The organism is Streptomyces sp. NPDC048612, from assembly GCF_043199295.1.
In the GTDB taxonomy this organism is placed as follows: domain Bacteria; phylum Actinomycetota; class Actinomycetes; order Streptomycetales; family Streptomycetaceae; genus Streptomyces.
In genome coordinates this window covers 1-57,671 of the sequence record NZ_JBICVV010000012.1, presented here as the reverse complement: position 1 = coordinate 57,671, position 57,671 = coordinate 1, and the positions used below count along the sequence as shown (strand labels likewise).

Annotated in this window: 41 protein-coding genes, 8 tRNA genes, 1 rRNA gene and 1 riboswitch (1 of these 51 running past the window's edge); of the genes, 28 read left to right on the top strand and 22 right to left on the bottom strand. The window is 72.3% G+C overall.

All coding sequences use genetic code 11. The features are described from left to right. The 4 genes from purD to ACGFN2_RS19785 all read left to right on the top strand — a co-directional run. A protein-coding gene (gene purD, locus ACGFN2_RS19800; protein WP_393362104.1) for a phosphoribosylamine--glycine ligase crosses the window boundary here: on the top strand, nucleotides 1-1,169 show its 3' portion. 106 nt of this gene lie to the left of the window's left edge; the window shows 1,169 of its 1,275 coding nt (coding positions 107-1,275); its start codon lies off the left edge, out of view; its stop codon occupies nucleotides 1,167-1,169. Between the two features lie 532 nt (nucleotides 1,170-1,701). Then, complete coding sequence (locus tag ACGFN2_RS19795) at nucleotides 1,702-3,489, top strand: hypothetical protein (protein ID WP_393362424.1); 1,788 nt, start codon at nucleotides 1,702-1,704, stop codon at nucleotides 3,487-3,489. Nucleotides 3,490-3,724: 235 nt separating this feature from the next. After that, nucleotides 3,725-5,206, top strand: coding sequence for a N,N-dimethylformamidase beta subunit family domain-containing protein (locus tag ACGFN2_RS19790; protein WP_362608677.1), 1,482 nt, complete (start codon nucleotides 3,725-3,727; stop codon nucleotides 5,204-5,206). Nucleotides 5,207-5,412: 206 nt separating this feature from the next. Next, nucleotides 5,413-6,312, top strand: coding sequence for a phosphoribosylaminoimidazolesuccinocarboxamide synthase (locus ACGFN2_RS19785; protein ID WP_362608679.1), 900 nt, complete (start codon nucleotides 5,413-5,415; stop codon nucleotides 6,310-6,312). Between the two features lie 41 nt (nucleotides 6,313-6,353). Here ACGFN2_RS19785 and ACGFN2_RS19780 read toward each other — a convergent pair. From ACGFN2_RS19780 to ACGFN2_RS19765, 4 genes are all read right to left on the bottom strand, one after another. Then, a tRNA-Gly gene (locus tag ACGFN2_RS19780) sits at nucleotides 6,354-6,429 on the bottom strand. A 734-nt stretch (nucleotides 6,430-7,163) separates the two neighbouring features. After that, nucleotides 7,164-7,236 (bottom strand) — tRNA-Gly (locus ACGFN2_RS19775). A 74-nt stretch (nucleotides 7,237-7,310) separates the two neighbouring features. Further along, a tRNA-Gly gene (locus tag ACGFN2_RS19770) sits at nucleotides 7,311-7,382 on the bottom strand. 119 nt (nucleotides 7,383-7,501) lie between these two features. Then, nucleotides 7,502-7,822 (bottom strand): Lsr2 family protein, encoded by a 321-nt coding sequence (locus ACGFN2_RS19765; protein WP_386441898.1) that lies wholly within the window; start codon nucleotides 7,820-7,822, stop codon nucleotides 7,502-7,504. Nucleotides 7,823-8,122: 300 nt separating this feature from the next. On the opposite strand from ACGFN2_RS19765, the gene purS reads away from it, so the two are divergent. The 6 genes from purS (at nucleotide 8,123) to purM (ending at nucleotide 15,239) form a co-directional block, all read left to right on the top strand. Further along, entirely contained in the window at nucleotides 8,123-8,368 is a 246-nt protein-coding gene (purS, locus tag ACGFN2_RS19760) for a phosphoribosylformylglycinamidine synthase subunit PurS (protein ID WP_006604673.1), read from the top strand. Next, entirely contained in the window at nucleotides 8,365-9,045 is a 681-nt protein-coding gene (gene purQ, locus ACGFN2_RS19755; RefSeq protein WP_393362099.1) for a phosphoribosylformylglycinamidine synthase subunit PurQ, read from the top strand. Before purS ends, purQ begins: the two co-directional genes overlap by 4 nt. Next, nucleotides 9,042-11,291: a phosphoribosylformylglycinamidine synthase subunit PurL gene (gene purL / locus ACGFN2_RS19750; protein WP_362608684.1), complete on the top strand. Its 2,250-nt coding sequence runs from the start codon at nucleotides 9,042-9,044 to the stop codon at nucleotides 11,289-11,291. Before purQ ends, purL begins: the two co-directional genes overlap by 4 nt. 122 nt (nucleotides 11,292-11,413) lie before the next feature. Further along, nucleotides 11,414-12,211 (top strand): sterol carrier family protein, encoded by a 798-nt coding sequence (locus ACGFN2_RS19745; protein WP_393362096.1) that lies wholly within the window; start codon nucleotides 11,414-11,416, stop codon nucleotides 12,209-12,211. A 362-nt stretch (nucleotides 12,212-12,573) separates the two neighbouring features. Beyond that, entirely contained in the window at nucleotides 12,574-14,133 is a 1,560-nt protein-coding gene (gene purF / locus ACGFN2_RS19740; protein WP_362608687.1) for an amidophosphoribosyltransferase, read from the top strand. Nucleotides 14,134-14,168: 35 nt separating this feature from the next. Beyond that, nucleotides 14,169-15,239, top strand: a complete 1,071-nt coding sequence (gene purM, locus ACGFN2_RS19735) for a phosphoribosylformylglycinamidine cyclo-ligase (protein ID WP_362608688.1) — start codon at nucleotides 14,169-14,171, stop codon at nucleotides 15,237-15,239. A gap of 176 nt (nucleotides 15,240-15,415) precedes the next feature. On the opposite strand, the gene ACGFN2_RS19730 is transcribed toward purM, so the two are convergent. Together ACGFN2_RS19730 and ACGFN2_RS19725 are read right to left on the bottom strand one after the other, a co-directional pair. Further along, nucleotides 15,416-15,667: a DUF3073 domain-containing protein gene (locus ACGFN2_RS19730; protein ID WP_030086208.1), complete on the bottom strand. Its 252-nt coding sequence runs from the start codon at nucleotides 15,665-15,667 to the stop codon at nucleotides 15,416-15,418. 318 nt (nucleotides 15,668-15,985) lie between these two features. Continuing rightward, the gene (locus tag ACGFN2_RS19725) at nucleotides 15,986-17,104 is read right to left on the bottom strand and encodes a Glu/Leu/Phe/Val dehydrogenase dimerization domain-containing protein (RefSeq protein ID WP_362608690.1); all 1,119 of its coding nucleotides are present in this window, start codon (nucleotides 17,102-17,104) and stop codon (nucleotides 15,986-15,988) included. Between the two features lie 198 nt (nucleotides 17,105-17,302). On the opposite strand from ACGFN2_RS19725, the gene ACGFN2_RS19720 reads away from it, so the two are divergent. After that, nucleotides 17,303-18,139, top strand: a complete 837-nt coding sequence (locus tag ACGFN2_RS19720; RefSeq protein WP_393362092.1) for a hypothetical protein — start codon at nucleotides 17,303-17,305, stop codon at nucleotides 18,137-18,139. A 514-nt stretch (nucleotides 18,140-18,653) separates the two neighbouring features. Beyond that, nucleotides 18,654-18,860: a developmental transcriptional regulator BldC gene (bldC, locus tag ACGFN2_RS19715; RefSeq protein WP_003949541.1), complete on the top strand. Its 207-nt coding sequence runs from the start codon at nucleotides 18,654-18,656 to the stop codon at nucleotides 18,858-18,860. 517 nt (nucleotides 18,861-19,377) lie between these two features. On the opposite strand, the gene ACGFN2_RS19710 is transcribed toward bldC, so the two are convergent. The 3 genes from ACGFN2_RS19710 to hrpA all read right to left on the bottom strand — a co-directional run bounded on the left by ACGFN2_RS19710 (nucleotide 19,378) and on the right by hrpA (nucleotide 24,238). Further along, nucleotides 19,378-19,611, bottom strand: coding sequence for a DUF6274 family protein (locus tag ACGFN2_RS19710; protein ID WP_362608693.1), 234 nt, complete (start codon nucleotides 19,609-19,611; stop codon nucleotides 19,378-19,380). Nucleotides 19,612-19,965: 354 nt separating this feature from the next. After that, nucleotides 19,966-20,040, bottom strand: a tRNA-Asp gene (locus ACGFN2_RS19705). Nucleotides 20,041-20,134: 94 nt separating this feature from the next. Beyond that, nucleotides 20,135-24,238, bottom strand: a complete 4,104-nt coding sequence (gene hrpA / locus ACGFN2_RS19700; protein ID WP_393362089.1) for an ATP-dependent RNA helicase HrpA — start codon at nucleotides 24,236-24,238, stop codon at nucleotides 20,135-20,137. A 240-nt stretch (nucleotides 24,239-24,478) separates the two neighbouring features. On the opposite strand from hrpA, the gene ACGFN2_RS19695 reads away from it, so the two are divergent. Beyond that, nucleotides 24,479-24,700, top strand: coding sequence for a hypothetical protein (locus ACGFN2_RS19695; RefSeq protein WP_362608697.1), 222 nt, complete (start codon nucleotides 24,479-24,481; stop codon nucleotides 24,698-24,700). Between the two features lie 50 nt (nucleotides 24,701-24,750). Here the strand turns inward: ACGFN2_RS19695 and ACGFN2_RS19690 are convergent. From ACGFN2_RS19690 to ACGFN2_RS19675, 4 genes are all read right to left on the bottom strand, one after another. Beyond that, a tRNA-Phe gene (locus ACGFN2_RS19690) sits at nucleotides 24,751-24,824 on the bottom strand. Between the two features lie 4 nt (nucleotides 24,825-24,828). Further along, nucleotides 24,829-24,903: transfer RNA gene (locus ACGFN2_RS19685), tRNA-Asp, on the bottom strand. A 48-nt stretch (nucleotides 24,904-24,951) separates the two neighbouring features. Next, nucleotides 24,952-25,024: transfer RNA gene (locus ACGFN2_RS19680), tRNA-Glu, on the bottom strand. 82 nt (nucleotides 25,025-25,106) lie between these two features. Next, complete coding sequence (locus ACGFN2_RS19675) at nucleotides 25,107-26,726, bottom strand: metallophosphoesterase (RefSeq protein WP_393362086.1); 1,620 nt, start codon at nucleotides 26,724-26,726, stop codon at nucleotides 25,107-25,109. 121 nt (nucleotides 26,727-26,847) lie between these two features. Between ACGFN2_RS19675 and ACGFN2_RS19670 the strand changes: the two genes are divergently transcribed. From ACGFN2_RS19670 to ACGFN2_RS19650, 5 genes are all read left to right on the top strand, one after another. Beyond that, nucleotides 26,848-27,198, top strand: coding sequence for a metallopeptidase family protein (locus ACGFN2_RS19670; protein ID WP_362608700.1), 351 nt, complete (start codon nucleotides 26,848-26,850; stop codon nucleotides 27,196-27,198). Nucleotides 27,199-27,422: 224 nt separating this feature from the next. Further along, on the top strand, nucleotides 27,423-28,019 hold the full coding sequence (locus tag ACGFN2_RS19665) for a hypothetical protein (protein ID WP_362608702.1): 597 nt from the start codon (nucleotides 27,423-27,425) through the stop codon (nucleotides 28,017-28,019). A 246-nt stretch (nucleotides 28,020-28,265) separates the two neighbouring features. Beyond that, complete coding sequence (locus tag ACGFN2_RS19660) at nucleotides 28,266-30,335, top strand: DEAD/DEAH box helicase (protein ID WP_393362082.1); 2,070 nt, start codon at nucleotides 28,266-28,268, stop codon at nucleotides 30,333-30,335. A gap of 178 nt (nucleotides 30,336-30,513) precedes the next feature. Then, nucleotides 30,514-30,589, top strand: a tRNA-Lys gene (locus tag ACGFN2_RS19655). A 376-nt stretch (nucleotides 30,590-30,965) separates the two neighbouring features. Continuing rightward, a complete protein-coding gene (locus ACGFN2_RS19650; RefSeq protein WP_393362080.1) occupies nucleotides 30,966-32,120 on the top strand; it encodes a PP2C family protein-serine/threonine phosphatase in 1,155 nt (384 codons plus the stop codon). 48 nt (nucleotides 32,121-32,168) lie between these two features. Here ACGFN2_RS19650 and ACGFN2_RS19645 read toward each other — a convergent pair whose 3' ends face one another. After that, nucleotides 32,169-33,314 carry a DUF2332 domain-containing protein gene (locus tag ACGFN2_RS19645; protein ID WP_362608707.1) on the bottom strand — a complete coding sequence of 382 codons (1,146 nt, stop codon included), beginning with the start codon at nucleotides 33,312-33,314 and terminating at the stop codon, nucleotides 32,169-32,171. 285 nt (nucleotides 33,315-33,599) lie between these two features. Continuing rightward, nucleotides 33,600-33,755, top strand: a riboswitch (cyclic di-AMP (ydaO/yuaA leader). An 11-nt stretch (nucleotides 33,756-33,766) separates the two neighbouring features. Here ACGFN2_RS19645 and ACGFN2_RS19640 point away from each other — a divergent pair. Together ACGFN2_RS19640 and ACGFN2_RS19635 are read left to right on the top strand one after the other, a co-directional pair. Next, the gene (locus ACGFN2_RS19640; protein ID WP_362608709.1) at nucleotides 33,767-34,891 is read left to right on the top strand and encodes a M23 family metallopeptidase; all 1,125 of its coding nucleotides are present in this window, start codon (nucleotides 33,767-33,769) and stop codon (nucleotides 34,889-34,891) included. 76 nt (nucleotides 34,892-34,967) lie between these two features. Continuing rightward, a complete protein-coding gene (locus ACGFN2_RS19635; protein WP_393362075.1) occupies nucleotides 34,968-35,909 on the top strand; it encodes an aldo/keto reductase in 942 nt (313 codons plus the stop codon). Nucleotides 35,910-36,014: 105 nt separating this feature from the next. Here ACGFN2_RS19635 and ACGFN2_RS19630 read toward each other — a convergent pair whose 3' ends face one another. Further along, the gene (locus tag ACGFN2_RS19630) at nucleotides 36,015-36,317 is read right to left on the bottom strand and encodes a hypothetical protein (RefSeq protein WP_393362072.1); all 303 of its coding nucleotides are present in this window, start codon (nucleotides 36,315-36,317) and stop codon (nucleotides 36,015-36,017) included. A 232-nt stretch (nucleotides 36,318-36,549) separates the two neighbouring features. On the opposite strand from ACGFN2_RS19630, the gene ACGFN2_RS19625 reads away from it, so the two are divergent. Beyond that, on the top strand, nucleotides 36,550-37,017 hold the full coding sequence (locus tag ACGFN2_RS19625; RefSeq protein ID WP_393362421.1) for a helix-turn-helix domain-containing protein: 468 nt from the start codon (nucleotides 36,550-36,552) through the stop codon (nucleotides 37,015-37,017). 260 nt (nucleotides 37,018-37,277) lie between these two features. Beyond that, nucleotides 37,278-37,505: a hypothetical protein gene (locus ACGFN2_RS19620; protein WP_393362069.1), complete on the top strand. Its 228-nt coding sequence runs from the start codon at nucleotides 37,278-37,280 to the stop codon at nucleotides 37,503-37,505. A 31-nt stretch (nucleotides 37,506-37,536) separates the two neighbouring features. On the opposite strand, the gene ACGFN2_RS19615 is transcribed toward ACGFN2_RS19620, so the two are convergent. Next, complete coding sequence (locus ACGFN2_RS19615) at nucleotides 37,537-38,796, bottom strand: PrsW family intramembrane metalloprotease (RefSeq protein WP_393362066.1); 1,260 nt, start codon at nucleotides 38,794-38,796, stop codon at nucleotides 37,537-37,539. 28 nt (nucleotides 38,797-38,824) lie between these two features. Continuing rightward, nucleotides 38,825-39,673, bottom strand: coding sequence for a tRNA (guanosine(46)-N7)-methyltransferase TrmB (trmB, locus tag ACGFN2_RS19610; protein WP_393362063.1), 849 nt, complete (start codon nucleotides 39,671-39,673; stop codon nucleotides 38,825-38,827). 199 nt (nucleotides 39,674-39,872) lie between these two features. Here trmB and ACGFN2_RS19605 point away from each other — a divergent pair, with 199 nt between their 5' ends. After that, nucleotides 39,873-41,594 (top strand): PQQ-binding-like beta-propeller repeat protein, encoded by a 1,722-nt coding sequence (locus ACGFN2_RS19605; RefSeq protein ID WP_393362060.1) that lies wholly within the window; start codon nucleotides 39,873-39,875, stop codon nucleotides 41,592-41,594. Between the two features lie 85 nt (nucleotides 41,595-41,679). Here ACGFN2_RS19605 and lhgO read toward each other — a convergent pair whose 3' ends face one another. Both lhgO and ACGFN2_RS19595 read right to left on the bottom strand, forming a co-directional pair. Further along, nucleotides 41,680-42,900 (bottom strand): L-2-hydroxyglutarate oxidase, encoded by a 1,221-nt coding sequence (gene lhgO, locus ACGFN2_RS19600; RefSeq protein ID WP_393362057.1) that lies wholly within the window; start codon nucleotides 42,898-42,900, stop codon nucleotides 41,680-41,682. A gap of 230 nt (nucleotides 42,901-43,130) precedes the next feature. Further along, nucleotides 43,131-44,579, bottom strand: coding sequence for an MFS transporter (locus ACGFN2_RS19595; RefSeq protein ID WP_362608726.1), 1,449 nt, complete (start codon nucleotides 44,577-44,579; stop codon nucleotides 43,131-43,133). 817 nt (nucleotides 44,580-45,396) lie between these two features. Between ACGFN2_RS19595 and ACGFN2_RS19590 the strand changes: the two genes are divergently transcribed. After that, nucleotides 45,397-47,481, top strand: coding sequence for an asparagine synthase-related protein (locus tag ACGFN2_RS19590; protein ID WP_362608727.1), 2,085 nt, complete (start codon nucleotides 45,397-45,399; stop codon nucleotides 47,479-47,481). Nucleotides 47,482-47,544: 63 nt separating this feature from the next. Here the strand turns inward: ACGFN2_RS19590 and ACGFN2_RS19585 are convergent, their stop codons facing one another. Further along, nucleotides 47,545-49,503, bottom strand: a complete 1,959-nt coding sequence (locus ACGFN2_RS19585) for a sigma-70 family RNA polymerase sigma factor (RefSeq protein WP_393362054.1) — start codon at nucleotides 49,501-49,503, stop codon at nucleotides 47,545-47,547. 330 nt (nucleotides 49,504-49,833) lie between these two features. After that, nucleotides 49,834-50,700, bottom strand: coding sequence for a TetR/AcrR family transcriptional regulator (locus ACGFN2_RS19580; protein WP_393362051.1), 867 nt, complete (start codon nucleotides 50,698-50,700; stop codon nucleotides 49,834-49,836). A gap of 447 nt (nucleotides 50,701-51,147) precedes the next feature. On the opposite strand from ACGFN2_RS19580, the gene ACGFN2_RS19575 reads away from it, so the two are divergent. Then, a complete protein-coding gene (locus ACGFN2_RS19575; RefSeq protein WP_393362418.1) occupies nucleotides 51,148-52,527 on the top strand; it encodes an NAD(P)/FAD-dependent oxidoreductase in 1,380 nt (459 codons plus the stop codon). A gap of 311 nt (nucleotides 52,528-52,838) precedes the next feature. Then, the gene (locus tag ACGFN2_RS19570; protein ID WP_393362048.1) at nucleotides 52,839-54,656 is read left to right on the top strand and encodes a SpoIIE family protein phosphatase; all 1,818 of its coding nucleotides are present in this window, start codon (nucleotides 52,839-52,841) and stop codon (nucleotides 54,654-54,656) included. Nucleotides 54,657-54,726: 70 nt separating this feature from the next. Here the strand turns inward: ACGFN2_RS19570 and ACGFN2_RS19565 are convergent, their stop codons facing one another. Next, nucleotides 54,727-56,025, bottom strand: a complete 1,299-nt coding sequence (locus ACGFN2_RS19565; RefSeq protein ID WP_393362415.1) for an MFS transporter — start codon at nucleotides 56,023-56,025, stop codon at nucleotides 54,727-54,729. A gap of 186 nt (nucleotides 56,026-56,211) precedes the next feature. Between ACGFN2_RS19565 and ACGFN2_RS19560 the strand changes: the two genes are divergently transcribed. Together ACGFN2_RS19560 and ACGFN2_RS19555 are read left to right on the top strand one after the other, a co-directional pair. After that, a complete protein-coding gene (locus ACGFN2_RS19560) occupies nucleotides 56,212-56,769 on the top strand; it encodes a MarR family transcriptional regulator (protein ID WP_362608734.1) in 558 nt (185 codons plus the stop codon). Nucleotides 56,770-57,501: 732 nt separating this feature from the next. Continuing rightward, nucleotides 57,502-57,671, top strand: a 16S ribosomal RNA gene (locus tag ACGFN2_RS19555); the annotation flags it as partial.

The window sequence follows — 57,671 nt, the reverse complement described above, 5'->3', positions numbered from 1 at the left end:
GCATCGCCGAGGTGGCCGAATTGCACGGGGTCAACGCCCTCGACGGCCAGGCCGTCGCCGAACTCGCCGCCGGCCTGGCGGCCGATCTGGTCATCGTCGGACCCGAGGCCCCCCTGGTGGCGGGCGTCGCGGACGCCGTACGCGACCGCGGCATCCCGGTCTTCGGCCCCTCGGCCCAGGCCGCCGAGCTGGAGGGCTCCAAGGCCTTCGCCAAGGACGTGATGGCCACCGCGGCCGTCCCCACGGCCCGCAGCTATGTCTGCACCACCCCGGAAGAGATCGACGAGGCCCTGGACGCCTTCGGCGCGCCGTACGTCGTGAAGGACGACGGGCTGGCGGCCGGCAAGGGCGTCGTCGTCACCGAGGACGTCGAGGCCGCCCGCGCCCACGCGCTGGCCTGCGACCGCGTCGTCATCGAGGAGTTCCTCGACGGCCCGGAGGTCTCGCTCTTCGCGGTCACCGACGGCGAGACCGTCGTCCCGCTCCAGCCCGCCCAGGACTTCAAGCGCGCCTACGACGGCGACGAGGGCCCCAACACCGGCGGCATGGGCGCGTACAGCCCGCTGCCCTGGGCCGACCCCAAGCTGGTCGACGAGGTCATGGCCACCGTCCTCCAGCCCACCGTCGACGAGCTGCGCCGCCGCGGCACCCCGTTCTCCGGGCTGCTCTACGCGGGTCTGGCGATCACCTCGCGCGGGGTGCGCGTGATCGAGTTCAACGCGCGCTTCGGCGACCCGGAGACCCAGGTCGTCCTCGCCCGCCTCAAGACCCCGCTCGCCGGCTTGCTGCACGCCGCGGCCACCGGCACCCTCGCCACCTTCCCGCCGCTGCGCTGGAGCGACGGCGCGGCGGTCACCGTCGTCATCGCCTCGCACAACTACCCGGACACCCCGCGCACCGGCGACCCGATCGACGGGCTCGCCGACGTCGCGGCCCAGGACGGCCCCAAGGCGTACGTCCTGCACGCCGGCACCAAGCGCGACGACTCCGGCGCGGTGCTCAGCGCGGGCGGCCGGGTGCTGTCCGTCACGGCCACCGGCGCCGACCTCACCACCGCCCGGCAGCGCGCCTACGACGCCGTCGGCCGGATCTCCCTGGACGGCTCCCAGCACCGCACGGACATCGCCGCCAAGGTCGCGGACGCGGCCGCGGACGCGCAGGGCGCGTAGCGGCGACGGCGCGGCGGGTACAGCGGCGGACCCGTCGCGCCCGCCGCTGCCGGTGACATCTCCCCTGGGACACATGGCACATACCGTGGCATATGCCTCAGGTCTGCGGGCGCAGACCGGGCCGCCCCGCCGACGGCCTGAGGGGCCGGACCCGGCCGCGCCACCACGGCCCACACCCGCCCGGCGCCGGTTCCCGGCTTTGCCCAAAGCCATTCCATCGAGTGACCGCACCGAGTAACCGGCTGACGGGACCAAAACCCCCAACTAGGGTGCCGCGCAAGCGTCCTGCGGTCGCCGGGCCGGATTCCGGCACGGCGATCACGGTGGCGTCCGGCAAGTGGCTCACCGGCATTGCGATGTCAGTGGCCGGTGCCACAGTGGGTGTGGAGTGAGCTCGCTCCGCACCTCGCGCAATTCTCGTACGTCCGTCCCGTGTTCTCTCCGTCCGGCTCCTTCAGGGCAGCAGGGGGTGTACAGGCTCGTGGCAAGTCCGGAAACAGGCGTCCTGGCGGCGCGTGCCCGCGCCCTCGCGGTGCTGCGCATCCGCAGCACGGCGCTGGCCGTGGCGCTGCTGCCAGCGGCCGTGGCCGTGGTGCTGATCGCCGGCCGGATGACCGGCCATCTCGGTGCGGGCACCGGCTGGGACCTCGCGCGCTGGGTCACCGGCGGCCTCGCGGTGCTCAGCCTGCTGCTGGCCGCGCTGGTCGCCGTGGTCGTCGCGCGCGCCCGGCCGGCCCTCAGCCCGTCCGTCCCGATCTCCGAGAAGTCGGCCCCCGATCTCTACCGCCTGGTGCGCGATCTCGCCGACCGCCTGGAGGTCCCCGCGCCCTCCGCCATAGCGCTCACCCCGGACTGCGACAGCTGGCTGGAGGACCGTACGCACCGCGCCCACGGGCCGCCCGGCCGCGGCCGGAGCCCGGCCGGCGGGGAGCACCGGGTGCCCGAGGCGCCGGTCCTGGTCATCGGCTCGCCGTTCCTGTGGTGGATGCGGGTCGCCGAGCTGCGCGCCCTGCTCGCCCCCGTCGTCGCCGGCACCGGCCCCTCCGCCCACCCCGACATAGCGGCCGCCCGCCGCTTCATCCGGGGACTGGACGCCGCGGTCGCGGTCTCCGCCCGCGCCCGGCGGCCGCTGCGGGGCCTCCCGCTGCGCTTCGTCGGCCGGGTGGCGCGGCTGCTGCTCCGGGCCGGCCGCGAACACGCCACGATCATGGAGCGCGCCGTCGCGGCCGCCGCCTCCGAGCGCGCCCAGTCCGTCGACTACGGCCTGCGGATCGTCGCCCAGGAGCAGGTCGGCCTCGCGTACGCGGGCTGGGACCGGCTGCTGACCCGGGTCGCGCTGCCCGCCTGGCGGATGGGCCGCTGGCCGTCCCGGCTGGACGCCGGGGTGGTCTCCGCGCTCACCGAGCTGTCCCGCCGGGACCGCCTCGCCGACGGCTTCGCCTCCCGGCTCGGCGAGCGCCCCGCCTGCGACCTCCTGGAGGAGCCCGGCGCCATCGACCGCGCCGCCTCGCTGCTGGCCGCCCGCCTCTTCCACGGCGGCCCGGCCGAGCCGGGACCCGACTGGTCACCGGTCGGCTGGAACCAGTACCCGGAAGAGGTCGTGGACCGGAAGTGGCGCCTGGAGGCCGCCCGCCTGCACCGCGTCCTCGACAACCTCCCGGCGGCCGCGCTCCCGGCGGCCCCGCCCGCACCGGCGGCCCCGGCCCAGCCGGACCCCTCCGCCGCCCCGCCCCTCTCGTACGCCCGCACCGCCGCCGGTACAGCCGGCCACGGCCCGCCGGAGCGCCCGCCCGCCGACGAGCCGGACCTGGGGCCGCCCGCCGGCCGCCCCGAGGAGCAGCCCGCCCCCGCCCCCGGCCCGACGCTGGCCCGGGTCATCGACCGGCTCACCCATGACGAGAGCGCGGGCGATCTGGTCGCCGCCCGGCTGGGCGCCGAGGTCGAGCGCGAGGAGCGGGAGGAGGCGGCCCGCCAGGCCGCCCGCGGCAGCACGCCCCAGGACGCCGCCATCGGGGTGGCCTGGGGCGACGGCCTGGGCGAGGGCGGCCTCCCGCTGTTCCCGCTGCAACCGCCCCGTACGGGCCGTGAGCTGCTCGCCGACCACGTCACCGCCATGGTCTGCTGCGCCGCCGTCGACACCGCCGGGGCCGCCCCCGGCCTGGACTGGCTCGACGGCCCGGCGCTGCTGGTCGACGGCGCCCGCCGGTCCGACCTCGGCCGCCCGGTGCTCAGCCTGGTCGACGACGGCGACGCGGAGCCGCTCCGCGGCTGGCTGACGACGGTCGGCGTACGCCCGGAGAAGCCGGTCCGGCTGGTATGACCCCGGGCGCACGGCGGCCGACGGCGCGCGGCCCGTCCCCGGCGGTCCGCTCGACCGGCTGAATGTTCCCTTCCAGTTCGCATTTCGGGGGCGGTTGCCTCTAAATTCACGACGAAGGGTGACGGAGTGGGTGCGTAATGTGATGTGCTGGGGGCGGCCGGACGGGTTCGACCCGCCGGCACCGCACCGGCCCGAGGGGCCGCGGCCGATGGGGGACGTGGGAGGGGAGTGGAAGGTGGCGACGGATCAGATCAGGCGCTGGGAGTCGGGCGCCCTCGCCCACGCGGTCACGGACCCGTTCGGACAGGGCCCGCTGCCCTGGCTGCGCGGCAGTGAGAATTACTTCGACTCCGGCCGGATCATCCCCTGGTACGTCGACCCCGCCGTCGCCCAGGGCGGCCTGAGCGAGCCCGCGCCCCACAAGCACAACGGCCCGCGCACCGCCGATGACGTCCACCGCCAGATCAAGGGCTTCGCCGGCCCCGGCGCGGTGGCCCCCGGCGAGGCCATCGACTTCCGGGTCTCGGTCGATCCGCCCCAGCCGTTCAGCATCGACATCTACCGCATCGGCCACTACGGCGGCACCGGCGCCTCCAAGATCACCACCAGCCCGCGGCTGGCCGGCATCGTCCAGCCGCCCCCGCTGACCGCCGAGCGCACGGTCTCCTGCCATCACTGGTGGCTGTCCTGGCGCCTCCAGGTCCCCACGTTCTGGAACCTCGGCGCCTACGTCGCCGTGCTCACCACCGCCGACGGCCGCTACCGCTCCCACATCCCCTTCACGGTCCGCGACAGCGAGCCCGCCGACCTCCTCCTGCTGCTGCCCGACATCACCTGGCAGGCCTACAACCTCTACCCGGAGGACGGCCGCACCGGCGCCAGCCTCTACCACGCCTGGGACGAGAAGGGCGCCCTGCTCGGCGAGCGGGACGCCGCCACCACCATCTCCTTCGACCGCCCCTACGCCGGCTCCGGACTGCCCCTCCACGTCGGCCACGCCTACGACTTCATCCGCTGGGCCGAGCGCTACGGCTACGACCTCGCCTACGCCGACGCCCGCGATCTGCACGCCGGACGGGTCGACCCGTCCCGCTACCGCGGCCTGGTCTTCCCCGGCCACGACGAGTACTGGTCGGTGCCCATGCGCCGTACGGTCGAGGCCGCCCGGGACGCCGGCACCTCCCTGGTCTTCCTCTCCGCCAACACCATGTACTGGCAGGTCGACCTCTCCCCGTCGCCCTCGGGCCCGGAGTCCCTGCTCCACTGCCGTAAGCGCCAGGGCCCCGGACGCCCCGCGCTCTGGCGGGAGAACGGCGACGCCGAACAACGGCTGATGGGCATTCAGTACGCCGGCCGGGTCCCCGAACCGGCCCCGCTGGTCGTCCGCAACGGCGGCCACTGGCTGTGGGAGGCCACCGGAGCCCACGAAGGCGACGAGCTTCCCGGCCTGGTCGCCGGGGAGGCCGACCGCTACTTCCCGCGCACCAGCCTCCCCGCACACACCGAACGCATCCTGCTGGCGCACTCCCCGTACCGCGACAGCGAGGGCACCCTCCGCCATCAGGAGACCTCCCTCTACCGCGCCCCCAGCGGCGCCTGGGTCTTCGCGTCCGGCACCTTCGCCTGGTCGCCCGCCCTCGACCGCCCCGGCCATGTCGACCAGCGCGTCCAGCGCGCCACCGCCAACCTCCTCGACCGCATCTGCAAACGCGACTGAGCCCGGCCGCCGTACGCGCGCACGGCGGCCGGCCTCCACTCCCGCGCGCCGCCCGGCCGGGGTACCGGCCGACACCGGGGCCGCCGGGGCACTCACCGCCCCGTCCGGCACCGGGCTCCCGGCACGCACCCGGCCCCCGTCCGTCACCTCCGGCGCGCGTGAGGGAGAATCGGGGTGACTCCTGGACCAACCTACGCGGAGGAAGCGTGCCCGGTTTTGTAGAAAAGCCTGAGCCGGTGGAGGTCCCCGGGCTCACCCACCTCCACACCGGCAAGGTGCGCGACCTCTACCGCAATGCCGCCGGTGACCTGGTCATGGTCGCCAGCGACCGGACCTCGGTCTACGACTGGGTGCTGCCCACCGAGATCCCGGACAAGGGCCGCGTCCTCACCCAGCTGTCCCTGTGGTGGTTCGAGCAGCTCACCGACCTCGTCCCGCACCACGTCCTGTCCACCGACCTCCCGGCCGGCGCCCCCGCCGACTGGGCGGGCCGCACCCTGGTCTGCAAGTCGCTGGACATGACCCCCGTGGAGTGCGTGGCCCGCGGCTATCTCACCGGCTCCGGCCTCGCCGAATACCGGCAGACCCGGACGGTCTGCGGACTGGCCCTCCCCGAGGGCCTCGTCGACGGCTCCGAGCTGCCCGCGCCGATCTTCACCCCGGCCACCAAGGCAGCCGTCGGCGACCACGACGAGAACGTCTCGTACGAGGAGGTCGCCCACCAGGTCGGCACCGAGGTCGCCGCCCAGCTGCGGCAGACCACCCTCGCCGTCTACGGCCGGGCCCGCGACATCGCCCGCGAGCGTGGCATCATCCTGGCGGACACCAAGTTCGAGTTCGGCTTCGACGGCGAGCAGCTGACCCTGGCCGACGAGGTCCTGACGCCCGACTCCTCGCGCTTCTGGCCGGCCGACCTGTGGCAGCCGGGCCGCGCCCAGCCGTCCTTCGACAAGCAGTTCGTGCGGGACTGGCTGACCTCCCCGGCCGCGGACTGGGACCGTACGGGCGAGCAGCCGCCGCCCGCCCTCCCGCCCGAGATCGTGGAGAGCACCCGCGCCAAGTACATCGAGGCCTACCAGCGCCTGACCGGCCTCAGCTGGTCCTGACGAAAAAGACCCCGGTCATCGACCGGGGTCTTTTCTCTGGCTGGAGCGGACGACGAGGCTCGAACTCGCGACCTCAACCTTGGCAAGGTTGCGCTCTACCAACTGAGCTACGTCCGCATGCCCCGCGCAAAGCTCCTGGAATCCAGTCGCCGCCGCGCGGTGCGGGGTCCACTATAGCCAACCTCGCCCGCGGGCGAGGCACACCGCCGCAGGACACTCCTCCGCGGCAGACTCCACGACCGCCCACGAGGGGTGCTCCGCGCCCTCCGTGGCACCGGCGACACCCTCTCCCTGACCGCGCCCCGGCTCGGCGGATTCCAGCACGCCACTTCCCGGAATTGTCAGCAGCGACGCCCCGCCGCACCTCGCCTCTGCCGCCAACTCCGTTTCCCCATAACGGTTTCCGGCGCGCTCCACCCAGACGATCTCCACCGTCCGCCGCACCGACACCCTCATCGGAACCCACCCGGCGCCCCGGCCGCCGGCGCCCGCTGCAGACACCTCGCCGGACGCGCCGCACCAGGTCCATCGACCGGTACCCCGGAACTCGCCCGGAAACGATGTGGCCACCACCACATTCCACCCCCATGCCCGCGCCCTCGCCGGTGACGTCACTCACACCAACGCCCCCACCGTGGCTCCGCCGCCCTGTCCGAAGCCCGCCATGTTTTTCCCGTTGTTCATGAGGCCGGTGTTACGCCGGATCAGGATTCCGGGCCGTACGGACCGTCACCGCGGGCGAGGGGAAAAGGCAGTTGCCCTTGTGGGGAGGAAGGGAAGAGGGGGCAGCGTGAAGTGCTGTGGACAAGAAAGAAGGCCCCGGTCGCAATGACCGGGGCCTTCTTATTCTGAGCGGACGACGAGGCTCGAACTCGCGACCTCAACCTTGGCAAGGTTGCGCTCTACCAACTGAGCTACGTCCGCAGGCATCCACTCGGCTTTCACCGAGCGGCGCGACAGCTACTCTACCTGATCCTTTAGGAAGGTCGAGCAGTCAGAGCGGGTGACAGGGATTGCACACTGCGCCTCCCTCTTGGAAAGAGGGCGCTCTACTACTGAGCTACACCCGCGTGACTCCGTGAGGTCCGGCCTTTCGGCCTCGCCCCTCGGCGTGCTCCAGACTCTAGCTGATCAGTAGGGGTGCTGTGCAAGTCGGCTGCGCCCGGGCCGCGGGATGCCGGCAACTCGGTCAGCGATTGGCCGCGTTGAAGGCCTCGTAGACCTTCTTGGGGATGCGGCCGCGCGGCGGGACGTCCATCTGGTTCGAGCGGGCCCAGGCGCGGACGGCCGCGGGGTCGGGGTTCACCGCGGTCCGGTGGTAGGCCTTGCCGGACTTGGCCCGCTTGCGGCCGGCCTCGACGAACGGCGCGAGGGCGCCGCGCAGTTTCTTCGCATTGGCGGGATTGAGGTCGATCTCGTACGACTTCCCGTCCAATCCGAAGGCGACCGTCTCTGCGGCTTCTCCTCCGTCGATGTCATCGGAGAGCGTTACTACTACGCGCTGCGCCACGGATATCGGTCCTTTCGTGGAGCAACCCCTTGCTGACATGGGGTGATGCTCCAGATCCGGCTGATTGGGATCAATGCTTTTTCATTTGTACAGCGATGGGCAATGCATTGTGAAGCCCAGTTAATTTCGTCAGCGTGTCTTCCCGCAATCCGGACCCCGGATCTTTTCGAGGATTTTTCCTGAGGTGCGCTCCCGCCGATACCGGGCCGTGATCCGGACCACGGTATATCTATGCGCGTAGATTTTCGAACACGGTACTGTGAGGACACCGCCTTACGCACCACACCACCGGGAGTGCCAGTGGCACGCGTCGTAGTCGACGTCATGCTCAAGCCGGAGATCCTCGACCCGCAGGGGCAGGCGGTGCAGCGCGCACTGCCACGCCTGGGTTTCGAGGGGATCGCCGACGTCCGTCAGGGCAAGCGTTTCGAACTTGAGGTGGAGGGTCCGGTCGACGACGCCGCCCTCGCTCGCATCCATGAGATGGCCGAGACCTTCCTCGCCAACACCGTCATCGAAGACTTCACCGTGCGGGTCGACTCATGACCTCGCGGATCGGAGTCGTCACCTTCCCCGGCACGCTCGACGACCGCGACACCCAGCGCGCGGTCCGGGTGGCCGGCGCCGAAGCGGTGCCGCTGTGGCACCGCGACAAGGACCTCAAGCAGGTCGACGCCGTGGTGCTGCCCGGCGGCTTCTCCTACGGCGACTATCTGCGGGCCGGGGCCATCTCCCGTTTCTCGCCGCTGATGGAGACCGTTATCGAGCAGGCCAAGGCCGGTATGCCCGTCCTGGGTATCTGCAATGGCTTCCAGGTGCTCACCGAGACCCACCTGCTGCCCGGCGCGATGCTGCGTAACAACCATCTGCACTTCATCTGCCGCGACCAGAAGCTGCGGGTGGAGAACGCGGAGACTTCCTGGACCGTGGACTACGAGTCCGGCCAGGAGATCAGCGTTCCGCTGAAGAACATCGACGGCCGGTACGTCGCCGACGAGCGCACGCTCGACATGCTGGAGGCCGAGGGCCGGGTCGCCTTCCGCTACCTGGACGGCAACCCCAACGGTTCGCTCCGCGATATCGCCGGCATCACCAATGAGGCGGGCAATGTCGTCGGCCTCATGCCGCACCCCGAGCACGCCGTGGAGCCGCTGATCGGTACGGGCCGTACCGACGGCCTCGGATTCTTCACCTCGATCCTGAAGAAGCTGGTCAACGCATGACTCTGGACACCGTCAAGCACGCAGCGGAGACCCCCGAGGTCGAGCAGCCGTGGGCCGATCTCGGTCTGAAGCAGGACGAGTACGCGCGCATCCGGGAGATTCTCGGCCGCCGTCCCACCGGCGCCGAACTCGCCATGTATTCGGTCATGTGGTCCGAGCACTGCTCCTACAAGAGCAGCAAGGTCCATCTGAAGCAGTTCGGTGAGAAGGCCCCCGAGAACGACGCGCTGCTCGTCGGTATCGGCGAGAACGCCGGTGTCGTCGACGTCGGCCAGGGCTACGCCGTCACCTTCAAGGTGGAGTCCCACAACCACCCCTCGTACATCGAGCCCTACCAGGGCGCGGCCACCGGCGTCGGCGGCATCGTCCGCGACATCCTCGCCATGGGCGCGCGCCCGGTCGCTGTCGTCGACCCGCTGCGGTTCGGCGCCGCCGACCACCCCGACACCAAGCGCGTCCTGCCGGGCGTGGTGGCCGGAATCGGCGGCTACGGCAACTGCCTGGGGCTGCCCAACATCGGCGGCGAGGTCGTCTTCGACTCCTGCTACCAGGGCAACCCGCTGGTCAACGCCGGCTGCATCGGCGTGATGAAGCACGAGGACATCCACCTCGCCAAGGCGTCCGGCGCCGGCAACAAGGTCATCCTCTACGGCGCCCGCACCGGCGGCGACGGCATCGGCGGCGTCTCGGTCCTGGCGTCCGAGACCTTCGACGACTCCAAGCCCGCCAAGCGCCCCGCCGTCCAGGTCGGTGACCCCTTCCAGGAGAAGCTCCTCATCGAGTGCACCCTGGAGATCTTCAAGGAAGACCTGGTCGACGGCATCCAGGACCTCGGCGGCGCCGGGCTGTCCTGTGCCACCAGCGAGCTGGCCTCGGCCGGCTCCGGCGGCATGCGCGTCGAGCTGGACACCGTGCCGCTGCGCGACTCCTCCCTCTCGCCCGAGGAAATCCTCATGAGCGAGTCCCAGGAGCGGATGTGCGCGATCGTCGAGCCCGGCAAGGTCGACCGCTTCCTGGAGATCTGCGAGAAGTGGGACGTCATCGCCACCGTCATCGGTGAGGTGACGGAGGGCTCGCAGCTGGAGATCTTCTGGCACGGCGAGCAGATCGTGGACGTCCCGCCGCGCACCGTCGCCCACGAGGGCCCGGTCTACCAGCGCCCCTACGCGCGCCCCGACTGGCAGGACGCCCTCCAGGCCGACGACGCAGCCAAGCTGGCCCGCCCGGCGAACGCCGACGAGCTGCGCGCGCAGGTCCTGAAGCTGGTGGCCTCGCCCAACCAGGCCTCCAAGGCGTGGATCACCGACCAGTACGACCGGTTCGTGCAGGGCAACACCGTCCTCGCGCAGCCGGAGGACGCCGGCATGGTCCGCATCGACGAGGACACCAACCTCGGTGTCGCGCTCGCCACCGACGGCAACGGGCGCTACGCCAAGCTCGACCCGTACACGGGCGCGCAGCTGGCGCTGGCCGAGGCGTACCGCAACGTCGCAGCGTCCGGTGCCAAGCCGCTGGCGGTCTCCGACTGCCTGAACTTCGGTTCGCCCGAGGACCCGGCGGTCATGTGGCAGTTCGCCGAGGCCACCCGCGGTCTCGCCGACGCCTGCCAGACCCTCGGCACGCCCGTGACCGGCGGCAATGTCTCGCTCTACAACCAGACCGGCGAGACGGCGATCCACCCGACCCCGGTGGTCGCGGTGCTCGGTGTCATCGACGATGTGAACCGCCGGACGCCGATCGCCTTCGCGGAGGAGGGCCAGCTGGTCTACCTCCTGGGCGACACCCGCGAGGAGCTGGGCGGTTCGGCCTGGTCGCAGGTGGTGCACGAGCACCTCGGCGGGCTGCCGCCGAAGGTCGACCTGGAGCGCGAGCGGCTGCTGGCGGAGGTGCTGATCTCGGCCTCCCGCGACGGCATGATCGACGCCGCGCATGACCTCTCCGACGGCGGTCTGGTCCAGGCGCTGGTGGAGTCGTGCCTGCGCGGCGGCAAGGGCGCCCGCCTCGTCGTTCCCGACGGGCTGGACCCCTTCGTCCTGCTGTTCTCGGAGTCGGCGGGCCGTGCGGTCGTCGCCGTCCCGCGCAGCGAGGAGCTCCGCTTCACCGACATGTGCGGTGCGCGGGGCCTGCCGGCCACCCGGATCGGTGTGGTCGACGGTGACGCGATCGACGTCCAGGGGCAGTTCAGCATCCCGCTGAGCGAGCTCAAGGAGGCGCACGAGGCGACGATCCCGGGCCTGATCGCCTGAGACCGCGCCGGGCGGCGCACGCCGCACCCGTATGACGGTTCCGACGGCCCGTCCCCTGCCAGGGGGCGGGCCGTCGCCGCGCTCCGGCGGCGTTGTCAGTGGTCCCGCCTAGGCTGATCACCATGCCGCCCGCCGCCCGGAAGCCGCGCCCCCGCCAGTACGACCCGAAGAAGACCCGCGCCGCCGTCGCGGCCCAGCTCGGCCATGTCGGGGATGCCGTACGCGGCCTCACCGCCGAGCAGTTCGCCCTGCCGACCCGGCTCGGTGACTGGACGGTGCGGGAGCTGGTGGCGCATCTGTCCATGACGCTGGGCGCGGTGGCGCGGGGCCTGGCGGAGCCGGCCCCGCCGAAGCCGGAGGCCACCCTGCTGGACTGGCCGTCGGCGTCCGCACCGCTCGCCGCCTCCGTCGACGAGCGCACCCACGCCCTGTCCGCCGCCCATGATCCCGCCGCGCTGCTGGAGCGCACCGCGGCGGAGTTCGCCGAGCGCGTCGGGGCCGCACCCGACGACCGGGTGGTGACCGCCCGTCCCGGCGCGCTGCGGCTGTCCGACCTCCTGGTCACCCGCTGCCTCGAACTCGTCGTGCACGCCGATGACCTCGCCGCGGCGACCGGCCGGGAGATCCCGTACGACCGCCAGGCCCTGGCCACCACGACCCGGCTGCTGGCCGACGTGCTGGCCGCCCGCGCACCGGGCGGCTCGGTCGAGGTCCGGGTGCCGCCGTTCGCCGTGGTGCAGTGCGTCGCGGGCCCCAAGCACACCCGCGGCACCCCGCCGAACGTCGTCGAGACCGACCCGCTGACCTGGATACGGCTGGCCACCGGCCGGACGACCTGGGCCGAGGCGCTGGACGCGGCCCGCGTCAGCGCCAGCGGCGAACGGGCCGACCTCGCCGGGTATCTGCCCGTCATGAGCTGACCCGGGCCGAGCCGTCGCCGGGCGGGTTCCGGCGGCGGACGGATCACGTCGCGTATCTCACACGGAGGGGAGGGCGCCACGAGCGGCAAACCCGGCGAAGGCGGCGTATGGCCGCACAACGGATACCCGGTGCGGGAGCTCGAAACGGAGTGCCGCGATCCGCTCAGTGGTGAAGAAAACCCAGTTCAGCGCGCCGGCCGGAGCGGATGCCGGACCGGGGGAGGTGGCGCTGGGGCCCGCCCGTCGGCGACCCGCTGGCCGTGACCACGTCAAGCGTCCGCGGTGCCGCTTTCATGCACTTCTCCAGTTCCGCGACCATCCCCGGTTCGGATGAATGCGCGACCTGCCCTAGACTCGGTGCCGTGCCACGTGGTGACGGACGACTCAACCACGACCTGCTCCCCGGCGAGAAGGGCCCCCAGGACGCTTGCGGCGTCTTCGGTGTCTGGGCTCCGGGTGAAGAGGTCGCCAAACTCACCTATTTCGGGCTGTATGCGCTGCAGCACCGTGGACAGGAGTCCGCGGGCATCGCGGTGAGCAACGGCTCCCAGATCCTCGTCTTCAAGGACATGGGCCTGGTCTCCCAGGTCTTCGACGAGACTTCCCTCGGCTCCCTCCAGGGCCATATCGCCGTGGGCCATGCCCGCTACTCCACCACCGGTGCCTCGGTGTGGGAGAACGCCCAGCCGACGTTCCGTGCGACCGCGCACGGCTCGATCGCGCTCGGCCACAACGGCAACCTGGTCAACACCGCCGAGCTGGCGGACCTGGTCACCGCGCTGCCCCGCGAGGGCGGCCGCGCGACCCAGGTCGCGGCCACCAACGACACCGACCTGGTGACGGCCCTGCTGGCCGGCCAGGTCGACGAGGACGGCAAGCCGCTGACCGTCGAGGAGGCCGCCCCGCGCGTCCTGCCCAAGGTCAAGGGCGCCTTCTCGCTCTGCTTCATGGACGAGCACACGCTCTACGCCGCCCGCGACCCGCAGGGCATCCGCCCGCTGGTCCTCGGCCGCCTGGAGCGCGGCTGGGTGGTGGCCTCCGAGAGCGCCGCCCTCGACATCTGCGGCGCCAGCTTCATCCGGGAGATCGAGCCCGGCGAGATGGTCGCCATCGACGAGGACGGCCTGCGCAGCAGCCGCTTCGCCGAGGCCCGCCCCAAGGGCTGTGTCTTCGAGTACGTCTATCTGGCCCGCCCGGACACCGACATCGCCGGCCGCAACGTGTACCTCTCCCGTGTGGAGATGGGCCGAAAGCTGGCCGCCGAGGCGCCGGCCGACGCGGACCTGGTCATAGCGACCCCGGAGTCCGGCACCCCCGCCGCCGTCGGCTACGCCGAGGCCAGCGGCATCCCCTACGGCTCCGGCCTGGTGAAGAACTCCTACGTCGGCCGGACCTTCATCCAGCCCTCGCAGACCATCCGCCAGCTCGGTATCCGCCTCAAGCTCAACCCGCTCAAGGAAGTGATCCGCGGCAAGCGCCTGGTGGTCGTCGACGACTCGATCGTCCGCGGCAACACCCAGCGCGCCCTGGTCCGGATGCTGCGCGAGGCCGGCGCCGCCGAGGTCCACATCCGGATCTCGTCCCCGCCGATCAAGTGGCCGTGCTTCTTCGGCATCGACTTCGCCACCCGCGCGGAGCTGATCGCCAACGGGCTGAGCGTGGAGGAGATCGGCAAGTCCCTGGGCGCCGACTCGCTCGCGTACATCTCCATCGACGGCATGATCGAGGCGACCACGATCGCCAAGCCGAACCTGTGCCGCGCCTGCTTCGACGGCGAGTACCCGATGGAGCTGCCCGACCCGGAGCTGCTGGGCAAGCACCTCCTGGAGTCGGAGACCGCGGCACCGGCGAAGTCCGACGTGGACGGCGTCCAGACGCTCACGGCCGGGGTCGGCGGCGCCGACGCACTGCGTCGCCCGTAGAGCTCGTCACACACACGACAGGAAAGTGCTCAGCCATGTCCGCTGAATCCTCCGGTGCAAGCTACGCAGCCGCGGGCGTCGACATCGAAGCCGGCGACCGTGCCGTGGACCTGATGAAGGAGTGGGTGAAGAAGGCCACCCGCCCCGAGGTCGTGGGCGGGCTCGGCGGTTTCGCCGGCCTCTTCGACGCCTCGGCGCTGAAGCGGTACGAGCGCCCGCTGCTGGCCTCCGCCACCGACGGCGTCGGCACGAAGGTCGACATCGCCCGCAAGATGGGCGTCTACGACAGCATCGGCCACGACCTCGTCGGCATGGTCGTCGACGACCTGGTCGTCTGCGGCGCCGAACCGCTGTTCATGACGGACTACATCTGCGTGGGCAAGGTCTACCCGGAGCGGGTCGCCGCGATCGTCAAGGGCATCGCCGAGGGCTGTGTGCTGGCCGGCTGCGCCCTGGTCGGCGGCGAGACCGCGGAACACCCGGGCCTGCTGGGCGCGGACGAGTTCGACGTCGCCGGCGCCGGTACGGGCGTCGTCGAGGCGGACCGGGTCCTGGGCGCGGATCGTATCCGTACGGGGGACGCGGTGATCTCCATGGCGTCCTCCGGCCTTCACTCGAACGGGTACTCGCTGGTTCGCCATGTGCTGTTCGACCGCGCGGGAATGGCCCTGGACCGGGACATCCCGGAGTTCGGCCGCAGCCTGGGCGAGGAGCTCCTGGAGCCCACCAAGATCTACTCGCTGGACTGCCTGGCGCTGACCCGCACGACCGAGGTGCACGCCTTCTCGCACATCACCGGCGGCGGTCTGGCCAACAACCTCGCCCGGGTCATCCCGGACGGCCTGCACGCCACCGTCGACCGCTCGACCTGGACCCCGGGCCCGGTCTTCGACCTGGTCGGCTCGGCCGGCTCGGTCGAGCGCGGGGAGCTGGAGAAGACCCTGAACATGGGCGTCGGCATGATCGCCGTCGTGCCGCAGGGCTCCGTGGAGGCCGCGCTCACCACACTGGCCGACCGCGGCGTGGACGCCTGGGTCAGCGGCGAGATCGTCGAGCGCGGCGAGCACGCCGAGGCAGTGACCCTGACCGGTGACTACGCGAGCTGACGGACCACAGCGTCACCGTGGCCCGGACGACCGGGCCACGGGCGGTCCCGCCGCCCCGGCAGCCGTCGGTGCGGCGGCCGCGGCCGCCGGCCTTCCGGGCAGCACAGAACCCGGTCCGGGCAAAGCCCAGGACCGGGTCCGTGATGCTGTTATGGGTGCCGCGAGCGCGCAGAGCGTCAAGCGCGACGACGCTGCTGGGACGAGTCGCCCTCGTCCTCTTCGTCGTCGTCGCTGTTGTACAGATCTGCGTACCGTGCGTACGGGTCGTCGTCCTCGTCCTCCTCGAACGGCTCTGCGTTCGGAGGCTGCTGGTTCGACGGTGATGCACCCAGCTCGTCGGCCAGTCGTGAGAGATCCGTCCCACCGCTGCTGTACTTCAGCTGGCGGGCGACCTTCGTCTGCTTGGCCTTGGCCCGGCCGCGCCCCATGGGTCGACCCCCTCAATGACGGGGCTCGATGGCCCCAGAGTCTTGACACGCGTTCATGGATCAGAGCGGGCTCTCGACAGAGAGACCGGCCCGTAGGGCTTTAACGGTACCTGCTTCCGCGGCCATACGGTACGTCGCCCGCATCACCCGCCGCTCGGCACGACCGGCAAGGTGCCCCGTCCCCGCTGGTCAACTGCGATTTTAACCTGTCCTGTACGGCGACCCGCCGACGGGTGGTGAGGGATGTCTCCCTGATCACCCGCGGCGGGCCGCGCAAGGATCGCTTTTCGGCCGACAAGGCCGTATTTCCGGCCTCGGTCAGGAGCGCCGGGCCTCCGCCATCCGCTGCTCGGCCAGTCGGTCGGCGGCCGCGGCGGGCGGAATGCCGTCGGCCTTCGCACGAGCGAATATCGCCACGGTGGTGTCGAAGATCTTCGCCGCCTTGGTCTTGCAGCGGTCGAAGTCGAAGCCGTGCAGCTCGTCGGCCACCTGGATGACACCGCCCGCGTTCACGACGTAGTCGGGGGCGTAGAGGATGCCGCGGTCGGACAGGTCCTTCTCGATGCCGGGGTGGGCGAGCTGGTTGTTGGCCCCGCCGCACACCACCTTCGCGGTCAGCACCGGCACCGACTCATCGCTCAGCGCGCCGCCCAGCGCACACGGCGCATAGACGTCCAGGCCCTCGGTGCGGATCAGCGCCTCGGTGTCCGCGACCACGGTGACCTGCGGGAACTTGGCACGGACCCGCTCCACCGACTCGGCCCGGACATCCGTGATCACGACCTCGGCACCGTCCTGGAGGAGGTGCTCGACGAGGATGTGGCCCACCTTGCCGACGCCCGCGATGCCCACCTTGCGGCCGCGCAGCGTCGGGTCGCCCCAGGCGTGCTGCGCCGAGGCGCGCATGCCCTGGAAGACGCCGTAGGCGGTCAGCACGGAGGAGTCGCCGGCGCCGCCGTTGTCGGGGGAGCGGCCGGTGGTCCACTTGTTGGTGCGGGCGACGACGTCCATGTCGGCGACGTACGTACCGACGTCGCAGGCGGTGACATAGCGGCCCCCGAGGGAGGCCACGAACCGGCCGTAGGCGAGGAGGAGTTCCTCGGTCTTGATCAGGTCGGGATCACCGATGATCACGGCCTTGCCGCCGCCGTGGTCGAGTCCGGCCAGGGCGTTCTTGTAGGACATGCCGCGCGACAGGTTCAGGGCGTCCAGCACGGCCTCCTCTTCGGAGGCGTAGGCATGGAAGCGGGTACCGCCCAGGGCGGGGCCCAGGGCGGTGTTGTGGATGGCGATCACGGCCTTCAGGCCGCTGGCACGGTCCTGGCAGAGAACGACCTGCTCATGGCCCCCCTGCTCCGAGCGGAACAGGGTGTGCAGAACGCCGCCGTCGGTGCCGGCGGAGGCCGGACGTACGTCAGTCACTGTGGTGACTCCCATAAGTCGCGAAGGGACGCCCTCCGACGGGTGGGGAGGGCCGGTTGAAAAGAGCGTAAGACCTGCGCGGCCGGTTGCCGGTTCAGGTGCCGAGGATCACCCTCTCCCGGGGGACGGGCATGGGACGATCTGGTCGTATCGCAGGCCGGCGGGGGCTTTCGGGATCTCCCGGCGGCGGACTTCCCCTTTGAAGGAGCGGGCGTGGCCCTGGCGTCGTCGGTGAAGGTCCCGTACATGGCATATCTGCGGGTCTACGAGCCGCTGGCTGCGTTCCCCGAGCCGGAGCGCTCCCACTGGGCGCGCTACGCCAAGCGGGAGAAGACCCCCACCGCCCAGGACGAGCAGCGCCGGGCGCTGGCCGATCTGCTGCCGACCCCGCCGGTGCCGGTCCCGGTCCACGAGAGCGCGGACGCCTTCGTCGCCGTCGTGGACGAGGTGACCTGCGTCTGCCCCTGGCGCACCCGGCTGCGCGGCTGGCAGGCCCTGGAGGCGCTGGACGAGCTGCTGCCGGTCCCGGTGCTGGACGCGGCGCTGCCCCCGGTGGTGCGCCGGCAGGCGGCCACCGACTACGAGCAGTGGCGGGAGCGCAACCCGGACGCCCGGCCCTGGATTCGCGCGGCGACCTGGCACGTACCGGTCCGCTGGTTCGTGCTCTTCGCCGACGGCGAGCGGGAGTACACGAAGAGCGAGCAGGGGCCGGTGCTGCGGTACCGGACGCCGATGGTGCAGGCCAGGCGCCGGGTCGCCCGTGGGCTGCGGACGCTGCGGGACGCCCTGGAAGAGGGGCCCTTGATCGACGGCCTGGTAGATGTGGGGCGCTGGCTCGAGGAATTCCATCCGCGTTCGCTCGTGGAGCTGGACTACGGAGGGCTGGTGCACGCGGTGCCCGACGGGCAGCTCGCCGAGGACCGGTCCGCCGCCGAGGTGGCGGAGGGCCTGGCGGCGCTGCGCGAAGGGGACGGCGAGCGGGCCGGAGTCGCGTACGAGAAGCTTTCTCAGCGGTGGCGTGCGGTGCGGGAACGCCAGTTCTCCAGCTGAGCGCCGGTGCGGTGTCGAAGGTTCGCGGTGCGGAAGCACCGCGTTCGCTTTCCGGTGGTGGGACGGTAAAGGACGTAGGTCCTGATCCGGGCGATTACCCCAAGCGTGACCTAAAGCACTGAGATCGGGTCTTGCTCTCAAGCCATACCCTCGTGCCAAAATAGGACAAGGAGCCCGACGTGGGCTCCTTCCGTCCAACTAAGGGCGGATAGATCGGTATTGCGTTCCTTGAGGGGTCTCGTGGCGGCTGGTCACGCTGTGACTGATCGTCACGGACGGGTGACTGTCCGCTATGGCACGGTCCATCGGCATCCGCCGAGGTTGAACACCTGAGAGGGCAATTCCATCGGTTTGGCCGACGTGGCTGGACAGATGGTGTAGTTGTAGTGCCGAGGACAAGCCGTTCGTCCTATAACCGACTCGGCCCGCGTCCGCCATTTCGGGCAACGTGGGTCAAGGTGCAGAATTTAGAGGAAAGAACCGTGATGGTTCGGTTCTCCCGAGGAGGCCGCTCATGACCGCTCGCACCCCTGACGCCGAGCCGCTGCTTACCCCTGCTGAGGTCGCCACGATGTTCCGCGTGGACCCGAAGACGGTGACCCGTTGGGCCAAGGCAGGCAAGCTCACGTCCATCCGCACGCTCGGAGGACACCGGCGTTACCGCGAGGCTGAGGTCCGCGCACTGCTCGCGGGCATTCCGCAGCAGCGCAGCGAGGCCTGAACAACCGCATAACCAGGACGTTTTCGGGGCCCCCAACCCGAAAGCGCCCGCTTTGCGCCACAGCTCTACCGCTTCACACAGCTTCATATGACGCGGCGCCTGCCCCACAGGCCCCTCACCTGCTCCACTTGGGTACGTCATCGATCGCGCTGGACTCCGCCGGGTCCAGCGCGATTTTTTTCGTGTGCGCCCGCTTCAGGGCCTGCCGGGGCGGTCGGGCCGGCCTGGCGCCGGCGCCCTCCCGGGTGGCGGCCAGGGGGTCTTCACGGGCCCTGTCGGGGCCGTTGCGCGCGGACCCCGAGTCCCCTTCCGGAAGTCGCCTGAGGGTAAGTGCAATTGCACATATTAAATTGACCGGTTGTAGGGCGGGTGTAAGTTCCGCATCACGCCAAACTTGTTCGGTGACACCCGTCACACGGCCCGATACTTGAAGACGATACTTCCGCTGCGATAGAGAACTCCGCCCGCCACACCCAACAGGCTGCCACCGCGCGGCGGGTGGCGCAGTCGCCGGTGGTCACCGGGTCGCGGGACTTTCGTCCCCGTCCGCCGACGGCTCACAGACGGCCGCGGATGAGGCGGTGGCGGATTCGGGCGCCGGAGGCCCGGAGCGGGCCGTGTGCGGCTCCATGGCGAGCCGTTGCAGCTGATGGCAGACGGGGCAGTGCCGCGTCAGATGCCGGTAGCCCGTGGCGGCCGCCAGATGCGCCCGCAGCAGTGCTCTGGTCTCGTGCCGTACCGCAGTCGTCATTGCGTATACCTCCCCGGCCCCCACGCCTTCCTCAGTGAGTACCGGCGGTACGTGCCGCCGTCAATACAGCGGGCGGCAATCCGGCTACGGTCCGCATCCAATAGTGAGTACCGGCGGTACGTGCCGCCGTCAATACAGCGGGCGGCAATCCGGCTACGGTCCGCATCCAATGGGGCGGGAAATGACCGGTGGCGCGGCGGCCGTGCGGGGGAGGGGAGCGCGGTGGCCGGAGGGCGGTCGGGGAGACGGCCCGGACCGGGGCGCGGGCGCGGCCGTGGGGTGTGACCTGACGGGGTGTGGGGTGCCGGGCAGCAGAACGGCCCGCATCCGAGAGGGATGCGGGCCGTAGAAATGCGGTCCTGACGGGATTTGAACCCGCGGCCTCCACCTTGACAGGGTGGCGAGCACTCCAAACTGCTCCACAGGACCTTGCGTTTCGCTTTCCGCTTGCGGCGGGCTGCGGAACAAGACTCTACAGCAGGTCAGGGGGTGCGGTCGAACTCGCTACCGGAAGCCCTGTTTCCTACGGCGCGGCGGCGTCCACGGCCTTCACGATCCGCTTGTCGGAGACCGGGTACGCGGTCCCCAGGGCGTGTGCGAAGTAGCTCACCCGGAGCTCCTCGATCATCCAGCGGATCTCCAGGGCCGCGGCCGGCACCGGGCGGCCCTGCGGGAACTGCTCCAGCAGCCAGGCGTATTCGTCCTGCATCTCCTTCAGCTTCGCCATCCGGGTGCGGTCCCGCTCGGCGTGGGTGGGCAGCTGCTGCAGACGGCGGTCGGCGGCCACCAGATAGCGCATCAGGTCCGGCAGCCGCTTGGCGCCGTGCGCCGTCACGAAGCCCGGCCTGATCAGCGTCGCCAGCTGCTCCTTGATGTCCGTGAGGGACGGCAGCAGGGACGGGAAGGTGGTCTCCTTCAGCCGGCGCTCGCAGGCCTGCCAGGCGGCCAGCACCTCCTGGACCTGCTGGATGGTCTTCAGGGTGACGTCCACCAGGTCGGCGCGGACCGCGTCGAACAGCTTCCGGAAGGACTCCTCGTCCCACGCCGGGCCGCCGTGCGCCGCGATCAGCCGGTCGGCGGCGGCGGTGACGCAGTCCTCGAAGAGCGCCGCGATGGAGCCGTGCGGATTACGGGACAGGGCCAGCTTCTGCTGATTGCTCAGCCTGCCCTGGGCGAACTTGGCCGGGTTGGACGGGATGTTCAGCAGGATGAGCCGGCGGGTGCCCTTCCACATCGCGGTGAGCTGCTCGGCCTCGGTGTCGAAGAGGCGTACGGCGACGCTGCTGCCCTCGTCGACCAGGGCCGGGTAGGCCTTCAGCGGCTGGCCGGCCCGCCGGGTCTCGAAGGTGCGCGGCAGGGTGCCGAGGGTCCAGGACGTCAGCCCGGTCCGCTGCTCGGGGGCGCCCGGCGCCCGTCCGTCGCCCCCGCCGCCCTTGCGGTCCCCGGTGGGCCGCTCGGCGCCCTGCTCGAAGGCCTTGGAGAGGGCCGCCCTGGTCTTCGGCTTGAGCTGCAGCCGCAGCGCCTCCAGGTCCTTGGCCTCGGCGAGCTTGCGGCGCCGCTCGTCGACCACCCGGAAGGTGATCTTGAGATGGTCCGGGACCCTGGCGGTGTCGAAGTCAGCGGCCTCCACGGGCACGCCGACCATCCGCTGCAGCCCCGCGGCCAGAGAGGCCGTCAGGGCGCCCTGCAGGGGAACCGTGGAGTCGAGGAAGCGGGCCGCGAAATTCGGGGCCGGGACGTAGTTGCGCCGGATCGGCTTGGGCAGGGACCGGATCAGCTCCGTCACCAGTTGCTCGCGCAGGCCCGGGATCTGCCAGTCGAAGCCCTCGGAGGACACCTGGTTGAGGACCTGGAGGGGTACGTGGACGGTCACACCGTCCGCGTCCGCGCCCGGCTCGAACTGGTAGGTGACCTTGAACTTCAGCTTCCCCTGCCGCCAGGAGTCCGGGTAGTCGTCCTTGGTGACGGCCTCGGCGGACTCGTTGATGAGCATGGAGTGCTCGAAGTTCAGCAGCTCCGGCTCGTCGCGGTGCTTCGTCTTCCACCAGGCGTCGAAGTGCGCGCCGGAGACCACGTCCGCCGGGATGCGCTGGTCGTAGAAGTCGAAGAGCGTCTCGTCGTCCACGAGGATGTCGCGGCGCCGGGCGCGGTGCTCCAACTCCTCGACCTCGCCGAGGAGTTTGCGGTTGTCATGGAAGAACTGGTGATGGGTGCGCCAGTCGCCCTCGACCAGGGCGTTGCGGATGAACAGGTCGCGCGAGGTCTCCGGATCGATCCGGCCGTAGGCGATCTTGCGCTGGGCGACGATCGGGACGCCGTAGAGCGTCACCCGCTCGTAGGCCATCACCGCGGCCATCTTCTGTTCCCAGTGCGGCTCGCTGTACGTCCGTTTGACCAGGTGCTGGGCGAGCGGCTCGATCCACTCCGGCTCGATCCGGGCGTTCACCCGCGCCCACAGGCGGGAGGTCTCGACCAGCTCGGCGGACATCACCCAGCGCGGTGGCTTCTTGAAGAGCGCGGAGCCGGGGAAGACCGCGAACTTGGCGCTGCGGGCGCCCAGATAGTCGTTCTTGGCTTCCGTGTCCTTGAGGCCGATGTGCGAAAGCAAACCGGAAAGCAGGGAGGTGTGGATGTGGTCCGGCGCCGCGTCCTCCTCGCTGAGGTGGATGCCCATGGTCTTGGCGACCGAACGCAGCTGGGAGTAGATGTCCTGCCACTCGCGTATCCGGAGGTAGTTCAGGAACTCGCCGCGGCACATCCGGCGGAAGGCCGACGAGGACAGCTCCTTCTGCCGCTCGCGGACATACCGCCAGAGGTTGAGGAACGCGAGGAAGTCGGAGGTCTCGTCCTTGAAGCGGGCGTGCTGCTGGTCGGCCTGCTGCTGCTTGTCCGCGGGCCGCTCGCGCGGGTCCTGGATGGACAGCGCCGCCGCGATGACCATGACCTCGCGGACACAGCCGTTGCGGTCCGCCTCCAGCACCATCCGCGCCAGCCGCGGGTCGACCGGCAGCTGCGAGAGCTTGCGGCCCATCGGCGTCAGCCGCTTCTTGGGGTCCTTCTGCTTGGCGTCGAGCGCGCCCAGCTCGCTCAGAAGGTCGACGCCGTCCTTGATGTTGCGGCGGTCCGGCGGATCGATGAACGGGAACTTCTCGATGTCACCGAGACCGGCCGCGGTCATCTGCAGGATGACGGAGGCGAGGTTCGTCCGGAGGATCTCCGCGTCGGTGAACTCGGGGCGGGAGAGGAAGTCGTCCTCGGAGTAGAGGCGGATGCAGATGCCGTCGCTGGTACGGCCGCAGCGGCCCTTGCGCTGGTTGGCGCTGGCCTGGGAGACCGGCTCGATGGGCAGCCGCTGGACCTTGGTGCGGTAGCTGTAGCGGGAGATCCGGGCCATGCCCGGGTCGATGACGTACTTGATGCCCGGGACGGTCAGCGAGGTCTCGGCGACGTTGGTGGCCAGCACGATCCGCCGGCCGGTGTGCCGCTGGAAGACGCGGTGCTGCTCGGCGTGCGACAGCCGGGCGTACAGCGGGAGGACCTCGGTGGCCGGGAGGTTCTTCTTGTTGAGCGCGTCCGCGGTGTCGCGGATCTCCCGCTCGCCGGAGAGGAAGACCAGGATGTCGCCGGGCCCGGCGGACCGCAGTTCATCCACGGCGTCGCAGATCGCGGTGATCTGGTCGCGGTCCGCGTCCTGGCCGCCTTCCTCCAGCAGCGGGCGGTAACGCACCTCCACCGGATAGGTCCGGCCGGAGACCTCGACGACCGGCGCGCTCGGCCGCGTCTCCTCCTCGCTCCCGGAGGCGCCGTCCCGGAAACCGGCGCGGTCCGGCGCCGCCCCTACGGACGCGAAGCTGCCGAAGTGCCGGGCGAACCGCTCCGGGTCGATGGTCGCGGAGGTGATGACGACCTTGAGGTCCGGGCGCCGGGGCAGCAGCTGGGCCAGGTAGCCCAGGATGAAGTCGATGTTGAGGCTGCGCTCGTGCGCCTCGTCGATGATGATCGTGTCGTACTGGCGCAGCTCCCGGTCCGTCTGGATCTCGGCGAGCAGGATGCCGTCCGTCATCAGCTTGACGAGGGTGTCGCCGCCGACCTGGTCGGTGAAGCGGACCTTCCAGCCGACGGCCTCGCCCAGCGGGGTCTTCAGCTCCTCGGCCACCCGCTCGGCGACGGTACGGGCCGCGATCCGGCGCGGCTGGGTGTGCCCGATCAGGCCCCGGACGCCACGGCCGAGTTCCAGACAGATCTTGGGGATCTGCGTCGTCTTGCCGGAGCCGGTCTCGCCGGCGACGATCACGACCTGGTGGTCGCGGATCGCGGCGAGGATCTCGTCCTTCTTCTGGCTGACCGGCAGCTCTTCCGGATACGTGATCTCGGGTACCGCGGCACGCCGCTGCTCGACCCGCAGCTCCGCCTCGTCGACACCGCCGGCGATCTCCGCCAGCACCGCCGCACGGGCCTCGGGCTTACGGATACGGCGCGCACCGTCGAGCCGTCGCCCCAGCCGCTGCTGATCGCGCAGCATCAGCTCGGGCAGACGTTCCAGCAGGTCGGAGAGGCCGGGAGCGGGGGTGCCGGGCAGCGCGGGAGCAGAGCCGTCGGGCAGGGCGGAGGCAGGCTGACTGGACATACGTCCCCCAGGATCTCACCTCGCCTGAACGACTGGCGAACCATTTGCCGGGGCGGGCGCCGCCCTGACCGCCGGACCGACCGCCGGACCACCCGCTGGAGACCTCCGCCGGGCCCGGCTGCCGCGCGCGGCCACCCGCCTTTCGGCGCGGCGGCACCGCCGTCCGGGTGGCGGCGACAAGCGGGCAGCTGTCGGAAAAGGGGATGACGGCAGCATTGTCGTGTACGCGAGAATGCCCGTATGGATAAGGGAATACGACGCGTTGCGGGCGTTGTCATGATGGTCGCCGGTATCGCCCTCGCTGCCTGGCTGGTGTTCGGCGCGCCGCACGACTGGGAGGGTGATGTGCGGCTGGTGAAGATGGCCATGGGCCTCGCCGCGACAGGGGCGATCTCCTGGGGCGCCGGGCTGATTTTCTGGCAGCCGAAGCACGAACGCTCCGAGACCGCCGATATCGCCTGACGACGAAAAAGGCCCCGATTCATCGAATCGGGGCCCTCTTCCAATGGGTGTGGCTGGGGCCGGGGTCGAACCGGCGACCTATCGCTTTTCAGGCGATCGCTCGTACCAACTGAGCTACCCAGCCGCAGCGGTCCTGACGGGATTTGAACCCGCGGCCTCCACCTTGACAGGGTGGCGAGCACTCCAAACTGCTCCACAGGACCTTGCATTGTGCGAAAGCGGCGCAAGCCATTCTCACACACGATGTTGCGTGCCCCCAACGGGATTCGAACCCGTGCTACCGCCTTGAAAGGGCGGCGTCCTGGGCCACTAGACGATGAGGGCTGGTGGCCACCTTGGCGTCGTTACCGGCGCCGTCGGGGACGTGAGAAGCATATGGGATGGGAGGACGGTTCGCCAAAACGGTTTAGCGGGGGCGGTCGGAAGCACTCCTGGCCGGGCGCGCGGAAGGGCCGGACGAGGGGCCGGACGGCGGGCTGCCGGACGGGGCCGCGGAGGGCGGGGAGCCGCCGGACGGGGAAGGCGTGGCGCCGGGTTGGTTCTCGTGGGGGAGGTGGCGGCTGACCTCGGCCCGGGACAGGCCCAGTCCGCCGAGGGTGATCTCGTCCCACGCCTGCAGCCGTTTCGTCGTGCGGTCCAGATAGAGCACCGATGCCTGGACCGGCTCGGGCTTCTTGTTGTGCACCGCGCGCAGACCGCCGCCGCCCGTGGAGCCCTGGACCATCAGCCGGGTGCCCTGGGGGAGCAGGGTGTGCTCGCGGTGGTGGAGATGGCCGGCCAGTGCCAGCGGGGCGAGGCCGTCCGCCTCGGTCACGGCGGCGGGGTTGTGGGCCAGCGCGATGTCGACGGGGGTGCCGGCCAGCCGCTGGGTGCGCAGCGCGTCGGCGAGCCGGCCGCCGGCGGTGCGCTCGGCGGGGTCGCCGGCCGCCACGACGGAGCGGTCCGGGGTGAACTGCGGGTCACCGACGCCCGCGATGCGTACGCCCGCGATCCGGGTCACCCCGCCGTGGTCGAGGACGGTGACGTGGCGGCGGCCGGTCAGGTACTTCTGCGTGCCCCGTGAGTCGTGGTTGCCGCGTACCCACACGTAGGGGGCGCCGAGGGTGGAGGCCGGGTCCAGGAAGTGGTTCTCGGCGGCCGAGCCGTGGTCCATGGTGTCGCCGGTGTCGACGATCACGTTGATCCGGTACTGCTTCACCAGGGAGGCGATGATCCGCCAGGCGGCCGGGTTGAGGTGGATGTCGGAGACGTGCAGGACGCGGAGGGTGGTGGGGTCCGGCTGGTAGGCGGGCAGCGTCGAGGCGGCGTCGTAGAGCTTGGTGACGTTGGTCACCAGGCGCGCCAACTCCTTCTGGTAGACGTCGAATTCGCTGACGATGCTCCGGGCGTTGCCGACCACGGAGGGGGCCGAGGTGAGCAGTCCGGAGAACTTCGGCTCCAGTACGGACTCGGGGTTCCAGGTGGCGTACGCGGTGCCCGCGGAGGCGGCCAGCAGGGTGAGTGCCAGACCGCCGGCGGCCAGGGCGCGGCGCGGGCGGCGGTAGACGGCCAGGGCCAGTGCGGTGGCGCCGGAGGTCACGGCGGCGCAGGAGTGCAGCGCCAGCCCCAGGGCGCCGCGGGTGACGTCGTGGGTGACCTCGGTCTGGAGGCCGGCGAACCGTTCGGGGTGGTCGACCAGCGCCTGGGAGCGGACCGGGTCCAGCCGGTCGACGTCGACATCGAGTCGCAGGGGCGCGTGGTGGCTGCGCAGTTCCAGGTCGCCGAGCGGCGCGACGTCTATCCGGGTGCCGCCGGTCAGGGAGGGGCGCAGCGCCATGCTGGTGTCCATCGGGCCGACGGGGGCCCGGATACCGCCGATCAGCAGCAGTCCCAGCCCGGCGCCGATGACGGTGACGGCGGTCAGGCCGAGGGCGGAGCGCCAGGGGCGGTGCGGGGTGCCGTCGAGCGGGGAGGGTGCCGTACGGCGGTGCAGGGGGCTTCGCGGGGTGTCGGAGGTCGGTGTCCGGGAGCGCGCTGCGCGGGCCATTGGTCCCGTATGCCCGTCCCCGGTGTCCGTTAAGCGAGGAACGGCGGCTTCCGGTTGGGGTGCGGAGCGGCGGGCGGGCCGCGACGATCGGTGGGGAGGCGCCGTGGCGGAGAATGGTGGTGTGCTGGAAATGACGCGCGAGGAGTTCGAGGAACTGGTCGCCGAGGCGCTGGACCGGATTCCGCCGGAGCTGACCCGGCTGATGGACAACGTGGCGGTCTTCGTCGAGGACGAACCTCCCGCCGAGGAGCCCGAGCTGCTCGGGCTCTACGAGGGGACGCCGCTGACCGACCGGGGGGAGTGGTACGCGGGTGTGCTGCCGGACCGGATCACGGTCTACCGGGGGCCGACGCTGCGGATGTGCGAGACCCGCGAGGACGTGGTCGCGGAGACCGAGGTGACGGTCGTTCATGAGATCGCGCACCACTTCGGGATCGACGACGAGCGGCTGCACGCGCTGGGCTACGGCTAGGAGGCCGGGAGGACCGCCGGCCCGGAAACCGCGTGCCCGGCGCGATCCGCCGGGCGTGGCGCGTGTCCTCGGGCGGGGGGCGGGAGTTGGGCAGGGCGTCCGTACCGCCGTCCCTGCGTTCCGGATGATCCGGAGGTCCCGCCGTGCGCCCGAGCCCGCACCGTCAGTCGTCCCCGACGCCGACGCCGACACCGTCCCCGTCGTCGTCCCCTGCCCCCGCGCCCGTGCCGCGTCCGCCCGCGGTCCGGGTGCGCTCCCGTGCCGCGGCCGCGGCCGTGGCCGTCTCCGCGCTGGCCGCGGCGCTGGCCGGCTGTATGAGCGTGAGCGACCCGGAGGAGCCGAAACCGTCCGGCAGCACCGCGCGGCACGACGGCAAGGACGCGGGGACCGGCCCCAACGGGGTGACCGTGGACGGCCGCGGTGACGGACCGCGCCGGATGGGGCACGACGGCGAGGACCGCCGGGCCGGCGGCAAGGGCAAGGCGGGCAAGCGGTCGAAGGGCAAGAAGGCGGAGCCGTCCGAGCCCGGAACGCCGTCGCAGCCCGTGGAGCCGTCCGGCCCCGAGCCGGACGCGGGCGGCGGCCACGGTGGTTCCGGCGGCCACGGCGGGCGCCCCGGCCACACCGAGCCCTCGCCGCCCCGCCCCGACCACCCGGCCACTCCGCCGGCCTCGTCCCCGCCCAGCACGCCTCCCGCGCAGCCGACCCCGCCGGCGAGCAGTCCTCCGCCGCCGCCGAGCTCCCATGCCTCCGGTCCGTCCCCGGTCTCGCCGATGGCGTCCCAGCCGGAGCAGTCGGAGCTCTACGACGAGGAGGCGTGAGGGGTTCCGGGCGGCGCGGACGGGTTTGTCCGGGGGCGCGGAGGGGCAGGACCGAAGGTCATTTGCCATCCGGGGGGCGGAGTGCGTATGGTGGTAGATCGTTTGATCCCATTTGCCCGGCGCCAGAACAGAAGCGCGCCGCGTGGCGCGTTCTCTCCCTTGCCGTGGCTGACCGCATAGAGGCGGTCGTGTGAAACACACGGAGTTTGGGCGCGTGCCGAGACTCCGGAAGGTTTCGCATTTCGCATGTCCATTTCCACTGAGCAGTCCGTCATGCCCGCACTCGACGAGCAGACGGTCCCCGAGGTGACGGCGGCCGACGAGGCGCCCGAGACCGACGCGGCGGAAGCCGCCACCGACACCGTCACCTTCGCCGACCTCGGACTGCCCGAGGGCGTCGTCCGCAAGCTCGCGCAGAACGGCGTCACCACCCCCTTCCCGATCCAGGCCGCGACCATCCCGGACGCCCTGGCCGGCAAGGACATCCTCGGCCGTGGCCGCACCGGCTCCGGCAAGACGCTCTCCTTCGGTCTGCCGACCCTGGCCACGCTGGCCGACGGCCGCACCGAGAAGAAGAAGCCGCGCGCGGTCATCCTCACCCCGACCCGTGAGCTCGCGATGCAGGTCGCGGACGCGCTGCAGCCCTACGGCGATGTGCTCGGCCTGAAGATGAAGGTCGTCTGCGGCGGTACGTCCATGGGCAACCAGATCTACGCCCTGGAGCGCGGCGTCGACATCCTCGTCGCCACCCCGGGCCGGCTGCGCGACATCATCAACCGTGGCGCCTGCTCCCTGGAGGACGTCCAGGTCGCGGTCCTCGACGAGGCCGACCAGATGTCCGACCTGGGCTTCCTGCCCGAGGTCACCGAGCTGCTGGACCAGGTGCCCGCGGGCGGCCAGCGGATGCTGTTCTCCGCCACGATGGAGAACGAGATCGGCACGCTGGTCAAGCGCTACCTGACCAACCCGGTCAGCCACGAGGTCGACAGCGCCCAGGGCAACGTCACCACCATGACCCACCACGTCCTGGTCGTGAAGCCGAAGGACAAGGCGCCGGTCACCGCCGCCATCGCCGCCCGCAAGGGCCGCACCATCATCTTCGTCCGCACCCAGCTGGGCGCCGACCGCATCGCCGAGCAGCTCGTCGAGTCCGGCGTGAAGGCGGACGCGCTGCACGGCGGCATGACGCAGGGCGCGCGCACCCGGGTCCTCGCGGACTTCAAGGACGGCTACGTCAACGCGCTGGTCGCCACCGACGTCGCCGCCCGCGGTATCCACGTCGACGGCATCGACCTGGTCCTGAACGTCGACCCGGCCGGTGACCACAAGGACTACCTGCACCGCTCGGGCCGTACCGCCCGCGCCGGCCAGTCCGGCACCGTCGTCTCGCTGTCGCTGCCGCACCAGCGCCGGCAGATCTTCCGGCTGATGGAGGACGCGGGCGTGGACGCCTCGCGCCACATCGTCGGCGGCTCCGGTGCCTTCGACGAGGACGTCGCCCGGATCACCGGTGCGCGCTCGCTCACCGAGGTCCAGGCCGACGGTGCGAACAACTCCGCCAAGCAGGCCGAGCGCGAGGTGGCCGAGGTCACCCGCGAGCTGGAGCGTCTCCAGCGCCGCGCCGCCGAGCTGCGCGAGGAGGCCGACCGGCTGACCGCCCGCGCCGCCCGCGAGCGTGGCGAGGACCCGGCCGAGGCGCTGGCCGCCGCTGCCGAGACCGCCGCCGCCGAGGTGGCCGAGGCCGCCGTTCCGGCGCAGGCCGCGTCGGACGAGCGCCGCGACGACCGGGGCAACTTCGAGCGCCGGGACCGTCGTGACGACCGCTCCGGCGGCCGTTCCTTCGACCGTGACCGTCGCGACGACCGGGGCGGCTTCAACCGTGACCGTCGTGACGACCGTTCCGGTGGGCGTTCCTTCGACCGTCGTGACGAGCGTTCCGGTGGTGGCTTCAACCGTGACCGTCGCGATGACCGTTCCGGTGGGCGTTCCTTCGACCGTCGTGACGAGCGTTCCGGCGGCGGGTTCAACCGCGACCGCCGTGACGACCGGGGCGGCTTCAACCGCGACCGCGGTGACCGTCCGAGCCGCCCGTTCAACCGTGACGACCGCTCCGGCGGCCGTTCCTCCGGCGGCTACCGCTCCGGTGGCGGCGACCGTCCCTTCAACCGTGACGACCGTTCCGGCGGCCGTCCGGCCTCCGGTGGCCACCGCTCCGGCGGCGACCGCCCCTACGGCCGCCGTGACGACCACCGTGGCGCCCCGACCGGCTCCTTCGGCCGCCGTGAGGACAAGCCGCGCTGGAAGCGCAACGGCTGATCACCGACGCTGAACCGCGGGGCCCGTACGCACCCAAGTGCCGTACGGGCCCCGCGCGTTGTACGGCCTCCGGCGTGCCTGGCAGGGCCCGCTGGACCGCCTCGCCGCACCCCGCAGAATGGCTTGATCCATAATGCCTTCGGGCTGCGGCAGCTCCTCGGGCTATGCTGCTCGGTGCGGGCCATTAGCTCAATTGGCAGAGCAGTGGACTTTTAATCCATTGGTTCAGGGTTCGAGCCCCTGATGGCCCACCAGACACGGACGGGACGACCGTCCGGCCGTATTACCGCACCCCGAGGGCCCGGACCGAACACGGTCCGGGCCCTCGGGCGTGTCCGGGGTGCGGCGCCTGGGCCAAGTTCCCTCGGGGGAGAGGGGCTTGGTGGCGTGAACCGGGGCGGTGGGGGGAGTGGGCTGCCCCTTTTCCCGGCATCTCTTCTTTGCCGACGTCTTTTCGGCCGTTCATCGCCTCGCCGCTTCTCGCGACGTGACGCGGCGCGCCCCGTTCCGTGACTCGTCCGGCCCCCGACGAGTCGCCGTCCCGCCGCCCAGGGGCAAGCCTGGGGACGTCGCGGCTACCGGCACGGCGGAGCCCGTACGGACGGGCGGAGTGGGAAGAGGCCGGTGCGGATGCTCCGAGGTGAGGCGCCTTCCGGGGGCGACGGGGAGGGGAACGGGCAGCGCCGCTCGTGGCGGGCCGCGTCCGGGCTTCCGCTGGTGCGCCGGCTTCCCGTCCTCCTGATCGTCGGCGGGGTCGTCTTCAGCGTGGCGACGCCGCCCGGCTACACCGCCGCCCCCTTCTTCTCGGCCGCTCCGCCGGCCGCGGCGGCGCTCTTCTCCCTGCGCGGCACCGTTCTCACGGCGCTGGCCGCTGTGCTCGGCGAGGTCTGGGGCGTGAGCTACCGCGGTGCCGGGCCTGGCCAGGGCGCGGCGGTGGCGGAGAGCGCCGTGGTCCTGGTCGTCGCCCTGCTGGCGGTCGCCCTCCACCGGGCCACCCGAAGGGCCGACGCCCGCCCGGCCTCCGTACGGGACGTCGCGGAGGCGGTCCGGCGCGCCGTCCTGCCCACGCCGCCCGGACGGCTCGCCGGGCTCGCCCTCGCCGCCCGCTACGTGGGCGCGCGGGCGGAGGCCCTGACCGGCGGCGACCTCTATGCCGTGCAGGACACCCCGCACGGGGTGCGGATGATCATCGGCGACGTACGGGGCAAGGGGCCGGCGGCGGTGGAGACCGCGGTGAGTGTCCTCGGTGCCTTCCGGGAGGCGGCGGAGCAGGAGTGCACCCTGGGGGCGGTGGCGGGCCGGCTGGAGCGGGCGGTGCGGCGGGACGGCGGGCGGCGCGAAGGGGCGGAGTGGACCGAGGCGTTCACCACTGCCGTACTGGCCGAGATCCCCGCCCATGGGCAGTCCGCCCTGCGGGTGCTCAACCGGGGCCACCCGCCCCCACTGCTGCTCACCCCGGACGGCGGTCTGCGCGAGCTGGCTCCCGAGGCGCCGGCGCCGCCCCTCGGGCTGGGCGAGCTGACCAACCGCCCGGACCACGCGGACGAGACGTTCTTCCCGGCCGGGGCCCTGCTGCTGTTCTTCACCGACGGGGTGACCGCGGCCCGGGACCTGCTCGGCCGCAGCTACCACCCGCCGAGCAGACTGCGCGGCCGCCGTTTCCCCGGCCCCGACGCCCTCCTGGACACCCTCGTCGAGGAGGTCGCCCGGCATACCGGCAGAACGGGCGGCGCACCGGCCGACGACATGGCGCTGCTGGCGGTGCAGCGGCCTATGGGGGAGTAGGAGGCCCGTACCGGATGCGGCGTGCGCAGGGCTCGCCGCCCCACGCGCTCAGCGGCCCGGGAGGTCCGCCGCCCCGGGGAGGTGGTGCAGGCTCTGGCCGTGCGGGCCGGTGCGTGCGACCGGGTGGCCGTCGAGCGCGAGGGTCAGCAGCCGCGCGCCGTCCGGGCGGGGCGACGGGGGTGCGGTTTCGGTGAGCCACGGCAGCACGGAGTGGTGCTCGTTGGAGACCCAGTGGCCGCCGCCGGGCCGCGCGTCGAGCAGCGACCGTACGAGGCGCGCGAACTCCTCGCGGCGGGCCGGCGGGAGGTACGCCAGCGCCGCGCTGTGGAAGATGACCAGCGTCGCCTCGGGCGGTGCCTCGGCGGCGAGCGCGGGCAGCTCGTCGATCAGGTCGCCGCGCACCATCCGCGGCCGCGGCGCCGCCCGTACCGCTTCGACGGCCGCCGACAGCCGGGCCGCCCGCTCCTCGTCGCCCGGCCGGACGAGCGCCCGCAGCCAGCGCAGATCGTCCGGTTCGGCCACCGGGTCGAGCGGGTCGAGGCCGATGCCGGCCCGCCAGACGATCTGCGGCAGCCGCTCGGGCAGTTCGCCGGCCGCCCCGCCCGTACGGCAGGTGAGCACCAGCGGGCTCTCCGGCGCGCCCAGCTCGGCCCGGAGGGCGCCCGCGCGGTGGCCCTCCCCGTACGCGTCCTCGTCCCCGTGCGCGTCCTCGTACCGGTAGCGATAGCGGTCGGGGTGCAGACACAGCCCGGCGGACGCGCCCACCTCCAGGAGCGCCAGCGGCTGCGGCAGACGGGCGAGCAGCGGCAGCAGGGTGGCGCAGCGGGCCGGTTCGTCGTTCCGGGCGGTGCGCTGCATGATCACCGCGCGCACCTCGTCCCAGTGCCGGATCGTCCACTCGCGCCAGCGTCCGTACGCCGACTCGCCGCGCGGGCCCGACTCGGCGTGCGGGCCGTCGAGATGGCGGACGGCGGCGAGCAGGAGGTCCGGCTGCTGCTTGTCGCCGGCCGGCAGCGATCCGGACAGCAGGTCGCAGAGCTCCGCGTCCTGGCTGATCCGCGCGCTCAGCTCCTCGTGCGCCTCCGACCGGCCCCGGGCCTCCCACCAGGAGAACTCCCGGTACCGCTCCGCCACTCCCCACGCATTACCGGCAGCACGCCCGGCGTGCCCGGTGTTCCCGACGTCGACGACCATGATCCGACGTTACGCTCTCACCCTCCGTGACCGAGGGGCGCCCCTCCGCATAACGACTGGTGCACAATCCGCCGGAGATCGTTTAGCGGCGCACGGCCAACTCGCCCGGTTTACGGCCGGGGTGGCCGAAAAAGTCCCTGCGACCAGGGCGTACCGCACCGACAAGGATTCGTGGGAACGCTTGGAATTCGGTCGCCATCTCTATTACTGTCCGATAACGCAGCGCGGTCGTCCCAGCCGCCGCAAGAGGCGGCACCGCGCGCCGACGCCGAATCCCGCACGCGCTTTTCACGCACCCCCAAGCACTTCGAACTGCACCAAGGGAACCGGGGAACCAACTTCCTTGGGGTGAATCGGACGCCCTCCGCCAGCGGGCGTCCGTAGGAGACCTTCCTGCTCCGAACCCGTCAGCTAACCCGGTAGGCGAGAAGGAAGGAAAGGAGTGCGCCCCCGTGGCGTCCAACAGGCCTGCCCCCGAGTCCCCGTCCGGCTACGAGCTCGACGACCGAGGTGCTTTCCCGGGCCCCGGCACCAGTGATGACGGCGGACCGTGGGAGGAGTGGAATCCCACCGAGGAATCCACCCGTTCCGTCCGCGGCAAACACCGGGTGGCCAAGCAGCGCGGCGGACTTTCCCGGAGCGGCACCGTCCTCGGTGTCGGCGTCATCGCCGCGGTCGGTGCGAGCGGAATGGCCTCGGCCGAGGACCGTCCGCCGGTGCCGATCTCGATGCCCGATGTCGGCGGCATGGCCGACGACCTCTCCGAGAAGCTGCCGGACGCGAAGTCGCTGCCCGGTATCGGCGAGCTGATATCCGACGACGACTCCGCCACCGCGTCCGCCGAGGCCGCCTCGGCTCCCGTCGACGGCGTGGCGCCCGCCGGGCCGCTCACCCGGACCATGCACGCGAGCGCGGACACCGGCGGTGACACGGGCGCCGGCGAGGCGCTGCGCAGCCGCATCCTCCAGCAGGCCGACGCGCAGCAGGACGCCGCCGAGCAGGAGGCCCGTGACGCCGCCGAGAAGGCCGCGGTCCAGCAGGCCGCGACGGAAGCCGCTGACCGACAGGAGTCGGCCGAAAAGGCCGCAGCAGCCAAGAAGGCGGCCGAGATGGAGGCCCAGCGCAAGGCGGAGGAAGCGGCCCGGCAGAAGGCGGAGGCCGAACGCCTCGCCAAACTGGCCAAGAGCTTCATCGCCCCGGTGTCCTCCTACACGCTCACCGCCGGCTTCGGCCAGGCAGGCGACCGCTGGGCCGCCGACCACACCGGCCAGGACTTCGCCGCGCCGACCGGCACCCCCGTCAAGGCGGTGCACTCCGGCACCATCACGCAGGCCGGCTGGGCCGGCTCGTACGGCTACCGCATCGTCCTGACCCTCGACGACGGCACCGAACTCTGGTTCTGCCACCTCTCCTCGATGGTGAAGACCTCCGGCAAGGTCAACACCGGCGACGTCATCGGCCGCGTCGGCGCCACCGGCAACGTCACCGGCCCCCACCTCCACCTAGAGGTACGCCCCGACGCCGGCGACCCGATCGACCCGATGCCCTGGCTGCGGGACCACGGGATCAACGTCTGAGGGGCGGGGCAGGGGCGGGGCAGCGCCGGGGGAAACGGAAGGAATAACTCCGCTCCCACCGGCGCTGCGTCTACGCATGACCGCGACACACAAGCCCCTCGGCTCCCTCTCCGTCTCCCCGCTCTCCCTCGGGGGCAATGTCTTCGGCTGGACGGCTGACGAGGCCGCCTCCTTCGCCGTGCTCGACGCGTACGTGGCGGGCGGTGGCAACTTCATCGACACCGCCGACGCCTATTCGGCCTGGGTCCCCGGCAACGAGGGCGGCGAATCCGAGACCGTCATCGGCAACTGGCTGGCCTCCCGCGGCAACCGCTCCGAGGTCGTCATCGCCACCAAGGTCGGCGCCCTCCCCGGCTACAAGGGTCTGTCCCCCGCCACGATCAAGTCCGCGGTCGACAACTCCCTCGCCCGTCTGCGCACCGACTACATCGACCTCTACTACACCCACTACGACGACGAGTCGGTCGAGGTCGCGGAGTTCCTCTCGGCCCTCGACGACCTCGTCCGGGCCGGCAAGGTCCGCGAGATCGCCGCCTCCAACATCTCGGCGCAGCGCCTGGAGGAGTCCCTGGCCTGCTCCGCCCGCGAGGGCCTGGCCCGCTACGTCGCCCTCCAGCCCCACTACAACCTGGTCTCCCGCGGCACCTACGAGGGCGAACTCGCCGAGGTCGCCGCCCGCCACGGCCTGGGCGCGGTGCCGTACTTCGCGCTCGCCGCCGGCTTCCTGACCGGCAAGTACCGCCCGGGCACCCAGGTCGACAGCGACCGCTCCGGGAGCGCTGCCCCGTACCAGGACACCGACCGCGGCCGCCGCGTCCTCCAGGCCCTCGACACCGTCGCCGCCGCCCACCGCGCAGAACCGGCCACCATCGCCCTCGCCTGGCTCGCCGCCCAGCCCACCGTCGTGGCCCCCATCGCCAGCGCCCGCACTCCGGCCCAGCTCCCGGCACTGCTGGCGGTGAGCGAGGTAACCCTGACGAAGCCCGAACTCGACCTCCTGGACGAGGCATCGGCCTGACAGACCCGGGCACGCCCCTACGGACCTGACCGACCCGGCCACGCCCCTACGGAGAGGAGCGAGGCAGCGTCACCTGCCCCGCTCCTCCCCTCCTCCGCTACCTCTCTACCCCCGGCGATCCACCACGGCCCACGACACCACGGCCATCCCACCCGCCACCGCGAACACCGAAGGCCACGCCCCGATCTTCTTCGCCAACGGATGCGACCCGGCGAACGCGGCGACATACGCCCCACCCAAGGCCGCCGCCGTCACATTCCCTGCCCTCTCCCGCCACTCCCGCGCCGCCACGGCCCCGGCAGCCACCAGCGCAACCCCGCCGAGGGGGCGCTTCTTGCTCCAGCGGGCAACGGCGTAGCCGCCCAGGAGACCGGTGGCGGCTACTGCTGCGGGGGAAATCCCAGCCATTACGCGTCCCTTCTGCGAAGAAAAACGAAGCCTGCTCTTTTCCTGACTCTACGTCGCACTAGCCGGCGCCATGGTGGGTGTGCCGCAACGCTGTTGAGCGTGCCAAGCACTGCAATGAGCCGCTTCCGAACCCGTACGCTGGCGGTGACGTTGAGTGTGCAGAGAGGGGCCGAACGTGTCATCTGATGCAACTCCGGAACTGCCTTACGAGCCGATCGCGTTTGGCCAGCGAATGCAGGTTCTCCGCGTGCGCCGCGGTATGAGCCGGACCGTTCTCGCTGGTCTGCTGGGGAAGTCGCCGAGCTGGGTAAAGCAGGTGGAGGGGGGACGGCTCCAGATGCCCAAACTCCCCATGGTCCTGCGGATCGCCGAGGCCCCCCGCGTGCCGAGCCTCGCTGATCTTGTGGGCAGCCGAGCGACGTCGATCTCGCTCTTCGCCGGTCCTGGCCATGCTCGACTCCCGCAGGTACGGGACGCCCTCAACACCTACCCGCTGACGACCGTGCGCCAGGCGCCGCCCGCCACCCATCTGAAGCACCGGATCGCCCATGCGTGGCAGGCGCGACACTCCGCCCCGCATCACCGCGACGTTCTCGGGGAACTTCTCCCGCACCTCCTTCGTGACGCTCAAGCATCCTTGGCTCAAGCGGAGTCGGGAACGGAGAGAAGGGCCGCACAGTCCGTGCTGTCTGAGGTCTAGAGGGCCACGCAGTCGTTGCGACTGCTGCCTTGGCTGAGCCCAGCAGGCCGGCCCTGCTACCTGTCCACCGACGGGACGGGGCACTTTTCGCGCCTTGCTGAAATGAGGGGCTGCTCCGGCGCTTTGGGCCGTACATCTGGGAACGGGGCTTCACGCCGATCACCGAGCAGGTGTATCCGCGGGATCTGGTGCTTCGGGCAGGTGATGACGAGTGGTTGGTCGAGGCCAAGGCAGTGAAGAAGGGCAATGCCACACAGGCTGTGCGTGAGGCAGTGGGACAACTGCTGGAGTACCGCCACTTCTACTACCTGCAAAAGGGCCGGCCCGAGCCGCATCTCCTGGGGCTGTTCTCGGAGAGCATCGGCGCCTACGCCGACTACCTAGAGGCGCATGGCATCGGGTCCATCTGGCGCACGTCCGACGGCTGGGCGGGTTCCGCCTCAGCGGTCAAATGGGGGATGGCCGACGCACACGAGCCGGCGCACTGAGGCCTCGGCGCCTCCCGGCTCGGGGCAACCCCTACCACCCCTCCCGCGCCCGCCACGCGTCCTCCAGCGCCGCCCGCCCCCACGCCTGATACTCCCGCAAATGCTCCAGCAGGTGCCGTTCCCGGAGGGTGAAGTCGGGGGTGGGGCCCATGAGGTGGGCGCGGCGGCGGTGGAAGGAGAGGGTGGTGGCGATGGTGGTGTATTCGGTGACGGCGCGGGCGGCGGCGGGGCCCTGGGTGCGGCGGGCCAGGGTGCGGGCCAGGGCGCGGGTTTTGCGGGAGGAGAGGGCGGTGGGTTCGGTGGGGGCGAGCCAGCCGGCGGTGATGTAGGGGGCGAGGTAGCCGCGCAGGGAGAGCAGTTCCTGGGTGCGGGCCCAGATGGCGAGCCAGGTCAGGGCGGCCAGGACCGGGACCATGAAGAGGCCGTAGACGATGAGGAAGCCCAGGTCGCCCAGGGCGGACGCGCCGTTCCAGATGGCGTGCAGGAGGACGGCGGTGAGCAGGCCGAGGGCGGCGAGGGCGATGCGGGCCTTGCGGCGGCGGGGGTAGCGGGTGGCGGCGATGCCGAACGCGAGGCCGGTGAGGATGGTGAACAGCGGGTGGGCGAAGGGGGAGACGATGATGCGGAGGAAGAAGGTGCCGGCGGTGAGGGAGTCCAGGCCGGAGTGGCCCAGGGACTGGTCCTCGCCGAAGGCGTTGCCCAGGTAGAGGACGTTCTCGGTGAAGGCGAAACCGGTGGCGGTGATGCCGGCGATGACGATGCCGTCCGTGATGCCGTCGAAGTCCTGCCGCCGGAAGCGGTAGAGGAGGACCACGGCGGCGGCCTTGACCAGCTCCTCGACGACCGGGGCGATCAGCGTCGCGCCCCAGGCCTCGGCCTCGGAGGGTGAGGCGGAGGCGATGTTGGCGGCCAGCCAGTCGGTCGCGAAGCCGTTGGCGAGGAGGGCGACCAGGGTGGCCGCGCAGGCTCCCCAGGTGAAGGCGAACGCGAGGTTGCGCCAGGGCTCGGGCTCGACGCGGTCGAGCCAGCAGAACGCCGCCACCAGCAGCGGTACCGGGAAGACCGCCAGGCCCAGACCGACCAGCAACCCTTCGGTGCCGGTCTCCTGGCGGACCATGCCGACGATGATCACGCCGGAGAGCGCGAGCAGCGACACCAGGGCGACCGCGCGGAGGGTCCTGCTGCGCCAGGGCACCGTCGGACGGTGGTGCCGCGCGGCGGTGCGCTCGTACGTGTGCGGTGTGTACGGGGGCGGTACGGGCGGGTGCGGGGGCGGTTGGGACGGGTACACCCATCGACCCTAGCGAGGGACCGTCGCGCTACCTGTCGCGGCGGCGGAAGAGGAGGTCGTGGACGACATGCCCCTTGTCCAGGCCCTGGCCCTCGAACTTGGTGAGCGGCCGGAAGTCCGGGCGCGGAGCGAAGCCGGGGTGGAGGTTCTCCAGCGTCGGCTCGGCGGAGAGCACCTCCAGCATCTGCTCGGCGTACGGCTCCCAGTCGGTCGCGCAGTGGACGACGGCACCGGGGGCGAGCCGGGTGGTCGCCAGGGCGATGAACTCCGGCTGGATGAGGCGGCGCTTGTGGTGGCGCTTCTTCGGCCAGGGGTCGGGGAAGTAGATGCGCAGCCCGGCGAGGGAGGCGGGGGCCAGCATCTCGCGCAGCAGGATGATCGCGTCACCGTTGGCCACCCGGATGTTGGACAGGCCGTTCCGCTCCGCGAGACCGAGCAGATTGCCCTGCCCGGGGGTGTGCACATCACAGCCGAGGATGCCGGTGTCCGGGTCGGCGGCGGCCATCTGCGCCGTGGCCTCGCCCATGCCGAAGCCGATCTCCAGCACGACCGGACGCCCGTCGAAGAAGGCGTCGAGATCGATCCGGGAGCGCCCGTCGATGTCCAGCCCCCAGGTCGCCCACCGGCGGCGCAGCGCATCGGCCTGGCTGGGCGAGACCCGGCTGCGGCGGGGCTGGAAGGAACGGATGCGCCGCTCGTGATGCGAGCCCGCGGGGTCGGCCGCGGGACCGGTCCCGTCGGGGAACATGGGCTCCCCGCGCCGGGGGACGGCGGCCGAGACGGCGGTGGCCCCGAGGCCGGGGGCTTTCTGGGGGACGGCCTCCGGAGCGTCGGCTGCCGACGGGCCGGTTTCAGGGGTGACGGGGTTCTCGGACACAGTGCGTCGATTCTACGGGCGCGGGCGCAGGGCCGGGCGGGAGGGCGCCCGGCGGCGGTCGTCCGGCGGCCGGGGGCGGGCCGGCGAAGCCGCGGGGGCACAAGGACGTCGCCGGGAAAGGGCGTTGGCGCGGTGCGCAGCGGGGTGCATACGATGCGTCGCTGCATCCGTCACAACAAAATCAGGGGGTCGGTTCATCGTGTCGCAGGGTGGCCAGGGAAGCGCCGCGTATCCGGGGCAGCCGCAGCAACCCGCCGGCCAGGGGGTGCCGGGAACACCGCCGCCCGGCGCGCCGACCCCGGGCCAGGCCGGTCCCCCGCCCGCTCCGCAGCAGGCACAGCAGCCGGGCGTCGCCCAGCCGATGGCTCCCGGTTACGGGAACGCGGCACCCGGCCCCGCCCAGCCCCAGGGCGCGCCCGGCGCCGGATATCCGGGGCAGCCCGGCCAGGGCGCGTCGCCCTATCCCCCGCAGCAGACTCCGCCCCCGCAGGGCGGCTACGCGTTTCCGCCCGCTGCCCACGGCGGACCGCAGGCCCCCGCGCCCTACGGCCGGCAGGTGCCGGGCCCGCCGCAGCCGTTCCCCGGCGGGCCCGCGGCCCCGCAGTTCGCCGGCGGACCGGGCACACCCGGCGGGCCGCCCCGTAGTGGTCTGCCGGTGCCGGCGATCCTGGGCATCGTGGCGGTCGCGCTGGCCGTCCTGGGCGGCGGTGGGTACTTCCTGCTGGCGGGCGGCGACTCCGAGGAGAAGCCCGACCGGCCCGCGAACGCGCTGCAGCGGCTGTGGGAGGCCCCGTCGCCCGCCTCCGCGGAGCAGGCCGAGGACGAGAACGGCATGCGCTCGATGTGGTTCAACAGCGACGACCTCGTCTTCGGCGACGAACGCGGTGTGCGGGCCTACAACCGCAAGAGCGGCAAGGAGGCCTGGAAGGTCAAGACGCCCAAGGGTGCCGGTGAGGTCTGCGCGCTGTCCAAGACGGCGAGCGACGACGGTGTGGGCGCCGTGGTGTTCGACGCGGGCGGCGACGACTGCTCGTATCTCTCCGTCGTCGACACGGACACCGGGCGCACCCTGTGGTCGAAGAACCTCTCGTCCGACGGGGCCGAGGAGGACAAGCCGCAGGTCGTCGTGAACAAGAACGTGGTCGCCGTCGCCATCGGACGGACCTACGCCGGCTTCTCCCTCGCGGGCGGTGCCAAGAAGTGGGAGCTGACCGCGCGCGGGCACATCTGCAGCAACTGGGTGGGGCTGAGCCCCGAGCACCTGGCCGTCTCCAGCGACTGCTCGGACGCGAAGCCGAAGCAGCAGCTGGACCTCCAGGACCTGGAGGTCACCAGCATCCACGCGAAGATCAAGGGCGAGACGGCAGCGGTCGAGAAGGTCCTGTCGGACTGGCCGCTGACGCTGCTCATGGACCAGGACCCCGGGCAGCCGAACCCCAACCGCACGATTCAGACCTACTCGGACACCGGGAAGCCGAACAAGTCCTTCGCGCTGTCGGGTGAGTTGCGGGACCTGACCTTCGAGCCGCGCAGCACCTTCGTCGACGAGGACGAGCAGGTGATGATCACCGGCTACGGGGACGGCGACGGCATCGCCGCCATGGACCTCAAGACCGGCAAGCTGCTGTGGAAGAAGCGCGGTGAGGTGGCCACCGCCGGTCTGGACACCGAAGGAGCGGTCGCGGTGACCAACTCGCCGGACAGCGGCGCGTCCGCCCGCGACCCGCTGCTGATCTCGATCAACGTGCGGGACGGCAAGGAGAAGGTGCTGGGCGCGGTCTACGACCCGGACCACCAGCTGCCGCCGCCGACCAGCATGTCGCTCTTCTGGCACCCCCGCGAGAACACGCTCTACCTCCAGGGCGAGTCGCTCAACCACGACAAGACGAGCATCCAGGCCTTCAAGGCACCGAACGGCTGACGGCACCGGAGCAGCGGTTCTCCCGGCTCCCGTCCCTCCGCCCTCCGGATTCCGGGACGCGCGGCAGGGCCGGGAGCCGGTCGCGTCAGGCGCGCCCCGTGCCCAGCACCCCCAGCACCCGCCGCGCCACCTCCCGCCCGATGGGCAGCGAGGCCGTGGCGGCCGGGGACGGGGCGTTGAGGACGTGGATCATGCCGGGGGACTCGGCGAAGAGGAAGTCGTCGACGAGGGTGCCGTCGGGGAGGACGGCCTGGGCGCGGACGCCCGCCGGGGCCGGGAGGAGGTCCTCCTCGCGGGCGGCCGGGAGCAGGCGGCGCACCGCGTCGGCGAAGGCGCGGCGGGAGACCGAGCGGTGCAGCTCGCCGGCGCCGTAGCGCCAGTGGCGGCGGGCTATCCGCCAGGAGCCGGGGTACGCGAGGGTGCCGGCCAGCTCGGCGGGGTGGACCGTGCGCCAGTCGTAGCCCTCGCGGGCCAGGGCGGGGACGGCGTTCGGGCCGATGTGCACGGCGCCGTCGGTGCCGCGGGTCAGATGCACGCCGAGGAACGGGAAGGCCGGGTCGGGGACCGGGTAGACCAGGCCGTTGACCAGGGAGGCGCGGTCCGGGGCGAGGGTGAAGTACTCGCCGCGGAACGGGACGATCCGCATGCCGGGGGCGTCGCCGGCCAGCCGGGCGATCCGGTCGCAGTGCAGACCGGCGCAGTTGACCAGCGCGCGGGCGCGGTGGACCGTGCCGTCGGCCGTACGGACCGCCACCCGGCCGGGGCGGCGGCCGATGGCGGTCACCTCGGAGCCGTACCGGACGCGGGCACCGGCGTCCCCGGCGAGGCGGGCGAAGCGGCGGGCGACCGCGCCGAAGTCGCAGATGCCGGTCGTGCCGACATGGATGGCGGCCAGGCCGCGCACCTCGGGTTCGTACTCCGCTATCTGGGCGGGGCCCAGCTCGCGCACCGGCAGGCCGTGCTCACGGCCGCGCTGGATGAGGCCGTGCAGCCGCGGCAGTTCGCTGCGGTCGGTGGCGACGATCAGCTTGCCGGTGACCTCGTGCGGGATGTCGTGCTCGGTGCAGAACTTCACCATCTCCGCGGAGCCCTGGAGGGCGAAGCGGGCCTTGAGCGAACCGGGCGGGTAGTAGATGCCGCTGTGGATCACACCGCTGTTGCGCCCGGTCTGATGGCGGGCCGGGCCGGGCTCCTTCTCCAGCACCACCACACGCGTGCCGGGCGCGGCACGCGTGAGCGCGTACGCCGTAGAGAGCCCGACGATGCCGGCACCGATCACCAGCACATCGCAGTCGTACGCCGCCACTGCACCTCCCCAACCGCATGACCGCAGGCCGGCCCGTCGCCACGGACCCGCGCATCATCGCCGACGACGTATCCCATCATGACGGCCGGCACTGACAATGCCGATCGGGCGGCTCCGGAGCGCATGATCCCGGCCGGAATCCCGGCCGGAGCGCGCGCGGACCGTGCGGCCCGGCGGACGGCTTCCCTTCCGGGGCCTTCCCTTCCGGGCCGCTTCCCCTCCCGGCCACCCTAGGCAGGCGCCGCCAGCAGCGGTCGCGCCCGCTCCCGCAGCTCGACCACCCGGGGCTCGTCGCCGTACGGCTCCAGGCGGTGCAGCAGATCGCGGACGTACTCGGTGGTGCGGGCCGAGGAGATCCGCCCGGCCACCTCGACCGCGCGGGTGCCCGCCGCGCAGGCCGCGTCCAGATTGCCGGACTCCAGTTCGGCGACGGCGGACACGACGAGGCGCAGACCGTGCGAGCGGACGAACTCCTCCGTGGGCCGGGACAGCGCCTGCTCGGTGAAACGGCGGACCTGGCGCGGCAGCCGCAGATCGCGGTAGCACTCGGCGGCGTCGGCAGCGAACCGCTCGTAGGAGTAGAAGTCCAGCCACGAGGGGTCGGGGTCGCCGCCGCGGGAGCGCTCCAGCCAGCCCTCGGAGGCCTTCAGCGCCACCTCGCAGGCCCGCGCCTCACCCGCCTTGGCCTGCGCCCGCGCCTCCACCAGGCGGAAGAAGCTCATCGTCCGGGCCGTGGCCAGTCCGCGGTTGCGTTCCAGCGCGGCCTGGGCGAGGTCGACGCCCTCGTCGGCGAAGCCCCGGTAGGTCGCCTGGAGGGACATCGAGGCCAGGACATAGCCGCCCAACGGGACGTCGGCGGCCGCGCGGGCCAGCCGCAGCGCCTGGATGTAGTAGCGCTGTGCCGCCTCCTGCTGGCCGGTGTCGAAGGCCATCCACCCCGCGAGCCGGGTGAGTTCGGAGGTCGCCCCGAAGAGCGCCCGGCCCACCTCGTCGCTGTACGAGGCGAGCAGCAGCGGCGCCGCGTCCACCCGCAGACACTCCGGCACCATCGAGGAACGCCAGTCCCCGCCGCCGTACTTGGAGTCCCAGCGGCGCGCGTCCTCGGCAGCCTCCCGCAGCTTGCTGACGTCGCTGTGCCCGACATGCTGCGGAATCCCGGCCTCACCGGCCGCCGCCGCGTCCTTGTCGCGGGCCTCGGCCGCCGCCCGCGCCACCGAGCTGTCCGCCGGGGATATCAGCCAGCGCGAGGCGGGGGTGGCGTACGCGCTGACGGCGAACGATCCGGCCAGGCTCTGCCAGATGCCGCCCCCGCCGGCCCGCCGTCCGGCCAGATCCAGGCGGTAGAGCTCGGTCGCGGAACGCACCGCGGCGCCCACATCGCGGGGGAAGGCCAGGCCGACCTCGGGTGCCGGGTCCGCGTCGGCCAGCCCGATCTCGTGCAGCGGGACCGGACGGCCGAGCTTGCTGCCGATCGCGGACGCGATCAGATGGGGCGCGGCGCCCTGCGGCACCATCCCCTTGGAGACCCACCGCGCCACCGACGTCTTGTCGTAACGAAGCGTCAGTCCGCGCTGCGCACCGAGGTCGTTGACCCGGCGCGCCAGTCCGGCATTGCTGATACCCGCGAGGGCGAGAACGGTGCCGAGCTTTTCGTTCGGCCCGCGTATATCCCTGGACATGCGCACCCCTCGACACAGCGACGGCCGCCCCGGTACCCCGGGGCATGCGTCCACCCAGAGTAGTTCGCCGCATCCCGACCGTTAAGTGTCGGTGTCCCGGATGGCGAGATTCGTGTTCAAACAGGGGTGCGGGAATTGGCATGTGCTCCGGGTACGTGTGCCCGTGCGCCCGTCCGTGCGCGCTGGCCGCCCGCTTCCGGGGGCGCTTGCATGGCTTCTGCGTGGGTCGGCCCGCTGCACTGGAGCCAGTGGGCTGGGGGATACCGTCACCTCATTTCCCCGCGGGTGACGGTCCGGTCCGGGGGGCGCAGCCCGCCTCCCGGACCGTCGCACGGAACGGATGCCGGCGGGCCGGGCCGTCGGCCGACAGGGCGCCTGGAAGCGTCAACTGGGCTGTAGGCAACGGACTTTGGCCGAAAATCGACGGATGACGCTTTCGCGCCGCCGCGCCCGCGAAGCCGCCTCGGGGGCCACACGGGGGGCCTTCCGGGGCCGGTGCGGCAGCGTGCCCGCGCCCGGCGTGCGGGCGTGCCGCCGGACCGGCGGGCGCGGCCGTCCCGCGGGCACCTCGCCGTGTCCGCTCCGCCGCCCGCGGCCCGCCCGCACGGTGCGGACATGACACCTCCCCCGGGCCCGCCGCCGGCACCCCGCGGCCGCGCACCCCGCCAACTGCCCGTACACAGGCCCGCTCCGGCGCCTCTCCCGGGCCGCTGTCATGGCAGCATGGTCCGCACAACAGCTCGGTGACCGGCCGGGCGAACCGCGGTACGGGGTGGCCGTTGGCCCCGGCGCACGGGGACATCGGGTGGAGGCGGCGATGCGCTGGTTGGTGGGGTGGAGCAGTGCCGCCACGGGACCGGCGGCCGGCGACGAGCGCCACACGGTCCTCCCCGTGGGCGCCCAGCTCCTGTGGCCCGGACCCGACCCCCTCTGGGCGGTCGGCGATTGGCGGCCGGACGAGGTCCGCGTCGTGCAGGCCGACCCCGACACCCGGCTCGCGGTCTTCGGCGTCTGCGGCGCCACCGACGACCAGCTGAAGGTGGGCCTGTTCGCGGCCCGCGGGGGCGCACTGCGGCACCTCACCGCCTGGCCCGGCAGCTACACCGCCGTCGTCCAGGTGGGGCGGCGGATCACCGTCACCGGCGACCTGGCCGGCGCCCGCCCCGTCTTCCACACCCCCTGGGCCGGCGGCACCGCCTACGCCACCGCCGCCCTCCCGCTCGCCGACCTCGTCGAGGCCGGTCTCGACATCGGCCATCTCGCCGCGCTGCTGGCCTGCCCGGACATCCCCGAGGCGCTCGGCGCCGGCACGCCGTACGAAGGCGTCCGCCGCGTCCCGCCCGGCCACGCCCTGGTGCTGCGCGGCGGCGCCGGCGACCTCACCTCCTTCGAACCGACCGCCTCACTCGCCGTCGCCGCGCCCCAACTCGCCCCGGAACAGGCCGTGGAGGGCGTCCGCGACGCCCTGGTCGAAGCGGTCCGCGCCCGGCTGGCCGGACCCCGGCACGTCCCCGATCCGGACGCGCTCGACGGCCTCGACCCCGGCCCGGTCCCCGGCATGGGACCCGCCGAGCGGCGCGCGGCGCGCGGCGCACCGGCTCCCGGAGTCGGCGCCGACCTCTCCGGAGGCAGCGCCTCCGGAACCCTCGCCCTGCTGGCCGCCGGTCTTCCCGGCCGGCCCGGAAGGCTCAACGGCCACGGCGAACGCCTCCTGGCCGTCACCTTCAACGACCGTGCCACCCAGGGCGGTCAGGACTGCCACGACGCCGAACTGGAGCGGGCCCGCACCCTCGCCGACAACCCGCGGCTGCACCATGTCGTCGTCGCCGCCGGTGAAGAGGCCCTCCCGTATGCCGACCTCGGCAGCGGCCCGCTCACGGACGAGCCGGGCCCCTCCCTCACCACCGCGAGCCGCCACCGCCGGTGGCTGCTGGCCGGCAGCGCGGACCACTTCGTCGGACACGGCGCCCGCCAGGTCCTCGACGCCCATCCGGCCCGGCTCGCCGACCTCCTCATGGACCGCCGCCGACGCCATCTGCTGCGCCCGGTCACCGCGCTGGCCAAGGCGGACGGCGCCTCGGCGCAGTCCGTCCTGGTGCCCTTCACCGTCTACCGCGCCGCCCGCAGGCTGGCCCGTATGCCGTACGCGGCCGGTCTCGCCGATACGGCGCGCCGCCTCCTGGAGCGGCAGTTCGCCGACGAGCCGGTGGCCGGCGGGGCCGTGGACGCCTCCCTGGCCGCGCTCGCCTGGTGCCGCCCCGGGCCCGCTGCGCGCTGGCTCACGGGCGAGGCGCTGGCTGAAGTATCGGTTCGGCTGAGCGAGGCGGCGCACCGCTCGCCCGCCGCGGGCCGTCCCGGTGAGCGCCGCGCCCGTGCCGCGCTGGCCCGTCAGGCCGCCGACCACCGCGTCTTCGAGCAGGCCGCCGAGGTCCGCAGCCAGCGGCTGCACGCCCCGTTCCTCGACAACCAGGTGGTGCTCGCCTGCCGTGCCCTGCCGGACACCCTGCGGGTGCAGCCGGGGGCACGGGCCGCGGTGCTGCGTTCCGTACTGGCCGGGGCCGGAGTCCGCGACCTGCCGCCCGGCTGGGGCGCCACCTCGCAGCTCACCCACGCGGCCTCGGTACGCGCCGGGCTGCGCGGCGCCGTCGCCGACCTGGAGCGGCTCTTCGACACCCCGCTGCTGGCCGACGCCGGCCTGGTGGAGGCGCGGGTCGTGCGCAGGGCACTGCGGTCGGCGGCCGAGGGCGCGGCCCTGCCACTGGACGGGCTGGCCGAACTCGTCTCCACGGAGCTGTGGTTGCGCCGTCTGGTGGCCCGCCGGGGCTCGTGCTGGACGGGCGCGGGGGCGCCGCGCCAGAAGGCGGTCGCGGCAGGCGTGGTCCCCCGGGCACGGCTGGGCTGAACCCGGCGCGGGCGAGGGCCGGGTGGCCTCCCCGACTGTCCCTGGAACGGCGGCTGTTGACGCCTAGCGGCACATGATCGTCGACTGCGCCCAGTCCGCCAGCGCCGCCCCGCCCAGAGGCGTCGCCGGATCGGTCACCAGCCGCAGCGTCCGGTGGCCCGCCAGCGGGACGTGCACCGGTACGGCCGGTTCCGCACCGCGGAGCACCCCCGACCGCCACAGCCGCACACCGTCCGCGTAGACGGAGAAGCGCAGCCCGCCCGGCCCCGCGCCGAGGTCGTCGACGCCCGCCATGGCGTCGAAGGCGGTGCACCGGCGGTTGAGGTCGATGGTCACCGAGGACCGGGCGTGCACGCTCACCCCGTGCGGGTACGTCCGGCCGGCGATCCGCGGTGCCCGCCGCTGCCACAGCCAGCTGCTCTCCAGGGTGCGCACCTCCGGCTTGCTGCCGTCGCCCAGGACGTCATGGGCGAGCGCGCTGACCCGGTAGGCGGCCGGGGCGGGCAGCGGTGGCGTCGGGGTGGGGTCCGGCGGCGTGGGCCCGGGCGGTGTGGGCTTCGGCGGTGTGGGCTCGCCGGGTGGCGTCGGGTGCGCGGGCGTCGGGGTGGGCGAGGGCTCCTGGGGGGACGCCGTCGGCGCGGGCGTCCGCCGCGAGCCGGGCTTGTGGTGCGGCTCCGGGCGGTGCGTGCGGTCCGGCCCCGGGGCGGCGCCGCTCGCCGGCGGCAGCGCGGAATGCGACGGCCCGGGCGCCGGCCGCTGCGGCGCGGACGGACCCGGCCGGGAAGCCTGGGCCCGGGATTCCGGCGCCGGCTCCGGGGCGGCGGTCAGCGCCAGCGAGAGCGCCGCACCCACCACCACCGCGGCCCCGACCCCGAGCCCCGCCTTGACCGCCCCGCCCAGCCCCTTGCCCACAGCGGCACCCGCGCCTCCCGATGCCCCGGAACCACCGCTCCCGGCGGTCGCGGCCGCACCGGCCGCCACCCCCGCGGCACCCGCCACCGCCGTCTTGACGGCGTACCCGGCGGCGAGCCAGCCGATGAACGCGACCGGCAGCAGCGCACCGATCCGCTGATTGACGTCCGCGACCTCCAGCGCGGCCAGCCGGCACCGGGGACAGTCGTCCAGATGCCTGCGGAGCCCCCGCTCGGCCCGCATCCGCAGCCCGCCGCGGGCATAGGCGCCGAGCCGGTCCGCGTACCGGGCGCAGTCGCCGCCCGCGGTCAGCGATTGGCTGACATGCGCCTGGAGATACGCCTGCCGGAGGCCCTCGCGGGCGCGGTGCGCCAATACGGCGGTGGCGTTCGCGGTCAGCCCGAGCAGCGGGGCCACCTCGCTCGGCGACTCGTCCTCGACCGCGGTGTGCCACAGCACCGTCTGATAGCGCTCCGGCAGACTGCGGAACGCCCGTACGGCCATCGACCGCTCGGCCTCCTGCATGGCGCGCACCTCCGCGCCCAGGTCCGGAGCGGCGTCGTCCCCCGACGCACCGGCCGAGGACACCGCGAACACCGCGAAGTCCTCGACCAGTTGCTCCCGCCGCGCGCTCTGCGCCCAGGACGCGGCCACCCGGCGGACGGTCGTCAGCAGATAGGCGCGCACCGCGGACTCCGGGCCCGCCCCACCGCGCACCGCCTGCAGCGTGCGGGCGAAGACCTCGCCGGTCAGGTCCTCCGCGGTGTGCACGTCCCGGCAGCAGCCGCGGGCGTAACGCCGGACCGCCGGAGCGTGCCGGCGGTACAGCTCCTCGTACGCGCTGTCGTCGCCGGCCCGCAGATCGGAGAGCAACTGGGCGTCGGACGGCGGGAGTCCGACGTCCCCGGAGCCGGCGGCCGGGGCCGCGCGGCGGACGGGGTCCCGCTGCGGCGGGACGCTGTGCCCCGCGTCCGGCCGGCCCTCGGCCCGCTCGCCCGCAGCCGGGGGGGCGGCGGCCCCCGACGGCTCGCTCCGGCCGGGCGGCCGCCCGGCCCGCTCGCCCGCCCCGGCCTCGCCTTCGCGCTGCCCGTCCCGCCCGTCAACATCCATCGCCGAGGCTCCCGAAACCGCTGTCCCAACGGAATACCGCGCAAGCGTGCCACACCGGGACCCGGCGGCTGCGGGTCCTGACGGCCCGCCACCCGTCCGGGGAGCACACACGGACGACCGCACGGGCGTTCACCCGTACGGGCCATGCCGCGCAGACGGCCGATACCGTGCGCGCACCCCGTACGGGCACTGTTGTGCCGGGCACCCCCAGGCGCCTCTCGGCATACGAACGTGAGGTGCCGCCGCCCGCGGGCGGCGGCTTCTCGCAGCCGGGCCCCGCCCGGTGGCCCCGGCGCCCGGGTCCCTCCGGACGGGGCCGGCCGCCGGACCTCAGTGGGGCGGGCGCGAGCGCAGCCCCTCCAGCAGGATCTCCAGCAGCCGCGCGGACGCGGCCTGCTGCTGACCGGGATCGGGCAGCGTGGGCGCGCCCGTGGCGATGACTAAAAGGATGTCCGAAACCGTCACGTCGGCGCGCAGCTCACCGGCCGCACGGGCACGCTCCACGAGCCGCCCGACGACCTCCAGCAAGGCGTCGGCCCCGGTCGTCTCCTCGGCGGCCTCGGCCGGCCCGCCCTCCTGGCCGTCCCGCCGGACCTCGGCGGACACCCCGTCCGCACCGGGCGCCGTGCGCTGCTGCGGCACCCGTGCCTCGCTCAGCCCGTCCGGCACCCGGGACGCTCCCGCGTCCTCCGCCACCGGATCGGCGGGCCGCTCGGCGCCCGCGCTCGCCCGCAGAATGCCCGGCGGCAGCAGCCGCCCGGCACCCGAGGCGACCGACGTCCGCAGAAAACGGGACAGCGCCGACCACGGGTCGTCCTCCTGGCCCAGTGCCGTACGCGCCTGGTCCGTCAGCCGTGAGGTCTCCTCCTCGGCTATCCGCCGGACCAGGACGTCCTTGCTCGGGAACCGGCGGTAGACCGTGCCGACTCCGACGCGGGCCCGCCGCGCCACGTCCTCCATGGGCGCGCCGTACCCCAGCTCGCCGAACACCTCGCGTGCGGCGCGCAGTACGTGCTCCAGATTGCGCTGGGCGTCCACCCGCAGCGGTGTGCTGCGGCCGCCCGTCCCCGTGCCGGCACCGCTGGTCACCGCGGTGCCGTTGCTGTGGGGTCTGCCGTGCTCACTGCCGCTCCCGGCGCCGTCGGCGGCATGGGCCACCGCGACGTTGGACGGCCATTGAGAGCCCTGAATGTGCATAGTGATCCCCCGGTAATGACGTCTCCCCCCGGAGACTCCCCGCCCTGACAGTCAGGGCGTACCGACGAGAGGGTGCACCCCAACGAGATACGAACATAGTTGAGCCGGGGTCAAGAATGAAGGGGGCGTTCCGCGCAATGCGCCCCCCGATCGGCCCAAGGCGTCTGATCCGCCCCGAAAACGCCCCCGCATTTTCCTCGCCACCGGCCCCCTGACCAGCACCGCTCGCCCCGGAATCGCGGAATGCGCCGTTCCGTCGGCGGGGCGGCGCCCGGTCATACATTTCGACGGGCCTGTGGACAAAGGCGCGCCGGGGGTGCGTCATGGAACAGTGCTGTGCTTTCCCGGGGGCGCAGCTCCCCGAAGCCGGCCGCGCCGTCGGCCGGCTCGCGGGTCGGTGCCGCCCGGGGCCAGGTCGACACCGCGAGGAGAACCTCTGTGAAGACTGTGTCTTCGGAAGACGTCACGCGCATTCTCGTTGTCGGCGGTGGCTACGTGGGGATGTATACCGCCCTGCGATTGCAGCGGAAGCTGAAGCAGGAGCTCCGGCAGGGCACCGTCGAGGTCGTCGTGGTCGACCCCGAGCCGTACATGACGTACCAGCCCTTCCTGCCCGAGGCCGCGGCCGGTTCGATCTCCCCGCGCCATGTCGTCGTCCCGCTGCGCCGGGTGCTGCCCCAGTGCAAGGTCGTCATCGGCGAGGTCACCGCCCTCGACCACGAGGACCACCGGGCGACCATCACCACCCTGGCCGCGGAGGAGACCGGCGACGGCGCCGTCGAGGTGGCGTACGACGAACTGGTCCTCGCGCCGGGCTCGGTCTCCCGCACCCTCCCCGTCCCGGGCCTGGCCGACGTCGGCATCGGCTTCAAGACGGTCGAGGAGGCCATCGGACTGCGCAACCACGTCCTCGGACAGCTCGACATCGCCTCCTCCACCCGTGACCCCGCCGTCCGCGACGCCGCGCTGACCTTCGTTTTCGTCGGCGGCGGCTACGCGGGCGTGGAGGCGCTGGCCGAGTTGGAGGACATGGCCCGCTACGCCGTCCGCTACTACCACAACATCCAGCCCGAGGACATGAAGTGGATCTTGGTTGAGGCGACGAACCGCATCCTGCCCGAAGTGGGCGAGGAGATGGGCCGCTACGCCGTACGGGAGCTGCGGGCCCGCAACATCGACGTACGGCTGGAGACCCGGCTGGACTCCTGTGAGAAACGGATCGTCCAGCTCAGCGACGGCTCCCGGTTCCCGACCCGGACCCTGGTGTGGACCGCCGGCGTCAAACCGCACCCCCTCCTGGCCGCCACCAAGATGCCGCTCAACGAGCACGGCCGCGTCCTGTGCACCCCCGCGCTCCAGGTGGACGGCGTCGCCCACGCCTGGTCCGCCGGGGACGCGGCCGCCGTCCCCGACCTGACCGCCGGACCGCCCGCCGGACCCGACGAACCCCGCGCCCTGTGCGCCCCCAACGCCCAGCACGCCGTCCGCCAGTCCAAGGTCCTCGCCGAGAACATCGCGGCGTCGGTACGCGGCGGCCCGATCGTCGACTACGCGCACAAATACGTCGGCTCGGTGGCCTCCCTCGGCCTGCACAAGGGCGTCGCGCACCTCTACGGGCGCAAGCTGAAGGGCTACCCGGCGTGGTTCATGCACCGCGCCTACCACCTCAGCCGGGTGCCGACCTTCAACCGCAAGGCCCGGGTGCTCGCCGAATGGACCCTCGCGGGCCTGTTCAAACGCGAGATCGTGTCGCTCGGCTCGCTGGAGAACCCGCGCGCCGAGTTCGAACTCGCCGCGGGAACCGGACGGCACAACGAAGCCAGCTGACGCGCCGTACGGCCACACGAGTTGACGCGCCGTCGGCCCAGGACCGGCCGGAGGTTCCGGAGCGCGGAACTCCACAGCGGCACCCCGTCGTCTGACGGATGTCCGTCCGGTCGGCCACACTGGACGTGTGACCATGGGTGGGCTCGTATCTGCAAAGAGTGACAATCACGAGGATTCAGGACGTTTGCTGCATTCCGCAAAAGGGCGCCGAGAGTGTCCCCAGCCGACCGTCTACCGGCCCCCGGCCGGGCGGTCCCGCCATGCCGACGGCCCGATCCCGCGCGACGACGCGAAGTAAGAGGTACCCCTCCGTGATCTTCACGCGCTGGAGCGCCAGACTCCCCGGCACACAGCGGCGCGCCGCCGCCCGGTCCGACCGCGCCGCACCCCGCCCCGCGCCCGGCACGCCGGCCGTCCCGCCCACCGCGGCCCCGGCGCCGTCCGCCGCGCCCGCGGCCGACGGCGTCCCGCCCGCCCCCACGGCCGCCGCCACCACCGGCTCCGTCCCCGCCGCCCGCGCCGAGCGCCCCGATCCGGCCCCCTCCCAGGACCGCGTCCCCGCGACCCTGCCGCCCACCGTCGACGCCCTGTCCGTCCACGACATCCTGGGCACCATCCCCGCCCTGGTCGCCGTCGTCTACGGCCCCGAGCACCGCCTCGCCTACGTCAACGGCGCCTACGCCGCCGTCTTCGGCCCGCGCCCGGCCGGCCACACCGCCCGCGAAGCCCTCCCCGAACTCGACGCCCTCGGCCTGCTCCCCCTGATGGACCAGGTCCTGCGCAGCGGCAAACCACGCACCGTCAAGTCCCGCAAGGTCCCCGGCGGCGCCGGCGGCGACCGCACCCGCGACGGCTACTACACCTTCACCTGCACCCCGATCGAGGTCGCCGCGAGCGGCCCGGCCCCCGACCCCGAGGTCGCCTGCGTCGCCCCGCACAAGGGCGTCCTCGTCTTCGGCGCCGAGGTCACCGACCAGATCGAGTCCGCCGAGCGGCTGCGCGCCAGCGAGGCCCGCCAGCGCGAGGCCGCGGTCACCCTCCAGCGCTCCCTGCTGCCCCAGGAACTGGAGCAGCCCGACGACCTCCGCGTCGCCGCCACCTACCAGCCGGGCGGCACGGACGCCGCGGTCGGCGGCGACTGGTACGACGTCATCACCCTCGGCGCCGGCCGCACGGCCCTGGTCATCGGCGACGTCATGGGCCGCGGGGTGCGCGCCGCCGCCGTCATGGGCCAGCTGCGCACCGCGGTCCGCGCCTACGCCCGCCTCGACCTTCCGCCGCACGAGGTCCTGCAGCTCCTGGACGGCCTGGCCGCCGAGATCGACGCCAGCCAGATCGCCACCTGCGTCTACGCCGTCCACGACCCCAACGAGGGCCGCCTGGTCTACGCCTCGGCCGGCCATCTGCCCATCCTCGTCCGCGACCAGGACGGCACGGTCCGCCGCGCCGCCGAACCGACCGGCCCGCCCCTGGGCACCGGCGGCTGGCTGCACACCTCCGGCTCCGTCCCCCTGGGCCCCGGCAGCAGCGCCGTCCTCTACACCGACGGCCTGGTGGAGCGCCGCGACAAGGACATCGACCACGGTGTCGAGGCCTTGGAGCGCGCCTTCGCGGGCGCGGCCGGCGCCCCCGACATCGTCTGCGACCGGCTGCTGCGCTCCCTGGGCATCACGGCCACCCACGACGACGACGTCGCCATCCTCGTCCTCCAGCACCCCGCCCGCACCGGCCATGACGCCGAGCTCTTCCACAACGCCGCCCTGGAACTCCACGGCGGCACCGAAGCAGCCCCGCGCGCCCGCGCCTTCGCCTCCGGCGTCCTCGCCTCCTGGCGCTTCTCACCCGAGCTGCACGACCTCGGCGTGCTGGCCGCCAGCGAGCTGGTCGCCAACTCCCTCCAGCACGGCACCCCGCCGATGCGCCTGCGCCTGCGCCGTACGGACCGCCGGCTGATCGTCGAGGTCACCGACGGCGACGACCACCTCCCGCGCCGCCGCCGCGCCGAGCCCGTCGACGAGGCCGGCCGGGGCATCTCCATCGTCGCCACCATCGCCTCGTCCTGGGGCTCCCGTCGCACCCCGGGCGGCGGCAAGGCCGTCTGGTGTGAATTCGCGCTGCCCCGCGGCTAGCCGTACGACAGAGCGGCCCCGGCACCAGTCCGAGAGGACCGGTGCCGGGGCCGCTGCGTCGTCAGCCGGCTCAGGTCCCGCAGGGCACCGCCGCCGGCTCGGCCGGCACCCGCGCCGCGGGCACCGCCGCCACCGCACGGTGCGGATTGTCCTGCGCCGGCCGCAGCAACCGCCCCAGCCACAGCGACAGCCCGGTGATCCCCAGCGCGCAGAGCACCAGCATCCCGATGTACGCCGCGTACATCCCGTGTCCCACCATCAGCGCGCCCACCGCCGGGCCGACCGCCAGCGCCAGCTGTTTGACCAGCGCGAACGCCGAGTTGTACTGGCCGATCAGCGAGGCCGGCGCCAGATCGGCCACCAGCGGTGCCACCGTCGGCGACAGCATCGACTCACCTATGCCGAAGAGCGCGTACGTCGAGATCAGCAGCACCGTCGCCACCATCTGCGCGCCGTGTACCAGCCCCGACAGCCCCGCGGCGAGCCACGCCACCGTCCAGACCACCCCGACCAGCGCCATCACCCGGCTGCGGCGCCGCCCCTCGACCAGCTTGAGCACCACGAACTGCGCCGCCACGATCGCCGCCGTATTGGCCGCGAGTGCGATGCCCAGGCTCGACGGCGCGATCCGGGTGACCTCGGTGGCGTACGCCGCCAGCCCCGACTCGAACTGCCCGTAGCAGGCGAAGAACAGCACGAACCCCAGCACGCACAGCCACACCATCCGCCGGTCGGCGAACAGGGCCCGCCATGCACCCTTGGCCCGCTCCTCGGTCGGCACCGCGTCCTCGACCTTCGGCCCCCGCGGCAGCCGTACGGTCGCCACCGCCGCGCCGAGCACCAGGAACATCACGGCCTCGATGGCGAACAGCCGCACAAAGCTCGACGCGTGCGTCTCGTCGACCAGCAGCCCGCCGACCAGCCCACCGACGCCCAGCCCCAGGTTGTTCAGGAAGAACTGGGTGGCGAACGCCCGTGACCTGGTCAGCGTCGTCGAGGACCACACGATCATCGTCGCGAGCGCCGGCTGGATCACCGCGATGCCGGCCCCGAGCGCGATCGCCGACGCGATGACCAGCGGCTCGGTCGCGGACAGCCCCAGCCCCAGGGAACCGGCCGCGGCGGAGACCGTACCGGCGAGGGCCACCGGCAGTGGTCCGCGCCGGTCGATCGCCCGACCGGTCAGCGGCAGGACGACCAGTGCGGCCACCGCCAGCATCGCCAGCACCACACCGGCCGTACTCGGCCCGAGATCCCGCACCTTCGCCACGTAGACGTACAGATACGGAACGGTGAAGCCGTTCCCGAACGCGCTCAGCGCGTTCCCGAGCTGGATTCGGCGCAACGCGGCGCCCATCGCGGTGGTCACACTCACCTACCTAGGTCAGGTCGTCAGAAGAACAGGGGGAGAACCACGGAGCCGGGACAGGCACCAGGGCGAGACGGTCCGAGCCCGGACAGTCTCACCCTGAAGACTTCAACTCTAAAGTTCGAAGTTAAAGAGTACACGGTGAAGAACTTCAACGCCAATGACTTCCATGCCATACTGCGCCGCATGCCTGAGCCCTCCGATGCGGCCGCCGACGCCGAGCCGAGCCTCGAGGAACAGATCGCCGCCTACCAGCGCGAATTCCAGGACCTCGACCCCCAGGTGGAGCAGGTCGTCTCCGCACTCCAGCGCCTCAACCGGCGGATGAACGTCGCCTACGGACGGCAGACCGCCACGCTCGGCATGAGCAACGCCGAATGGGAGGTCCTCAAGGCCCTCGTCGTCTCCGGCGCCCCCTACCAACTGGGCCCCGGAGAACTCGCCAAACGCCTCGGCCTCACGCCGGCGGCCATGACCCACCGCATCGACCGCATGGCGAGCGAGGGCCTGGTCACCCGGGAGCGCGACGAGACCAACCGCGTCCGCGTCATCGTCGAGCTGACCCACGAAGGACGCGAGAAGTGGCTCGAGGCGATGCGCCTCGCCTCGGTCTTCGAGGAGGACCTCCTCCAGGACCTCTCCGGCACGGAACGCCAGCTCCTCGGCCAGGTACTGACCCGCCTTCTGCGCCGCGTCGAGGACGCCCAGCCGGACGCCGACGGGCGCCTGAGCGACCTCGACTGACGCGAGTTGACACGGCCTGACCCCATCCGTAGTGTTCTCCGAGTTGCCACGGAGCCGACGGCCCCGGGCAGCCATCCCGCCGCTTCGCGGCACACCACTACTGCACGGCCCCTCACCGGGAACGATTTCGGCATGCCGAAATTCGCACCGTGACGTGATTATGCGTCAACGAGGAATTCCGCTAACGTAGTGATCACGCCGAAAGGCGCGGCAGCACAAATAGCCGCACCCCGGCGGAACCCCTTCCGACAGGGAATCGGAAACGAATTCGGACCGGCAACGGAACGAAATCGGATCTGCTAGAGTCGGAAAGGCCGAAAAGCGAAAGCGAAGCGGCCGCCCCGCTCCGACAGGGGCCAGAGACGGAAACGGATCTGGTAGAGTCGGAAACGCGAAGAAGCCGAAAGGCGGAAACGCACCGGCGAAAATCGGGCCCGCAAGGATCTGATAGAGTCGGAAACGCAAGACCGAAGGGAAGCGCCCGGAGAGCCTGGTGAAACAGGCACAAAGGAAGCGTCCGTTCCTTGAGAACTCAACAGCGTGCCAAAAGTCAACGCCAGATATGTTGATACCCCGTCCACCGGAGACACTCCGGAGGATGAGGTTCCTTTGAAAAGCCCACCACGGCCCAAGCGGTCGGGGTGGCACACACAGCGAGGACGCTGTGAACCACGGACCTATTCCGTTCGTGGTTCCGCTCTCGTGTGTGTTTCACCGGAGTACCGGTAAACATTCACGGAGAGTTTGATCCTGGCTCAGGACGAACGCTGGCGGCGTGCTTAACACATGCAAGTCGAACGATGAACCTCCTTCGGGAGGGGATTAGTGGCGAACGGGTGAGTAACACGTGGGCAATCTGCCCTTCACTCTGGGACAAGCCCTGGAAACGGGGTCTAATACCG

Coding starts and splice junctions, on each gene's coding strand:
- purQ (WP_393362099.1), top strand. CDS start 8,365: ATGACCTCGCGGATCGGAGTCGTCACCTTCCCCGGCACGCTCGACGAC.
- purL (WP_362608684.1), top strand. CDS start 9,042: ATGACTCTGGACACCGTCAAGCACGCAGCGGAGACCCCCGAGGTCGAG.
- ACGFN2_RS19745 (WP_393362096.1), top strand. CDS start 11,414: ATGCCGCCCGCCGCCCGGAAGCCGCGCCCCCGCCAGTACGACCCGAAG.
- purM (WP_362608688.1), top strand. CDS start 14,169: ATGTCCGCTGAATCCTCCGGTGCAAGCTACGCAGCCGCGGGCGTCGAC.
- ACGFN2_RS19730 (WP_030086208.1), bottom strand. CDS start 15,667: ATGGGGCGCGGCCGGGCCAAGGCCAAGCAGACGAAGGTCGCCCGCCAG.
- ACGFN2_RS19725 (WP_362608690.1), bottom strand. CDS start 17,104: ATGGGAGTCACCACAGTGACTGACGTACGTCCGGCCTCCGCCGGCACC.
- bldC (WP_003949541.1), top strand. CDS start 18,654: ATGACCGCTCGCACCCCTGACGCCGAGCCGCTGCTTACCCCTGCTGAG.
- ACGFN2_RS19710 (WP_362608693.1), bottom strand. CDS start 19,611: ATGACGACTGCGGTACGGCACGAGACCAGAGCACTGCTGCGGGCGCAT.
- hrpA (WP_393362089.1), bottom strand. CDS start 24,238: ATGTCCAGTCAGCCTGCCTCCGCCCTGCCCGACGGCTCTGCTCCCGCG.
- ACGFN2_RS19695 (WP_362608697.1), top strand. CDS start 24,479: ATGGATAAGGGAATACGACGCGTTGCGGGCGTTGTCATGATGGTCGCC.
- ACGFN2_RS19675 (WP_393362086.1), bottom strand. CDS start 26,726: ATGGCCCGCGCAGCGCGCTCCCGGACACCGACCTCCGACACCCCGCGA.
- ACGFN2_RS19660 (WP_393362082.1), top strand. CDS start 28,266: ATGTCCATTTCCACTGAGCAGTCCGTCATGCCCGCACTCGACGAGCAG.
- ACGFN2_RS19650 (WP_393362080.1), top strand. CDS start 30,966: ATGCTCCGAGGTGAGGCGCCTTCCGGGGGCGACGGGGAGGGGAACGGG.
- ACGFN2_RS19645 (WP_362608707.1), bottom strand. CDS start 33,314: ATGGTCGTCGACGTCGGGAACACCGGGCACGCCGGGCGTGCTGCCGGT.
- ACGFN2_RS19635 (WP_393362075.1), top strand. CDS start 34,968: ATGACCGCGACACACAAGCCCCTCGGCTCCCTCTCCGTCTCCCCGCTC.
- ACGFN2_RS19630 (WP_393362072.1), bottom strand. CDS start 36,317: ATGGCTGGGATTTCCCCCGCAGCAGTAGCCGCCACCGGTCTCCTGGGC.
- ACGFN2_RS19625 (WP_393362421.1), top strand. CDS start 36,550: ATGCAGGTTCTCCGCGTGCGCCGCGGTATGAGCCGGACCGTTCTCGCT.
- ACGFN2_RS19595 (WP_362608726.1), bottom strand. CDS start 44,579: ATGTCCAGGGATATACGCGGGCCGAACGAAAAGCTCGGCACCGTTCTC.
- ACGFN2_RS19590 (WP_362608727.1), top strand. CDS start 45,397: ATGCGCTGGTTGGTGGGGTGGAGCAGTGCCGCCACGGGACCGGCGGCC.
- ACGFN2_RS19585 (WP_393362054.1), bottom strand. CDS start 49,503: ATGGATGTTGACGGGCGGGACGGGCAGCGCGAAGGCGAGGCCGGGGCG.
- ACGFN2_RS19580 (WP_393362051.1), bottom strand. CDS start 50,700: ATGCACATTCAGGGCTCTCAATGGCCGTCCAACGTCGCGGTGGCCCAT.
- ACGFN2_RS19560 (WP_362608734.1), top strand. CDS start 56,212: ATGCCTGAGCCCTCCGATGCGGCCGCCGACGCCGAGCCGAGCCTCGAG.